The organism is Isobaculum melis, from assembly GCF_900111355.1.
GTDB lineage: Bacteria > Bacillota > Bacilli > Lactobacillales > Carnobacteriaceae > Isobaculum > Isobaculum melis.
On the sequence record NZ_FOHA01000008.1, the window covers coordinates 1 to 57,671 of the forward strand.

52 protein-coding genes, 1 other RNA gene and 1 pseudogene (1 of these 54 running past the window's edge) are annotated in these 57,671 nt (G+C 35.1%); 47 read left to right on the plus strand and 7 right to left on the minus strand.

From position 1 onward, the window contains the following. Positions 1–217: pseudogene (locus tag BMW29_RS14070) on the minus strand (ISL3 family transposase); the annotation flags it as partial. A 153-nt stretch (positions 218–370) separates the two neighbouring features. Further along, positions 371–955, minus strand: a complete 585-nt coding sequence (locus BMW29_RS07310) for an LURP-one-related/scramblase family protein (protein ID WP_177165709.1) — start codon at positions 953–955, stop codon at positions 371–373. 113 nt (positions 956–1,068) lie between these two features. On the opposite strand from BMW29_RS07310, the gene BMW29_RS07315 reads away from it, so the two are divergent. From BMW29_RS07315 to BMW29_RS07390, 16 genes are all read left to right on the plus strand, one after another. Continuing rightward, positions 1,069–2,058 (plus strand): D-2-hydroxyacid dehydrogenase, encoded by a 990-nt coding sequence (locus tag BMW29_RS07315; protein ID WP_092651930.1) that lies wholly within the window; start codon positions 1,069–1,071, stop codon positions 2,056–2,058. Between the two features lie 179 nt (positions 2,059–2,237). Beyond that, the gene (ispE, locus tag BMW29_RS07320; RefSeq protein ID WP_092651932.1) at positions 2,238–3,089 is read left to right on the plus strand and encodes a 4-(cytidine 5'-diphospho)-2-C-methyl-D-erythritol kinase; all 852 of its coding nucleotides are present in this window, start codon (positions 2,238–2,240) and stop codon (positions 3,087–3,089) included. 879 nt (positions 3,090–3,968) lie between these two features. Then, complete coding sequence (locus BMW29_RS07325) at positions 3,969–4,706, plus strand: YveK family protein (protein ID WP_092651934.1); 738 nt, start codon at positions 3,969–3,971, stop codon at positions 4,704–4,706. 13 nt (positions 4,707–4,719) lie between these two features. After that, on the plus strand, positions 4,720–5,439 hold the full coding sequence (locus BMW29_RS07330) for a CpsD/CapB family tyrosine-protein kinase (protein ID WP_092651936.1): 720 nt from the start codon (positions 4,720–4,722) through the stop codon (positions 5,437–5,439). After that, positions 5,436–6,197, plus strand: coding sequence for a tyrosine-protein phosphatase (locus BMW29_RS07335; protein ID WP_092651938.1), 762 nt, complete (start codon positions 5,436–5,438; stop codon positions 6,195–6,197). The genes BMW29_RS07330 and BMW29_RS07335 overlap by 4 nt, the downstream gene beginning before the upstream one ends. A 14-nt stretch (positions 6,198–6,211) precedes the next feature. Next, the gene (locus BMW29_RS07340) at positions 6,212–6,886 is read left to right on the plus strand and encodes a sugar transferase (RefSeq protein WP_177165710.1); all 675 of its coding nucleotides are present in this window, start codon (positions 6,212–6,214) and stop codon (positions 6,884–6,886) included. A 67-nt stretch (positions 6,887–6,953) separates the two neighbouring features. Continuing rightward, a complete protein-coding gene (locus BMW29_RS07345; RefSeq protein WP_092651942.1) occupies positions 6,954–7,685 on the plus strand; it encodes a CDP-alcohol phosphatidyltransferase family protein in 732 nt (243 codons plus the stop codon). A gap of 10 nt (positions 7,686–7,695) precedes the next feature. Beyond that, complete coding sequence (locus BMW29_RS07350; RefSeq protein WP_092651944.1) at positions 7,696–8,796, plus strand: glycosyltransferase family 4 protein; 1,101 nt, start codon at positions 7,696–7,698, stop codon at positions 8,794–8,796. Next, positions 8,793–9,902 carry a glycosyltransferase gene (locus tag BMW29_RS07355; protein ID WP_092651946.1) on the plus strand — a complete coding sequence of 370 codons (1,110 nt, stop codon included), beginning with the start codon at positions 8,793–8,795 and terminating at the stop codon, positions 9,900–9,902. Before BMW29_RS07350 ends, BMW29_RS07355 begins: the two co-directional genes overlap by 4 nt. Positions 9,903–9,910: 8 nt before the next feature. After that, a complete protein-coding gene (locus tag BMW29_RS07360) occupies positions 9,911–11,059 on the plus strand; it encodes a hypothetical protein (RefSeq protein ID WP_092651948.1) in 1,149 nt (382 codons plus the stop codon). A gap of 3 nt (positions 11,060–11,062) precedes the next feature. After that, the gene (locus tag BMW29_RS07365; protein ID WP_092651950.1) at positions 11,063–12,523 is read left to right on the plus strand and encodes an oligosaccharide flippase family protein; all 1,461 of its coding nucleotides are present in this window, start codon (positions 11,063–11,065) and stop codon (positions 12,521–12,523) included. A gap of 22 nt (positions 12,524–12,545) precedes the next feature. Further along, the gene (gene tagD, locus BMW29_RS07370; RefSeq protein ID WP_092651952.1) at positions 12,546–12,935 is read left to right on the plus strand and encodes a glycerol-3-phosphate cytidylyltransferase; all 390 of its coding nucleotides are present in this window, start codon (positions 12,546–12,548) and stop codon (positions 12,933–12,935) included. Positions 12,936–13,042: 107 nt separating this feature from the next. Further along, positions 13,043–13,957 (plus strand): LCP family glycopolymer transferase, encoded by a 915-nt coding sequence (locus BMW29_RS07375; protein ID WP_092651954.1) that lies wholly within the window; start codon positions 13,043–13,045, stop codon positions 13,955–13,957. Between the two features lie 188 nt (positions 13,958–14,145). Continuing rightward, the gene (locus tag BMW29_RS07380; RefSeq protein ID WP_092651956.1) at positions 14,146–15,081 is read left to right on the plus strand and encodes a metal ABC transporter substrate-binding protein; all 936 of its coding nucleotides are present in this window, start codon (positions 14,146–14,148) and stop codon (positions 15,079–15,081) included. A gap of 25 nt (positions 15,082–15,106) precedes the next feature. Continuing rightward, the gene (locus BMW29_RS07385) at positions 15,107–15,814 is read left to right on the plus strand and encodes a metal ABC transporter ATP-binding protein (protein ID WP_092651958.1); all 708 of its coding nucleotides are present in this window, start codon (positions 15,107–15,109) and stop codon (positions 15,812–15,814) included. After that, entirely contained in the window at positions 15,760–16,590 is an 831-nt protein-coding gene (locus BMW29_RS07390; protein ID WP_092651960.1) for a metal ABC transporter permease, read from the plus strand. The genes BMW29_RS07385 and BMW29_RS07390 overlap by 55 nt, the downstream gene beginning before the upstream one ends. Positions 16,591–16,691: 101 nt before the next feature. Here BMW29_RS07390 and BMW29_RS07395 read toward each other — a convergent pair whose 3' ends face one another. Both BMW29_RS07395 and BMW29_RS07400 read right to left on the minus strand, forming a co-directional pair. Next, positions 16,692–17,057, minus strand: coding sequence for a hypothetical protein (locus BMW29_RS07395; RefSeq protein WP_092651962.1), 366 nt, complete (start codon positions 17,055–17,057; stop codon positions 16,692–16,694). 82 nt (positions 17,058–17,139) lie between these two features. Further along, on the minus strand, positions 17,140–18,387 hold the full coding sequence (locus BMW29_RS07400) for a MucBP domain-containing protein (RefSeq protein ID WP_092651964.1): 1,248 nt from the start codon (positions 18,385–18,387) through the stop codon (positions 17,140–17,142). Positions 18,388–18,845: 458 nt separating this feature from the next. Here BMW29_RS07400 and purR point away from each other — a divergent pair, with 458 nt between their 5' ends. The 6 genes from purR to BMW29_RS07430 all read left to right on the plus strand — a co-directional run bounded on the left by purR (position 18,846) and on the right by BMW29_RS07430 (position 25,932). Beyond that, the gene (gene purR, locus BMW29_RS07405) at positions 18,846–19,673 is read left to right on the plus strand and encodes a pur operon repressor (RefSeq protein ID WP_092651966.1); all 828 of its coding nucleotides are present in this window, start codon (positions 18,846–18,848) and stop codon (positions 19,671–19,673) included. A gap of 291 nt (positions 19,674–19,964) precedes the next feature. Continuing rightward, positions 19,965–20,273: a septation regulator SpoVG gene (spoVG, locus tag BMW29_RS07410; protein WP_092652132.1), complete on the plus strand. Its 309-nt coding sequence runs from the start codon at positions 19,965–19,967 to the stop codon at positions 20,271–20,273. A 166-nt stretch (positions 20,274–20,439) separates the two neighbouring features. Next, on the plus strand, positions 20,440–21,810 hold the full coding sequence (gene glmU / locus BMW29_RS07415) for a bifunctional UDP-N-acetylglucosamine diphosphorylase/glucosamine-1-phosphate N-acetyltransferase GlmU (RefSeq protein WP_092651968.1): 1,371 nt from the start codon (positions 20,440–20,442) through the stop codon (positions 21,808–21,810). Positions 21,811–21,912: 102 nt separating this feature from the next. Further along, complete coding sequence (locus tag BMW29_RS07420; protein ID WP_092651970.1) at positions 21,913–22,878, plus strand: ribose-phosphate diphosphokinase; 966 nt, start codon at positions 21,913–21,915, stop codon at positions 22,876–22,878. Between the two features lie 241 nt (positions 22,879–23,119). Beyond that, complete coding sequence (locus BMW29_RS07425; RefSeq protein WP_092651972.1) at positions 23,120–25,129, plus strand: KUP/HAK/KT family potassium transporter; 2,010 nt, start codon at positions 23,120–23,122, stop codon at positions 25,127–25,129. A 35-nt stretch (positions 25,130–25,164) separates the two neighbouring features. After that, positions 25,165–25,932, plus strand: coding sequence for a prepilin peptidase (locus BMW29_RS07430; protein WP_092651974.1), 768 nt, complete (start codon positions 25,165–25,167; stop codon positions 25,930–25,932). Positions 25,933–25,968: 36 nt separating this feature from the next. Here BMW29_RS07430 and BMW29_RS07435 read toward each other — a convergent pair whose 3' ends face one another. Continuing rightward, positions 25,969–26,937: an L-lactate dehydrogenase gene (locus BMW29_RS07435; protein ID WP_092651976.1), complete on the minus strand. Its 969-nt coding sequence runs from the start codon at positions 26,935–26,937 to the stop codon at positions 25,969–25,971. Positions 26,938–27,166: 229 nt separating this feature from the next. On the opposite strand from BMW29_RS07435, the gene pth reads away from it, so the two are divergent. From pth to BMW29_RS07525, 18 genes are all read left to right on the plus strand, one after another. Further along, positions 27,167–27,733: an aminoacyl-tRNA hydrolase gene (gene pth / locus BMW29_RS07440; RefSeq protein ID WP_092651978.1), complete on the plus strand. Its 567-nt coding sequence runs from the start codon at positions 27,167–27,169 to the stop codon at positions 27,731–27,733. A gap of 64 nt (positions 27,734–27,797) precedes the next feature. Further along, on the plus strand, positions 27,798–31,319 hold the full coding sequence (gene mfd, locus BMW29_RS07445; protein ID WP_092651980.1) for a transcription-repair coupling factor: 3,522 nt from the start codon (positions 27,798–27,800) through the stop codon (positions 31,317–31,319). A gap of 15 nt (positions 31,320–31,334) precedes the next feature. Then, positions 31,335–32,927, plus strand: a complete 1,593-nt coding sequence (locus BMW29_RS07450) for a putative polysaccharide biosynthesis protein (RefSeq protein ID WP_092651982.1) — start codon at positions 31,335–31,337, stop codon at positions 32,925–32,927. A gap of 10 nt (positions 32,928–32,937) precedes the next feature. Then, positions 32,938–33,993, plus strand: coding sequence for a MazG nucleotide pyrophosphohydrolase domain-containing protein (locus BMW29_RS07455; protein WP_092651984.1), 1,056 nt, complete (start codon positions 32,938–32,940; stop codon positions 33,991–33,993). Beyond that, positions 33,990–34,256, plus strand: a complete 267-nt coding sequence (locus BMW29_RS07460) for an RNA-binding S4 domain-containing protein (RefSeq protein WP_092651986.1) — start codon at positions 33,990–33,992, stop codon at positions 34,254–34,256. The genes BMW29_RS07455 and BMW29_RS07460 overlap by 4 nt, the downstream gene beginning before the upstream one ends. 68 nt (positions 34,257–34,324) lie before the next feature. After that, positions 34,325–34,786: an FtsB family cell division protein gene (locus BMW29_RS07465; RefSeq protein WP_092651988.1), complete on the plus strand. Its 462-nt coding sequence runs from the start codon at positions 34,325–34,327 to the stop codon at positions 34,784–34,786. 107 nt (positions 34,787–34,893) lie between these two features. Beyond that, positions 34,894–35,385, plus strand: coding sequence for a S1 domain-containing RNA-binding protein (locus BMW29_RS07470; protein ID WP_092651990.1), 492 nt, complete (start codon positions 34,894–34,896; stop codon positions 35,383–35,385). A gap of 79 nt (positions 35,386–35,464) precedes the next feature. Then, positions 35,465–36,850, plus strand: a complete 1,386-nt coding sequence (gene tilS, locus BMW29_RS07475) for a tRNA lysidine(34) synthetase TilS (RefSeq protein ID WP_092651992.1) — start codon at positions 35,465–35,467, stop codon at positions 36,848–36,850. A 24-nt stretch (positions 36,851–36,874) separates the two neighbouring features. Then, the gene (gene hpt / locus BMW29_RS07480; RefSeq protein WP_092651994.1) at positions 36,875–37,417 is read left to right on the plus strand and encodes a hypoxanthine phosphoribosyltransferase; all 543 of its coding nucleotides are present in this window, start codon (positions 36,875–36,877) and stop codon (positions 37,415–37,417) included. Positions 37,418–37,534: 117 nt separating this feature from the next. Continuing rightward, positions 37,535–39,631 carry an ATP-dependent zinc metalloprotease FtsH gene (ftsH, locus tag BMW29_RS07485; RefSeq protein WP_092651996.1) on the plus strand — a complete coding sequence of 699 codons (2,097 nt, stop codon included), beginning with the start codon at positions 37,535–37,537 and terminating at the stop codon, positions 39,629–39,631. A 68-nt stretch (positions 39,632–39,699) separates the two neighbouring features. After that, positions 39,700–40,584 (plus strand): Hsp33 family molecular chaperone HslO, encoded by an 885-nt coding sequence (gene hslO / locus BMW29_RS07490; RefSeq protein WP_092651998.1) that lies wholly within the window; start codon positions 39,700–39,702, stop codon positions 40,582–40,584. Positions 40,585–40,667: 83 nt separating this feature from the next. Continuing rightward, positions 40,668–41,162 carry a tRNA adenosine(34) deaminase TadA gene (gene tadA, locus BMW29_RS07495; protein ID WP_092652000.1) on the plus strand — a complete coding sequence of 165 codons (495 nt, stop codon included), beginning with the start codon at positions 40,668–40,670 and terminating at the stop codon, positions 41,160–41,162. A gap of 193 nt (positions 41,163–41,355) precedes the next feature. Then, a complete protein-coding gene (locus BMW29_RS07500) occupies positions 41,356–43,266 on the plus strand; it encodes a BglG family transcription antiterminator (protein ID WP_092652002.1) in 1,911 nt (636 codons plus the stop codon). Between the two features lie 10 nt (positions 43,267–43,276). Then, entirely contained in the window at positions 43,277–43,609 is a 333-nt protein-coding gene (locus BMW29_RS07505) for a PTS sugar transporter subunit IIA (RefSeq protein ID WP_092652004.1), read from the plus strand. Beyond that, positions 43,609–43,899, plus strand: a complete 291-nt coding sequence (locus tag BMW29_RS07510) for a PTS sugar transporter subunit IIB (RefSeq protein ID WP_092652006.1) — start codon at positions 43,609–43,611, stop codon at positions 43,897–43,899. The genes BMW29_RS07505 and BMW29_RS07510 overlap by 1 nt, the downstream gene beginning before the upstream one ends. Before the next feature lie 15 nt (positions 43,900–43,914). Then, complete coding sequence (locus BMW29_RS07515) at positions 43,915–45,213, plus strand: PTS sugar transporter subunit IIC (protein WP_092652008.1); 1,299 nt, start codon at positions 43,915–43,917, stop codon at positions 45,211–45,213. Next, positions 45,213–46,253 (plus strand): tyrosine-protein phosphatase, encoded by a 1,041-nt coding sequence (locus BMW29_RS07520; RefSeq protein ID WP_218139654.1) that lies wholly within the window; start codon positions 45,213–45,215, stop codon positions 46,251–46,253. The genes BMW29_RS07515 and BMW29_RS07520 overlap by 1 nt, the downstream gene beginning before the upstream one ends. Positions 46,254–46,331: 78 nt before the next feature. Continuing rightward, positions 46,332–47,771 carry a glycoside hydrolase family 1 protein gene (locus tag BMW29_RS07525; RefSeq protein WP_092652010.1) on the plus strand — a complete coding sequence of 480 codons (1,440 nt, stop codon included), beginning with the start codon at positions 46,332–46,334 and terminating at the stop codon, positions 47,769–47,771. A 45-nt stretch (positions 47,772–47,816) separates the two neighbouring features. On the opposite strand, the gene BMW29_RS07530 is transcribed toward BMW29_RS07525, so the two are convergent. Continuing rightward, the gene (locus BMW29_RS07530; protein WP_245706252.1) at positions 47,817–50,516 is read right to left on the minus strand and encodes a YhgE/Pip domain-containing protein; all 2,700 of its coding nucleotides are present in this window, start codon (positions 50,514–50,516) and stop codon (positions 47,817–47,819) included. A gap of 346 nt (positions 50,517–50,862) precedes the next feature. On the opposite strand from BMW29_RS07530, the gene ffs reads away from it, so the two are divergent. Further along, positions 50,863–50,949, plus strand: an RNA gene (gene ffs / locus BMW29_RS07535) — signal recognition particle sRNA small type. 178 nt (positions 50,950–51,127) lie between these two features. On the opposite strand, the gene BMW29_RS07540 is transcribed toward ffs, so the two are convergent. Continuing rightward, positions 51,128–52,471: an acetaldehyde dehydrogenase (acetylating) gene (locus tag BMW29_RS07540; RefSeq protein WP_092652014.1), complete on the minus strand. Its 1,344-nt coding sequence runs from the start codon at positions 52,469–52,471 to the stop codon at positions 51,128–51,130. Positions 52,472–52,737: 266 nt separating this feature from the next. Here BMW29_RS07540 and BMW29_RS07545 point away from each other — a divergent pair, with 266 nt between their 5' ends. The 6 genes from BMW29_RS07545 to BMW29_RS07570 all read left to right on the plus strand — a co-directional run. Next, positions 52,738–53,508: a response regulator transcription factor gene (locus BMW29_RS07545; protein ID WP_092652016.1), complete on the plus strand. Its 771-nt coding sequence runs from the start codon at positions 52,738–52,740 to the stop codon at positions 53,506–53,508. 155 nt (positions 53,509–53,663) lie between these two features. Further along, positions 53,664–55,490, plus strand: a complete 1,827-nt coding sequence (gene dnaX / locus BMW29_RS07550) for a DNA polymerase III subunit gamma/tau (protein WP_092652018.1) — start codon at positions 53,664–53,666, stop codon at positions 55,488–55,490. A gap of 23 nt (positions 55,491–55,513) precedes the next feature. Continuing rightward, positions 55,514–55,825: a YbaB/EbfC family nucleoid-associated protein gene (locus BMW29_RS07555; RefSeq protein ID WP_092652020.1), complete on the plus strand. Its 312-nt coding sequence runs from the start codon at positions 55,514–55,516 to the stop codon at positions 55,823–55,825. A 63-nt stretch (positions 55,826–55,888) separates the two neighbouring features. After that, a complete protein-coding gene (recR, locus tag BMW29_RS07560) occupies positions 55,889–56,485 on the plus strand; it encodes a recombination mediator RecR (protein ID WP_092652022.1) in 597 nt (198 codons plus the stop codon). A 14-nt stretch (positions 56,486–56,499) separates the two neighbouring features. Beyond that, positions 56,500–56,715 (plus strand): YaaL family protein, encoded by a 216-nt coding sequence (locus BMW29_RS07565; protein WP_092652024.1) that lies wholly within the window; start codon positions 56,500–56,502, stop codon positions 56,713–56,715. 21 nt (positions 56,716–56,736) lie between these two features. Continuing rightward, positions 56,737–57,671, plus strand: partial view of an aminotransferase class I/II-fold pyridoxal phosphate-dependent enzyme gene (locus tag BMW29_RS07570; RefSeq protein WP_092652026.1) — the 5' portion only. Its footprint extends 490 nt past the window's final position; 935 of the gene's 1,425 nt are visible here — the first part of the coding sequence; its start codon is at positions 56,737–56,739; its stop codon lies beyond the right edge, outside the window.

Below are 57,671 nucleotides of genomic sequence, written 5' to 3' on the forward strand. Positions count from 1 at the left end.
CACATTGATTTAAGAGAATCATAGATGCTTTTTTTCCGTTTTTAACGATAGAATGACTTGATGATTTGCATAAAGGACAGCGGCTAAAGGTTCTCGTTAAGACACCTTTGGCAAGAATAATTTTCTTTCCTTTATAGAAATCTTCCTGACAACTAAGAATATGAATATTTTTATCTTTCACTCCAAGAAGTTGTTTGATAGAATTGATAGTGGACATACAAAAACCTTCCTTTACTAGATATTGTTGTGGTGACTCTATTCTAACGGAAATTTTGTATGTCTTCTTGTTTTTTTATAAAAAAACTGGGACCAATAGAATAATTTCTATCAGTCCCATAAATTATAGTGCCCTTATTTTCTAAGTTTAATATTATCTTGTTAGATTCTTCTCTTGTTCTTTTAATTGAATTAATTTAAGATGTGTTAAACTGAGTCTTTTTCTATTTAATATAGGAATATTAATAGGAGGCATTCCAGAACCTTTATCTTTTTTGAGAAGCAAATGATCAACCACAGCTGCGATACAAAGACACATTAGGGCATTCTGAGGTTCATTAATTGATAAGGCGTATAAATCTCCCCAGACTAGATAAGCTTTGCTCATGCTCATAATGGGGGATTTATGACGTGTTACTTGATAGTCATGATTAAGAAAGTCCCCAGTTACAAGCCAGTTCAATTTGGAAACTTTAAAGAAAGGTCCGTTCATACCAGGATATTTTGAAATTTCAGCAATCTTTTTTTTAGCAATTTTTACCTCGAAAGTTGGAAAAATCGAAAGAAGTGTTTGTTTCATTTCAGCGATTAAGTCACCATTCATTGCATAAATGAGTAGACCGTCACCTAAACGCCCCCATTTGCCAACCATTAAGTACAAATCGTTACCATGCTCATCTTTGACAATCATTCGATCACGCATGGATATATTTTTTTGCTTAATATATAGATGTAGCATGCACATCACCTCTTAGGACAAATGTACCACAAATTCCGAGGAATTTCACTAGGTATATAGAAGGATATTATGTTACAGTTAGATATAGTGATAAATAGGAAGAAGGCAATCAAATGAAAATATTAGCTTATAATGTTCGTGCAGACGAAGCGGAATATGTCAAAGCATGGGCAGCCAAAAACCAGGTAACAGTAGATATGAATCAAAAAGATTTGACCCCTGAAACAGTTAAAGATGCACAAGATTACGATGGTGTTTGTGCCTTACAGACAAGCGAATATGACCCTGAAGTTTATACAGCATTGATGGCCTATGGGATTCCTCAATTAGCGATTCGGTCTGCAGGATTTGATGGTATTGATGTCGCAAAAGCAAAAGCTACAGGACTGAAAGTAACCAATGTACCTGCTTATTCTTCAAGTGCCATTGCAGAGTTTTCTGTTCAGCAAGCGTTGCAATTGATTCGTGAAACACCTGCTTTTGCCAAAAATGTTCAAGCACAAGATTTTCGTTGGAATGGCTTCATTTCAAAAGAATTAAATCAGCTGACTGTAGGTGTGATTGGGACTGGTAGAATTGGTAAAAGTGCGATTGATATTTATCGAGGGTTTGGTAGTAAAATTGTCGCATATGATTTATATCCTAATGAAGCCTTAAAACCATACGTAACTTATGTAGATAACTTATCCGAACTATATGCAGTAGCTGATATCATTACCTTGCATGCACCTGCAACAGCAGAAAACCATCATTTAATTTGTCAAGACAGCATTGCGCAAATGAAAAATGGCGTGTATATCGTCAATACTGCAAGAGGTAGTTTGATTCAGACAGCAGATTTAATTGCAGGCTTAGACAATGGAAAAATTGCTGGTGCCGCATTAGATACTTATGAAAATGAAGCAGATTATTTTGGGAAAGACTGGAGTGGTAAAAAAATTACAGATCCAATCTTACAAGAATTGCTTCATCGTGATGATGTGATTGTAACACCTCATGTTGCTTTTTATACCGAAACCGCTGTGAATAATATGGTAGATATTTCTTTAGATAGTGTTAAAGAAGTCCTTGAAACAGGCAGTAGTCGTAACGAAATTTATTGAACCGGATGAATGTAGGCTTAGATGAATCGCTAAGCCTATTTTTTAAGTGTAACGGAAGATGAGAAATTAGTGATGAAATACATTGAAAATGTAAAATAGGCTTTTCAAACAGCAGAAAGTAAGTTACTATAAATTATGAAATTTAGGAGCAACTGGCTCTGATGAATAGGTGGAAAAAGATGGAAGTCAATGTGAAGGCGCCAGCTAAAATCAATTTAAGTTTAGATGCACTTTATAAACGAGAAGATGGTTATCATGAACTTGAGATGGTGATGACAACAATTGATTTATCTGACAGGATCCGAATAAGAAAAATAGATGAAGATAAAATTGTATTAAAAGCTAGTACTGGGATGCTGCCGTTAGATAAAAGAAATCATGTCTACCAAGCTGCCAAATTATTAAAAAATCAGTTTCAAATTACACAAGGTGTGGAAATATTTATTGAAAAAAATATTCCAATATCAGCTGGTCTAGCAGGTGGAAGTACGGATGCAGCTGCTACGCTAAGAGGTTTAAATGAGCTTTGGGATTTAGCGTTAAGTTTGGAAGAGTTAGCTGAAATTGGTGCACAGGTTGGTTCAGATGTTCCTTATTGTATTTATGGTGGAACGGCTTTTGTTACTGGACGTGGTGAATGTATCAAGCAAATCGCTGATATTCCTCAATGTTGGGTTGTGTTAGTGAAGCCTAGAGCAGGTGTTTCAACAGCTTCTGTTTTTGGTGCGCTTTCTTTTAATAAAATTGAACATCCAGATACATCGGGAATGATTCAAGCAATTGAAGCACAGTCTTATGCTGGAATGGTCAGTTGCCTAGGGAATGTACTAGAGCAAGTAACAATTGCAAGACATCCTGATATTGACCGGATTAAACTAAAAATGATGCAATTTGGTGCAGATGCTGCTTTGATGAGTGGAAGTGGGCCAACTGTTTTTTGTTTATGTGAGAAATATTCGAGAGCCCAAAGAGTTTATAATGGGTTAAAGGGATTTTGTGATGAGGTTTATTTGGTTAGATCGCTTAAATAATTGTTTAAGAAAATGCTAAAGTTCAAAAAAAAGTCATAATATTTACAGATGAAAGAACCGTTGTTATTTTTTATTAAAAAATAACAACGGTTCTTTCTTTTTATTTTGTTAAAAAACGCCTTTTTGTTCTCTTTATATACTTTCTTATTTTTTAGGGGGTTTTATTTCTAATCCTGTTATGTTTTTATAGATATTTTGTATTTAAGAATACTTTTAACGGAATAAAGGAGGTTGTTTTGTAGAGGGGGTTATTTTCGTCTTATGTTATTAAGAGATATTGAAAGGGCCTTTTTAACGGTTTTTCAGGCGGTTTTCAGATCAAAAAACACCTTGCAATAAGCTTTTTAGAGCAGTAGTATATATTAAGTAAGATAAGGGGAAACATATATAAAGCTTGATTCGAATATAAAAAATCTTTTTGGTAAGCATTTTTTATGTTCATTCGTTTTGTATATTACTATGAGGTTCAGGAATGAAAAAAACAGTTGTTTTTTTCAATTTTGGCATAGGAGTAAATAAAAAAACGACTAACGTTGTTTAAACAACATTAAGCGTTTTAGAATCCCTTTTTATATACATTAAAAATGATTAGTATTTAGGCGTGAAAAAAACAACTGTTTTTTGCGCTGTTGTTAAAAAGATAGTAGATTTCTGTGCGTAAACCTTTATTTATCAATGTTTTGATAAGTTTTATGTTTAGCGCCTATTTCTTATTTAAACCTTGATTTTCTGTTTGAGAAAATATTTTTTTATCGTATTATACAAAAAAACTGTAAAACAAGATGTTGGTTTTAAATGAAGAGATAAATCTATTTTTTTGTGTTTATAGAATTGGGTAAAGAGGTACAGATTATTGTTATTAATTTTTAGGAGGAAAAAATGGAAGAAACAGTTAGTATAACAGAGACTTTGAAAGTGTTAAGAAAAAGATTTCTATTAATAGGAGTGTGTTTACTAGTCGGGATAGTTACCGCGACCTTAGTCACAGTATTTTTGATTACACCAAAATATCAAGCAACAACCCAAATACTAGTCAATCGTGCAAAGGAAGACAGTGTCAATGCACAATGGAATGATGTGCAGGCGGATATTCAAATGATTAATACGTATAAGTCAATCATTAAAGGTCCAGTGATTTTAAATGGTGCAAGAGAACGATTAGGAACAGATATTACAACCGATCAGTTATCGAAAAAAATTGAAGTGCTTACTGAACAGAATTCGCAAGTATTCTCAATTAAGGTTCTGGATGATAATCCATATGTAGCAGCTGATATGGCCAATACAATTGCAACAGTTTTCCAAGAGAAAATAGGCGATATTATGAGCATTGAAAATGTAACGGTCATATCAGAGGCTGTCCCTAAAACAAAACAAGTTTCACCAAAAAGTAGCTTAAATGTTGCAATTGGTGCCGTAGTTGGTTTGCTCATAGGTATAGGGATTGCTTTTCTACTAGAATTTATGGATAAAACAGTGCGTGATGAACAATTTATTAAAGAGACCTTGGGCTGGACCAGCTTAGGATCGATTACAACGATGACTGAAAGTGAATTACGTGTATCCGTTCCTCAGCCAGTTTCTCAGGTTGCAAGAAATTCACGAAAACGTGTTTAAAAAGGAGCTAACAATGTTTAATAAGAAACGAAAAAATACGAAACAGCAAAAACAAGGAACAAGTTTAATTACATTGACAAAACCTAGTTCCGTTATTACAGAACAAATTCGAACAATCCGAACAAATATTCAATTTTCAATGATTGATCGAGAACTCAAAACATTGGTATTTACTTCTGCTGGTCCAGGAGAAGGGAAATCAACAGTGTCTGCCAATGTAGCCGTTGTCTTTGCGAAGCAAGGAAAAAAAGTTTTACTGGTGGATGCAGATATGCGAAAACCAACCGTACATAAAACCTTTAAAGTACCTAATAATGAAGGCTTAACAACTTTATTAACAGAAAAAGAAATGAATTTAGAAAATGTCATCAAAGAAACAGTAGATGAAAATCTGTCTATTTTAACAAGTGGCCCGATTCCACCTAATCCATCCGAGCTACTAGACTCAAATAAGATGAATTTTACTATTGAAATGTTAGCCAGTTCGTTTGATTTAATTATTTTTGATATGCCGCCAATTGTTACTGTAACAGATGCACAAATTATGGCTTCAAAAACAGATGGGACGATTGTTGTTGTTCGAAGTGGGATTGCTAATAAAGAAGCAGTATTAAAGGCAAAGCAGTTATTAACAATTGTCAATGCAAATGTTGTGGGAACTGTTTTTAACGGTGTAGAAAAAACTTCTGATACAGCCTATAAATACTATGGTTTAGAAGGAGACCAAAAATGATTGATTTACATTGTCATATTTTACCAGGAATTGATGATGGACCAAAAGACTTGGAAGCAGCCATTGCGATGGCAAAGATGGCTGTTTCTGAAGGGATCGAGCATATTTTAGTGACACCGCATCATCGAAATGGACAATATATCAATAAGAAAAAAGAAATTATTGAGGCGATGCAGGCTTTTCAAACAATTTTAGATATGAATGCTATTCCACTGAATTTATTTCCAGGACAAGAATTAAGATTAACCTCCGAATTACTTGATTATATTGATAATGATGAAGTTCAATTTGTGGATGAAGATTGTCAGTATTTATTGATTGAATTTCCGACAATGAGTATACCCAATGCAACTGAAAATTTATTTTTTGAGCTGGGGAAACGAAATATCACCCCTATTATTGTTCATCCAGAGCGAAATCATGTTTTCTATAATAAGCCAGACATATTTTTTCAATTCATTGAAAAAGGTGCATATGCACAATTGACAGCTGGTAGTTATTTAGGTCATTTTGGTAAGAAAATCCAAAAATTTAGTAAGCAGTTATTAGATGCAAATTCAATCCATATCATTGCATCTGATGCGCATAATATAAGCACTAGAAAATTTTGTGTGAAAGAGGCTTACGAAAAACTTGAAAAAGAGTTTGGTATTGGAATAGTAAAAGAATTTCAACAAAATACCAAAGATTTTATTAATGGAGATGCGCCTGCATCAAGAGAATTGTTGAAGGTTAGAAAAAAATTTAAGTTATTTTAGAAGGGAGTGGTTGTTTGTTTCAATTAAAAGAGGAGAGTAATAAAAAAATATTGGTGGTTCCTAAACAGAACAATTTTTTTTTTCATTTCTTTAAAAGAGTAATAGATATTTTTGCTGCTGTTATAGGTTTAATTTTATTTTCACCTGTTTACTTAATCATTGTATTATTTTATTTGTTTGGAGAGAATAAGGGAGCACCAATATTTAAACAACAAAGAATTGGGAAAAATGGTAAAATATTTAACATTTATAAATTTAGATCAATGGTTGTTGGGGCTGAGGAAAAACTTAAAAAAAATGAAGTGCTTTATCAAAAATATATTAAAAATAGTTATAAGTTAGAGCCTCATGAGGATCCACGTATGACCAAATTTGGTAATTTTATTAGAAAAACAAGTTTAGATGAGTTACCACAATTTATTAATGTGTTAAAAGGAGAAATGAGTTTAGTTGGTCCTAGACCAGTAGTTAAAGAAGAATTAAACGAGTACGGTTACCAAGTAAATGCGTTTACCTCAGTTAAACCAGGTATCACTGGTTATTGGCAAGTCTCAGGAAGAAGCGACGTTGGTTATCCAGAAAGAGTAGATATTGAGTTATATTACATAGAACATGCATCATTATATTTAGATTTAAAAATTATTTGTTTGACCTTCGTTTGTGTTCTCACGAAGAAAGGAACTTACTAATCTAGTTAATTTATCAAAAATAGTACAATAATTGTTATTACGATTATGAAAGAAAAAGGTGGAACGTATGTATTCATTGACAGATATAAAAAATAGTATTCCAGAAGAAAAAATTAAAATCGATAAAATGGATATCTGGGTGTACTATTTTGTAAGGCCTGCTTCATTTTATATCACATGGATTTTATTGAAAATGAAATGTACACCAACTAAGGCGACGCTACTTTCGATATTTGTGGGGTTCTTTGGTTCATTTTTAATACTGTTTAATCAAACGAGTATTATTATAACTGGTATTTTATTTATTAATTTGTGGATTGTGTTAGATTGTGTGGATGGGAATATTGCTAGGGTGACTAAGAAAGCAAGTGTATTTGGTGAATTAATGGATGCAGTTAGTGGGTATGTATATGTTTCTTTTTTATATTTATGCATAGGAACATCTATTTATTTGACTCAATCAGTCCATATATTTGCAGAGCAAAAATGGCTATACATATTTATCGGTGCATTAGCATCTATTGCATCAATTTTACCTAGATTGATTGAGCATAAAGCTAAAGGAATGTTTCCTAATTTTAAATCAGGTATTACTTCTAGAATTGATTATTCTTGGAAATATAAAATAGGATTAAATATAGGTGGAATGGCAGGTTTGTGTAATCCATTATTATTAATATTTTTTGTTGTTGGCTATATGGATATGTATCTTATTTTTTACTTTTTATTCCATACTGCAGTTGCTATCTTTTCCATATGCAAAACATTATGGCATTTGAATTTGACTTATAATAACTAGGGGGGATTAAATGAAAGTACTCCATATAGGAGAGTATGTTAGTGGTGGTACTAATACTTATATAAATGAGCTCATAAAAATTCAATCGAATTCGGAAGCAATTAATCATATTGTCATATTATTAAGTCACTTTAAAAGCGATACTATTTATTCAAATAATAATAAGATTGAGATACAATATTATAAATATCAAAGGAAAATTACTTATATTATTAAGAATATTTTCCTTTTTAACCACTGGATAAATAAAATTAAGCCAGATATTATCCATGTTCATGGTACTTTTGCAGGTTTAATGATTCGGATAGGTTATTTTTTTAGAAGAAAGAAGCATCCAATAGTTTATTGCTCACATGGCTGGTCATTTTTAATGGATACAGGATATTTGAAAAAGAGAGTATATATTCTAATTGAGAAAATACTTTCAATTAGAACAGATTATATGATTAATATATCTGAATATGAAGATTTAATGGCGAAAGAAAAAGGATTGAATGCTACTAAAATGATAACTATAAGTAATGGGATTGCAGAAGAGGAAAATAAGTTAGGGGCATCTATTGAAATAAACCCATTCGATACTAAAAAAAAGAATTTATTATTTGTTGGTAGATTTGATAAACAAAAAGGGTTGGATTTACTGATAGATTTTTTTTCTACATATGAAGATAATAGCGTACATTTATATATTATTGGAGAGAATGTGCTAGATAAATATGAAGTAAAGGTTCCTAAAAATGTTACGTTAATTGGGAAAGTTGTGCATGAAAGTATTGATTATTATTATGAAAAAATAGATGCAGTCATTATTCCTTCTAGATGGGAAGGTTTTGGTTTAGTAGCAATTGAAGCGATGAAAAATGCAAAACCTATTATTGTCAGCAATCGGGGTGCTTTACCAGATTTTGTAAATAAACAGTATGGTTATGTATTCGATTTGGATAATTTAAATTCTTTAAGAGCAATTTTAGAAAATTTATCTAAAGATGAGCTTTTTGATATGGGGTTGATTGGGAAATCTATTTTTAAAGAAAAATATACAATAAAAAAAATGGCAAAAGATATTGAAACCCTATATTTCCAAATGTTGAAGAAAGAGGAATCAAAATGAGAAAAATATTAATAGTTGGTGGTATGAGAAGAGGCGGAGGTATCACTGAATTTATCATAACTAATTATTCTAAGATTGAAACCGAAGAGTTGAATTTTGATTTTGTAAATACAATTGGCTTGACTGATTATGAAGAGTATATCAAGAGTAAAAAATGGGGACTTTTTTATATTCGGCCACTAAAAAAAGGTCCATTAAAACATTACCTTGATTGGTATTCGTTTTTGAAGAGAAATCATAAGAAATATAAGGCTATTCATTTTCACAACGAATCATTACATAATTTTTTACCAATTATAATGGCTAAATTATTTAGAATAGAAAATATTATTGTGCATGCTCATAACACTTATAATTTGAAAACAGGAAAATTTAAGCATTTTTTTCATAAAGTAGGGAAGAAATGTGTATCTCGTGTGGGAGATTATTTCTTTGCTTGTTCAATGAATGCAGGCCGTTTCTTTTTTTCAAAGAAGGCAATAAAAAACGATAAAGTTGAAGTGATTAATAATGGAATTGAGATAGAACGGTTTGCGTTTATAGAGCAAGAAAGAGAACGTATAAGAGCTTCATTTAATTTGCGACATCAAATTGTGATTGGACATGTTGGTAGGTTTGAATACCAAAAGAATCATGAATTCATTATTGAAGTTTTTTACGAGTTTCATCAATATAATCAGTCAAGTATTCTAATGTTAGTTGGAATGGGGCCTGATGAAGAAAAGATAAAAGAAAAAGTAAAGAATTTGAATCTTGAAAAAAATGTATTATTTTTAGGGATAAGAAAAGATGTAAATAAAATCATGGAAGCCATGGATGTACTGTTATTTCCATCAATTTTTGAAGGGTTGGGAATAGTGTTGATAGAAGCTCAAGCGACAGGTTTACCTTGTTTAGTTTCGGATATTATTGCAGAAGAAGCACTCTGTTCACCTAAAATTCAGACATTAAGTTTAGCGTTAAGTGCGAAAGAGTGGGCAAAAAAAATACAGGTATTAGTAACAGATGATACTGAAAGAAAAAATCAACATGGCTTGTTAAGAGAGAAAGGATATTCTTCAAACGAAGTATCCATGCGATTAAATGATTTTTACATAAATTTATGAGGTGTGAAATGGTAGATGATAAGCAGTTAAAAATATATAATATCCTTTTTTTTGGAGCATATATAACGTTCGTCACTTATTATTTTTTAAAATTAACAATGTTAGGTAATTATTTGAAAAGTGTTGACTATTTATTATTAGTTGGAATACTGCTCTTAATCTCATCTTTTTTATTCATAAAAAAAATAAAAAAGTCTCAGCTATTCTATTTTGGAACGCTGCTGGCAATTTTGGTCGTTGCTACTTTATATGCAAAAGGAAATTATCAAAAATGGGTTGATCCTAGATTGTTTTTTTCTTTGTTATTTCTATTAGGGCTAAAACCGCAAAATATAGAGTCAATTGTAAAAACTTCTTTTTACACAAAACTTATTTTGTGTATAATTGTTTTTTTTATAACAAAGCAATTGAATCTGCAAAATGAGATTATGTATTTTAGAGATGGAAGTATTTTTAGAGAGAATTTTATATTTTCTCACCCAAACTCTTTGGGATTAGTAGCGATGAGTCTTAGTTTTGAATTTCTGTATATTCACCGATTTACAAAAATAAAAAATTTGTTTTTATATTTAATTATTTTTATTTTAAATTATGTGATTTATCAATTTTGTTACTCAAGATCTTCATATATGAGTGTTATCATATTATTATTTTTATTAAGTTTTCATGAATTGCTCAAGCTTCGATTTTTGAGCAGAGTAACACAATATGTACCTTATATATTCCCGGCTTTTAGTTTGTATTGGGCCGTTAATTATCATCTTAATTCATGGTTTTATCCATTTTTAGATAATGTGCTATCTGGAAGAGTTCGATTGTCAAATTATTTTTATAAAGAATATGGGATTAGTTTTTTAGGTTATCCAATTGAAATTATTTCGACTGAAATCGCGTCTAAAATCAGGTTTCAGATGACATATGTATTAGATTCAGCCTATATTAGGATTTTGTTGCAGTATGGTGTGATTGTATTTGTACTTCTAGTTGTTGGGATGAGTTTAAAGATTCGAAGTTTGTATAGAAATAGTTTGTATAGAGAAGTTATCTTTCTTTTTGTGTGTTTAGTTTACTCTCTTTTTGAGATTTACCCTTATAATGTCTTTGTTTGTTTTTTACCAATGCTTCTTTTGGTAGAGCCTAAGAAAGGGGTGAATTAGAAAATGAAGGTACTAAAAAATTATCTCTATAATACCTCTTATCAGTTACTTTCGATTATTCTACCAATAGTTACAATTCCTTATATATCAAGAGTTCTTGGGCCAAGTGGAACAGGTCTGAACACTTATACACAATCAATTGTACAGTACTTTGTTTTATTTGGTATGTTAGGTGTTAATTATTATGGGAATAGAGAAATAGCTTCATCAAATAATGAAAAAGAAAAAGTGAGTAAAAAATTTTTTGAAATATATATCCTTCAAATGCTTACATGTTTATTAGCTTTTGTATTGTATGCTGTATTCGTTCTTTTTTTAAATTACAATAGTAGTTTAATGTTTATTCAATCAATTTATATTATTTCTGCATTTTTTGATATTTCTTGGTTCTTCTTAGGTTTAGAAAAATTTGGTGGTGTGGTTATACGTAATACTTTTGTGAAGATTATTGGAACAATTTTGATGTTCCTCTTTGTTAAAAATGAAAATGATGTATATTTATATGCATTTATCATTGCGATATCCACGTTAATTGGACAACTAGTAATGTGGTTGTCGTTAAAAGGTTATTTGGTAAAAGTGAAATTTACTGTTTTATTGAAAGAGATATCTATTCGGAAATCTTTTAATAATCATTTTAAAGGGATGTTGTTATTATTCATTCCTCAAATAGCTATTCAAGTTTTTAATATTATGGACAAAATTTTGTTAGGATATCATTCTGGTTCAGCAGATGTAGCTTATTATGATGGTGCTTACAAAGTTACTAGAATTGCATTAACACTTTTAACTTCTCTTGGAACAGTAATGCTCCCAAGAATGTCAAAAGAAATTGCGGCTGGTAATACAAAAAAAGTATTGGAATATTTGAAGAAATCTTTGGATTTTGTTCTTTTCTTTAGTATTCCATTAATGGCAGGTTTAATCCTTATACCACCTAAATTTGTTCCTTGGTTTTTTGGAGATGGTTATCAACAAGTTGAACTACTAATGCCAATAATTTCTGTTATTGTTCTCTTTATTGCAGTAAATAATGTAATTGGTGTACAGTACATGATCCCGAGTAGAATGAATAAAGAATATACTATTTCTGTGGTTACTGGTGCGGTAGTTGATATCATTTTTAATATTATTTTTGTTTTTATACTGGATTTAAATGCAGTGGGCGCAGCAATCTCTCTAGTAATTGCTGAATTTTCGGTGGTGTTAGTTCAAATGTTCTATGCTAAAAAAATCTTAAAGCAAATTATTTCTTCAGAAACGATAAAATATATCATTGCATCTATTATTATGTTCATTTTTGTGAATTTTGTAACAACAACAATGTCAGCGCATATAGGAGCAACACTTATACAAGCTTTATTAGGTATATTAGTTTATGGATTTGTTTTAATTGTACTGAGAGCGCATATTATTACAATGTTTTTAAACATGATACAAAAAAGTAAGAAAGTATTTAAGTAAATTTTTTAGGAGTGGTATTTTCATGAAAAAAGTAATTACTTATGGTACCTTTGATTTATTACATAAAGGCCATGTAAGATTGTTACAACGAGCGAAAAATATTGGTGACTATCTTATAGTTGCATTATCGACAGATGAATTTAATACAATTAAAGGTAAAAAAGCATACACTTCATGGGAAGATAGAAAATTTGTGTTAGAAGCCTTAACTTGTGTTGATGAGGTAATTCAAGAAAATGATTGGGCACAAAAAAAGACTGATATTTTAGAATATGGGATTGATACTTTGGTAATGGGAAATGATTGGGAAGGGGAATTTGATGAGCTGGATACGATATGTGAAGTAATTTATTTGAATAGAACAGATGGCATATCCACAACAAAAATAAAGGAAGAACTGAAACAGCTTTAGAAAAGAAATAAATAATAAAGCCAATAGGTTATGTAGTCTAATTAGAAAAACATAAAAATGTAGGGGGAATTCGTTTTATGAGTATAAAGAATGGTAGGAAGAAAAAAATGTCAAAAGGAAAAAAAATAATCATATGGACTACATCTATACTAACTTTCGTTCTTTTAGGAGTAGGTGTTTATGCATATAAAGTGTTCAGTGATGTTAAAGAAACAACTGCTAAAATATATAAAAAAGTAGAAAAAGAAGAAGTTCGTGAAGAACCCGTAGATGTTGATAAAGGACATGCTTTTTCGATACTTTTACTTGGGATTGATACTGGAGATATGGGGCGTACTGAACAAGGACGCTCAGATTCTCTTATGGTATTAACGGTTAATCCAGATACAAATACAACTAAAATTTTGAGTATTCCTCGTGATACGTATACAGAAATTGTAGGGCATGGAACTACTGACAAAATTAATCATGCGTATGCATTTGGTGGAGCATCAATGACCATTAATACAATTCAGAAATTATTAGATATTCCTATTGATTATTATGTTCAAGTTGATCTAAAAGGAATTAAAGAAATTGTTGATGCTGTTGGAGGTGTAGATGTTAAGAATGATTTAGATTTTACTTATGAAAATGCTCATTTTGAGGTTGGTACACAGCACTTAACTGGAGAATTGGCTTCTAAATACGCAAGAATGCGTTATGATGATCCAAAAGGTGATTATGGTCGTCAAGGCAGACAAAGACAGATTATTGAAGCTGTTGTAAAAAAAGCTGCTACTTTTTCAACAATTACAAATTATCAAGGAATTTTGAATTCTTTGGAAAATAATTTGAAAACGAATCTTACCTTTGATGATATGGTTGATATTCAAGGGAAATACAAAGGCGCTGTTAAGAATATTGAACAGGTACAAATGCAAGGAACAGGGCAAATGATTGATGGCATTTCTTATCAAATTGTTTCACCAGAAGAGCTAACGAAGATAACGAAACAATTAAAAGAACAATTAGAACAGTAGTCATAATGAAGGATGAAAGCTATCAGTTGTAGAGATAGTTTTCATTTTTTTCTTGACCACTAATTCATCTCATGGTAAGCTATCTCTTGCAAATAGTAATTGTTACGTTTTACTCCTAAAGGGATTGGGAGTTTATTATTTTCTGAACCAATCGTAATCATTACGTTTGAAAAAAGGAGGGGAAAAGCATGAAAAAAATAACAGGTTTAATGGCTTTATTGCTAATAGTATTAGTAACAATAGCAGGATGTAGTACTTCTAACAAAACAGAGAAGAAGACAGGTGTTGAGGTAGTGACGACTTTTTATCCAATGTATGATTTTACCAAAAATGTTGTAGGTGATAAGGGTGAAGTGACAATGTTGATGCCAGCGGGGACCGAGCCTCATGATTACGAACCTAGTGCAAAAGATATTGCCAAAATTCTTGAAGCGGATGTTTTTGTTTATAATAGTGAAGCGTTAGAAACTTGGATACCTAATGTTCTTGAAAATATTGATCAGAAAAAAACAGTTGTGATTGATGCAAGTAAAGGGATTGCTGTGCTAGAAGGCACAGAAGAGGACGACCATGATGATCATGAGGGGCATGACCACAATCATGAATATGATCCTCATATTTGGTTGGATCCAGTAAATGCGCAAAAACAAGTGGAGAATATCAAAACAGGATTAATTGAAGCGGATGAAAAGAATCAAGAAAGCTATGAAAAAAATGCGACGGATTATACTGGAAAATTAGTGGCTTTAGATGAACAATTTTCTTCAGCTTTAAAAGATGCTAAAAATAGAACTTTTGTAACCCAGCATGCAGCCTTTTCTTATTTGGCCAAAAGATATCAGTTAGAACAAGTGGCAATTTCAGGTGTTTCTCCAGACCAAGAACCTAGTCCAGCAAGATTGGCTGAGCTGAGTGATTTTGTGAAAGAACATCAAATTCATGTGATATACTTTGAAGAGATTGCTTCACCTAAAATTGCTAAAACATTAGCAAATGAAACTGGTGTTGAATTAGAAGTGTTAAATCCAATCGAGGGGATCACCAAAGAGGATCAAGACCAGGGAATGGATTATATTTCTTCGATGGAAAAGAACTTAAAGGCGCTTCAAAAATCAATTCATTAATCAATAAAAAGGGGGTGCTGTCATCATGCAGTATATAGAAGTTAACAATCTTACCTTTGAATATGAAGGCGAAACAGTTCTAGATAATATTTCTTTTACTGTTGCACCAGGTGAGTTTGTGATGCTAACAGGAGAAAACGGTGCGGCTAAAACAACTTTACTAAGAAATGTTTTAGGCTTACTCAAACCATTAAAAGGCAGTGCAACGATTTCTAAAAAAAATGTAGCGGGGGAAAAACTAAGTATTGGTTATATTCCTCAGCAAATCGCTTCTTTTAATGCTGGTTTTCCAAGTACCGTTTTAGAGTTGGTTCGTTCAGGTCGTTTTCAATGTGGCAAATGGTTTAAACGGTTAGATGCAGCAGATCATGAACATGTGGAACGGGCACTTAAATCTGTTGGTATGTGGGAAATGCGTCATAAAAAAATAGGGGAGTTATCTGGTGGACAAAAACAACGTGTCTGCATTGCCAGAGTTTTTGCAACAGACCCTGATTTGTTAGTGTTAGATGAGCCTACAACTGGAATGGATTTTAAATCCAGAAACGATTTCTACAGTTTGTTAAAACATAATAGTCAAGTTCATGGGAAAGGTATTCTGATGGTAACCCATGATCATGAAGATATTAAAAACTATGCTGATAGACACATTCAGCTAGTACGGAAGGAGGATTCACCATGGAGATGCTTCGCCATGACTTCATGCAATATGCCTTCCAAGCCTCAATCTTAATCGCTGTGATTGCACCTATTCTAGGGTTGTTTTTAGTGTTAAGACGTCAATCTTTGATGGCAGATACACTTTCTCATGTTTCTTTAGTGGGGGTAGCGTTAGGGTTCCTGATCAATGTGAATCCGACGATTATGACGTTAGTTGTGGTAGTGATTGCTGCTTTGATTATAGAATATATGCGTAGCTTATATAGCACTTATTCAGAGGTTTCAATTGCGATTTTAATGTCAGCTGGTTTATCATTAGCACTGATTTTAATGAGCTTAAAACCAGGCGGTATGGGACAAAATGTGCAGCAATATTTATTTGGCTCAATTGTAACCATTACTGCTGGTCAGGTGCGTGTATTATTTGCGCTCTTTTTAGTAGTGCTGCTCTTGTTTACCTTCTTTAGACGTCCAATGTATGTTGTGACATTTGATGAGGATACAGCACATACAGCAGGTCTACCTGTCAAACTAATTTCTCTTGCATTTAATGTGATTACTGGTGTGACGATTGCGGTGATTATGCCAATTGCTGGTGCGTTGCTTGTTTCAGCGATTATGGTATTGCCAGCAGCGATTTCTATGCGCCTTTCTAAGAGTTTTTCCTTAGTGATGGTCATAGGTGTCATTATCGGTTTAATCGGTATGCTAGGGGGCTTAACAGTGTCCTATGAGTGGGGTACACCACCAGGAGCGACAATCACAATGGTTTTTGTTGTATTCTTTGTGGTAAGTGGGGCTGTTTTAGCAATTGGTAAAAAAATAGCGAAAGCAAGAAAAGCAGTTTAAATGAAATAAGCAGGGAGAAATCTCTGCCAAAATAAAAAATTTCTTAGTGCGTTCATTTTTCTGAATGCGACTAAGAAATTTTTTTATTAGGTTCAGCTGTTTTACTTAATTTTATTAAAGATTGCTTGAATATAAGCCCAACTATATGGCTTAGGTGAAGTAGTAGTAGGCTGTAGATAGAGTGTTATCCAATACTCATTCTTTGCTGTTTTATCAATAACAGGAACACCTATTTGCATTTGTGAAGCAGTGTGAGGAATAGCTGAATCAGTTAGGATATGCCCCATATATTGGTAGTATTCTGGAACAATGGTATTTATCTGAAAGTATTTTCCGGCATTATTCTTATACAAAGCAGAAGTAGTATATGTATTGGAATCATTAACTACTGAACTAGCAAAAACATTTGCTGTTTCATACACAGTAGTCACATCTTCTGGCTTTTGTGCATCAACATTTTTAATCATGGTATACCCTTTGCCGGGAAGAATCGTCTGCTCATTATGATTTAAGACCACTTGTTGAATATGAAGTGTGATGTACTGTTTTTTATAGAAGTAAACAACTGTGATTGGTGTGTGTTGATGTGTGTTGATGTGTACCAGTTACGTTTGTAGGCATGTTCACTAAATCATAGTCTTTAAATGTTTTCATAAGGTAAGTGGCATCATAAGTAGAATCGATTGAGAAAGTGTTCTGTAGTATTTCTTCAGTAGCTAATAACTCATTTGTATCTTGGTCAAGAAATTGCACTTTTACCAGTTGAGGAACATTGGCACTATAAGAATTTTCTTCTATTTCTAATTGTGAGTCATAAGAACTGAATTCGACAAAATAACCTTGGATAAAATCAGGATCTGGATTGGTATTTGCTAAATCATTCCAAAATTTAGAGCCTCTTAAAGCAAATTGGAGTACATACTCTCCGTTTCCGCCAGCACCATAAATACTATTGTTTGGTTCAGGAGTAGCAAGAGCCCATCCGTCGTAGACACCCTCTGGAACATAACCGCCTAGAGCTCTTTTTTTACCAATGAAAAAAATTTTACCTGCTTCGGGTCCATTTGCCCAATACCAATTGTCCATTCCGTAATTATAGTCATCTTCTATATTTGAAATTGAGTCTTGGTCAATAATGGGTGTTCTGTCCTTATGAAACATTCTGGTTCCACCTAGCCAGCCGGGGTTTTTTGCAATAGAATTATAAATATAGTCATGCTCCACCTCGCTAGTGATTGTAGCAAGATATCCTGTTAATCCTTTATAAGTTATTTTTTTTGCAGCATTGTAGGCATCAAGCCAACTGGTGTAAGCTGGTACAAATTTATAATAGTGAGTGATTCCTTGAGGATCTTTCCAAGAGGAAATTTCTTCTGTACTAAGAGAAATAGAAATTTTTCCTTGTGTTTTTTTCTCATCATTAATTGAAAAACTCGCTTGCTCTAAGACCGCTTGTACATTGGCAGGAGTATTATTCTCTGTTAGTAAATAATTGATTGTAGCATCAGTTGGATTGTTAAAGGTTGTCCAACCAGTTGGTGCAGTGAGATTCAATGTCATCCCAGCAGGCATGGTAATGGTAATAGAAGCAACAGTTCCAAAACTTGTTTGCACAGATACCTCATTTAAAACAAATTTTTCCTGCTCTCTTTTAATGGTATATGTAAGTGGGGAAAGTGATGATTTTACAGAGGGATTTATTTCCTCGGCAAAGCTTGGTTTTGTAAGAACAAAAAGCATAATCAAAAAGCAATTTAATGCAAAGAAACTTAATTGTTTCTTATTTAATTGACTCATTATAAACAACTCCTATTTTCTGGTTTATTCGTGAAAGACTGACTGACAAAAATGTGTTTAATTTGAATACTAAAAAGGTGAGCTGAACTAACCTTTTGTTTGGTTAACTTGTCTAATTGTTTGACTGCTTTTCTGTATAGGAAAACCTATACTTATTAATAGATTTTAAGCTTTCTAAGTAATAATATAACAATGAAAAGTCGAGGTCAACTATGAAAGGTATTTTTTTATGATGATGTTAGGCATTTTTTTCTATAAGAGATCTTTTTATGAAAAAAATGTGACTTTTTAACTAATTTACGAAGGTTCGCTTTTTACTTTTATTAAAAACATCTTAAAAAACGAACGTTAATCTGTTTTTAATAAAAAAAAGCTACCTTTTTCTTCTATAAAACGATATAATGTTGAAAAGAACTAAAATAATGAACATTAAATAAATAATAGAGAGGTTATAGCCTATGAAAGTAAGAAGAAGTGAGCGTTTAATTGATATGACTTGCTATCTGTTAGAAAAGCCACATACGTTGGTTTCTCTAACTTTATTTGCGAATCGGTATGATTCAGCGAAATCTTCCATTAGTGAAGATTTGACCATTATTAAAAAGACTTTTAGTGATAGAGGGATTGGTACACTAGAAACAGTCTCTGGTGCTGCTGGAGGTGTCATGTTTATTCCTAAAACGAATAAAGAAGATGCTAAAGCATTTATTGAAGAAATGTGTGATCGTCTTTCTGAGCAGGATCGTTTATTACCTGGTGGCTATGTTTATTTATCTGATTTATTAGGAAATCCAGCGATTCTTAAAACAACAGGTAAAATTATTGCGACGCAATATCTAGACAAAGAAATAGATGCAGTGATGACTGTGGCGACAAAAGGCGTGCCAATTGCCCAAGCGGTTGCCAGTTATCTAAATGTACCTTTTGTGATTGTGAGAAGAGACTCTAAGATTACTGAAGGCTCAACTGTAAGTATCAACTATGTATCTGGTTCATCAGAGCGTGTTGAGAAAATGGAATTATCAAAACGCAGTTTAAAGCAAGGCTCTAGAGTACTGATTGTGGATGACTTCATGAAAGGCGGCGGAACTGTTAATGGTATGCGCAGCTTAATTGACGAATTTGAAGCAGAGCTTGTCGGTATTACAGTATTTGCAGAAACAAAATTCTCAGGAGAACGTATGGTGGAAGATTATACTTCACTTTTATGTGTAGATGATGTGGATGTTAGGGACAAGCGGATTCATGTCAGTCCAGGTAATTATTTTGACAAATTGAATAAATAATTAGATAATAGATGAAATTCAAAAGTTGACTAGTGGATAAACCATTTTTGTTTGTGAAAAATAGTTGAAAACATTAACACTTTATGGTGAATATCGTGTACAATATGAAGTGAATCTACAGTGCTATTGGAAAAACTCAGCTGAATATTTTTGATTTTCTTAAAATTTCGCAATTTTTGTTGAAAAATGGAAAAAAACTAGTATAGTATAATTTATGCTGGGGAGCTAATAAAGTTCTTACCTGGTCAACTGATGATTCGGGCAGGCACGAAACAAGGGAGAGAAAAACAAATGGACGTAACAGACGTAAGATTAAGAAAAGTCGACATTGAAGGTCGTATGAAAGCAATTGCTTCTATTACTTTAGATGGAGAATTTGTCGTTCACGACATTCGTGTCATTGAAGGAAATACTGGTTTATTCGTAGCAATGCCAAGTAAACGTGGGAATGATGGAGAGTTCCGTGATATCGCACATCCAATCAATATGACAATGAGAACGAAAGTTCAAGACGCTGTTTTAGCTGCTTATGAAGAAGCAGAAGATGCAATACCAGCAGTTACTGATGCTGAAGAGACACCTAACGAAGATGCAGAATAATTAGACAGGATCCTTTTAGGGTCCTTTTTTCATGCAAAAAATACCTTGTTTTCTTTATTTAAGACCTAGACCTTTCTTGAAGTTACATACAGTTTGAGGTATTATAAAGGGGTTGAAATTGTTTAGAATAAACAATAAATTAGATAAAGTGAGGAGCATTAACCTTATGAGTAATCGATATGCCGTTATTTTAGCAGCAGGTCAAGGTTCAAGAATGAAATCAAAATTATACAAAGTGTTACATCCAGTTGCAGGTAAACCAATGGTGGAACATGTAGTAGACCAAATTGAAAAAATTCAACCAACAGAAATTGTCACAATTGTAGGTCATGGTGCTGAACAAGTAAAAGCACATTTGGGTAGTCGTTCTTCTTATGCGACTCAAACAGAGCAATTAGGAACTGGACATGCTGTTTTACAAGCAAAAGATTTATTAGCAAATAAAGAAGGAATCACTTTGGTTGTGTGTGGTGATACACCTTTATTAACGGCAGATACCTTAAATAATCTTGTTGAATACCATCAAGAAAAAGGCGCACAGGCTACTATTTTAACAGCTTTTGCTGAAGATCCAACAGGCTATGGTCGTGTCATTCGTAATGAACTAGGAATTGTTGAGAAAATTGTTGAGCAAAAAGATGCAACTAAAGAAGAGGCTCGTGTACAAGAAATTAACACAGGAACCTATTGCTTTGATAACAAAATGCTATTTGAAGCTTTAGCACAAGTTGGTAATAACAATGCACAGGGTGAATATTATTTACCAGATGTGATTGAAATTTTAAAAGCGAAAGCACAAATTGTTGCAGCTTATCGTATGAAGGATTTTGAAGAAGCATTAGGCGTAAATGATCGCATTGCTTTGGCTGAAGCGGCTAAATTAATGCGTCTTAGAATTAATCATGAGCATATGAAAAATGGTGTGACATTAATCGATCCAGAAACCACTTATATTGACCGTGATGTAAAAATTGGTTCAGACACAGTGATTGAAGCAGGGGTTGTTTTAAAAGGGAAAACAGAAATTGGCGCAGATTGCTTGATTGGCGCACATTCAGAAATCATCGAAAGTAAAATTGCAGATAATGCTCAAGTAGTGAGTTCAAACATTGAGCACTCAACAGTTGCTGAAGCTGCGACAATTGGACCATATAGCCACCTACGTCCAAATAGTGTAATTGAAGAAGCTGCGCATATTGGTAACTTTGTTGAAGTCAAAAATGCGACAGTTGGTAAAGGAACAAAAGCGGGGCATTTAACTTATATTGGTGATGCGGAGTTAGGTGAGCATATCAATATTGGTTGTGGTACTATTTTTGTTAATTATGATGGCCAAAATAAATTCAAAACGATTGTCGGAGATTATGCTTTCATTGGAAGCAATGCCAATCTTGTGGCACCACTGATTATTGAGAAAAACGCAGTCATTGCAGCGGGTTCTACAATTACTCAAGATGTACCAGAAGATTCACTTGCGATTGCTAGAAGTCGTCAAGAAAATAAAGTAGGGTATTTAAAAGAGCAAAAGAAAAAATAAATTCTATCATTTTTCTAATATTGCTTGCTTTATTCCGTAATATTTCTTAGTATCTTATGTGTAGGGTATAAAAATTCTAATATAGAGAAAGTGGAGGACATTATGTCAGAACATTATTTTGATCCAAAGTTAAAGATTTTTGCATTAAACTCTAACAAGCCTTTAGCAGAAAAAATTGCTAAAGCAGTGGGAGTAGAATTAGGGAAATTGGCTGTGGATCAATTCAGCGATGGAGAAATTCGTATTAACATTGAAGAAAGTATTCGTGGGGCACATGTTTATATTGTTCAATCAACATCAAATCCAGTAAATGATAATTTAATGGAAATGTTAATTATGATTGATGCATTAAGACGTGCAAGTGCGAAAACAATCAACTTAGTTATTCCTTATTACGGTTATGCAAGACAGGATCGTAAAGCAAGATCTCGCGAGCCAATCACATCTAAACTTGTTGCCAATATGCTTGTAGCTGCTGGCGCAACAAGAATTCTGACACTAGACTTACACGCTGCCCAAATTCAAGGATTCTTTGATATCCCTGTTGATCATTTAATGGGTGCACCTTTATTAGCAGACTATTTCTTAGAAAAAGGCATTGCTCATTCTGATGATGTTGTTGTTGTTTCACCAGATCATGGTGGTGTAACACGCGCTAGAAAAATGGCGGAATATTTAAAAGCGCCAATTGCGATTATTGATAAACGCAGACCAAAAGCGAATGTGGCTGAAGTCATGAATATCATTGGAAATGTTGAAGGCAAGAAATGTATCTTAATTGATGATTTAATTGATACTGCAGGTACCATTACACTAGCTGCTAAAGCATTAGAAGAAGCGGGCGCAACAGCTGTTTATGCATGTTGTACACACCCTGTTTTATCTGGTCCAGCGTTAGAGCGTATCGAAGCATCACCAATCAAAGAATTAGTTGTAACAGATTCAATTTATTTACCAGAAGAAAGAAAATGTCCGAAAATTGTTGAAGTAACTGTTGGCGATTTAATGGGAGATGCGATCAAACGTATCCACGAAAATAAATCTGTTAGTCCGTTATTCGAAAATTAAGAGGGAATCAAAGGAAGTGCTAAGCCTGAAAAAGGTAGAGCGCTTCCTTTTTTTAACTGGAAATATGACAGATTTTTGACAATCAAAAAGAAAGTGGAAAAAGAAATTTTTACTTTTTCATTTTTTCCTATTGAATTTTATATAAAAAGAGTTAGAATAGGTTGGATGATGTTTAAATTTTGATTAAATATCAATGTTGTGAGAATAGCATTTTATATAGAGAATCTAACTGAAGGAAGCGATGAAATTGAAACTGAAAAAAAGTCAACATGGTATTCATAAACTATCGATAGCAGGTATGTTTATCACGTTGGGAATTGTTTATGGTGATATTGGCACATCACCACTGTATGTAATGAAAGCGATGGTTCAAGGCAATGGTGGCTTGGCACATATTTCTGAAAACTTTGTGTTAGGAGCAGTATCGCTGATTTTTTGGACAGTGACGATTTTGACTTCGGTTAAATATGTATTGATCACACTTCATGCAGATAATAATGGTGAAGGTGGGATTTTCTCTCTTTATACATTAGTACGAAGAAGAGCAAAGTGGTTAATTGTGCCCGCTATGATTGGTGGTGCAGCGTTATTAGCTGATGGGATGTTAACGCCAGCAGTAACGGTAACCTCAGCTATTGAAGGATTGAAGATTCTGCCACATTTCAATGATTTATTTGGGAATAATCAACATATCATTATTGTGCTTGTCATTACCATTATTAGTACGTTGTTTTTATTCCAACGTTTTGGAACAGAAAGTGTTGGGAAAATTTTTGGTCCAATTATGTTACTTTGGTTTTCAATGCTCGCTTTGTTTGGCATTATTAATTTAATGGGAGATTTTAGTATTTTACGTGCCTTATCTCCGCATTATGCCATTCAGCTCTTATTCAGTGATGAAAATAAATTAGGCTTTTTCATTTTAGGCGGTGCGTTTCTGGCAACAACAGGAGCAGAAGCACTGTATTCAGACTTAGGACATGTTGGTCGAAAAAATATTTATTGGACATGGCCATTTGTAAAAATCAGCTTAGTTTTAAATTATTTTGGCCAAGCTGCTTGGCTATTGAAAGCAAAAGAGACACCTGAATTGTATCCAGTAGATTCATTAAATCCATTTTTCCAAATTATGCCAAGTCAATTCTTGTTATTTGGTGTCATTCTTGCGACAATGGCTGCTATTATTGCTTCTCAAGCGTTAATTACAGGGTCCTATACATTGGTGTCTGAGGCGATTAAATTAAACCTATTGCCACGCTTGCATATTCGCTATCCATCGTCTTCAAAAGGGCAATTATATATTCCGGCAGTCAATACAACCTTATGGGCTGTCTGTATTGGGGTTGTTCTATACTTTAAGAATTCAGAGCATATGGAAGCAGCGTATGGCTTGTCTATTACTGTAACTATGCTAATGACCACTATTTTACTCTTTAATTATTTATTGAAACGTAAAGTATCCATTATCATAGCAGTCTTAATTACGGCCTTTTTTGCAGCATTTGAAGGCTCATTCTTTATTGCCAGTGTTGTGAAATTTATGCATGGTGGTTTTGTGGCAGTCTTTATTGCCTTAGCGATTTTATTCATTATGTATATTTGGATTCGTGGTTATTATATTAAGATGCGTCTCCAAGAAAATGTGGAAATTAATGAGTATAAAGAGCAATTGAGTCAATTGAAGCATGATGAGGATCAAGCGAAATATGCAACAAACTTAGTTTATCTGACCAATTGCCCAGAACATGGACAAGTAGAGCGTAAAATCATGTATTCTATTTTAGATAAAAGACCAAAACGCGCGGATGTTTACTGGTTTGTTAATGTCGTTGTAACAGATGAGCCTTTTACAGCAGACTATACGGTTGATACCTTAGGAACCGATTATATGTTTAAAGTACAATTAAAGCTTGGTTTTAGAGTAGATCAACAACTAAATGTCTTTTTACGCCAAATAGTCACAGATTTATTATGCTCTGGTGAAGTGAAGATTCAATCCAGAACCTATACCACATTACCAGGACGTAAAATGGGTGATTTCCGTTATATTATCATTCAAGAAAAACTTTCTTCTGAAACAAGATTAAGTGCAGCAGAAACCTTTATTATGCATGCAAAACTCTTTATTAAGAAGTTAACTGTTACACCAGCTAAATGGTTTGGACTTGAAACTAGTGATGTTGAAGTCGAAAATGTACCATTATTTCTTGGTAGCAGACATGATATTAAATTAACACGTGTGATGAAATAAATGGAAAGCAATCGTTAGAGAGTGTTTATTCTCTGATGATTGCTTTTTTATTTAAAATAAATCCTCTATTTTTACGTACAGTAATAATGAAAGGATGTGATCAGATGCTTTTTTTGATGATACTTAGCTTATATGGGAGTATTGTTGGGAGCTTTGCAGGCGTTTGTGGAATGAGAATTGTGCAGAAACAGTCTTTTTATACTGGAAGAAGTCATTGTGACAAGTGTCAGAGCGTATTGAAGTGGTATGAGCTCATTCCTTTATTTAGCTTTTTATATTTAAAGGGACGCTGTCGAACTTGTCAGCAGGTTATTCCTAAAGAAATTTTTGTATTTGAGTTGTTTTTTGCTAGTTTCACCCCGTTTCTATGGCTAACAGGAAATCATCATTGGCGTTTACTGCTTTTTCAATTTCTTCTGATAGGGCTATTAGCTGTATTGGCCTATATCGATATCAAAATCCAGCTTGTGCCTAATCAAGTGCATCTATGGCTGATGTGCTTAGTTCTTTTGAATTATCAAGGTATTCAAACCCATATAAAAGGAGGTCTGCTTATTTTTGTACCTTTGTTTATTTTAAGCTGGGTTACTGCTGAAGGCATGGGTGGCGGAGATGTTAAGTTATTTGGAAGTTTAGGGTTTGTTTTGGGTTGGAAAGCTATTCTACTGATTTTTAGTTATGCTGTTTTTTGCTCGCTACCAATTGCTATGTATATGAAGTTCTATAAGGGAAGGGATGGTGTTCCGTTTGTCCCTTTTATTACCATAGGCAGCTGCTTGTTTTTCCTTTTTAATGGAAGATAACAAGAGAAAAACCACAGCTAACTGTGGTTTTAAAGTCTATTCTTCTAAATCTTGAAACGCATTAGCTAACACTTGTTTTAATGTTTCAGCAGAATGGTTCATTTTGGCTTGTTCAGCATCTGTTAATGGCATTTCAATCACATGCTGAATACCTTGCCGATTAATTACTGCAGGCGCACCAATAAAGATATCCTTTTGTTGATATTGTCCATCCAAATAAACAGATAAAGGGAGGATCGAGCTTTCATCATTTAAGATGGCTTTAGTAATTCTGGCTAAGGCAACTGCAATACCATAGAAAGTTGCTCCTTTTTTCTCAATAATTTCATAAGCAGCATCTCGCACTTTAAAAAAGATTTCAACAAGTGCTTCTTCATCTAAATCAGGGTTATCTCGTGCCCATTCATAAATTTGTAAGCCACCAATATTTGTATGAGACCAAACAGGGAACTCTGTATCCCCATGCTCGCCTAAAATATAGCCATGTACATTTCGAGTATCAACTTGTGCAATTTCAGCAATTGCTTGACGAAAACGGGCACTATCTAAAGAAGTTCCTGAACCAATGACACGATGCTTTGGTAGACCAGAAAATTTCCAAGTCGCATAGGTTAAAATATCAACAGGATTGGTTGCAACTAAGAAAATCCCATCAAAGCCACTTTTCATAATCTCATCAATAATTGATTTGAAAATTTTCATATTTTTGTTGACTAAATCTAATCTTGTTTCTCCTGGCTTTTGTGCAGCACCAGCAGTAATAACAACAATGTCTGCATCATGGCAGTCAGCATAAGTAGCCGCATAAATCTTCTTAGGAGAAGTGAAAGCCAGTGCATGAGATAAATCAATGGCATCTCCTTGCGTTTTTGCGAAATCTATATCAATAATCCCAAGCTCTTGGGCTATGTTTTGTGTCACTAATGCAAAGGCATAACTGGATCCAACTGCACCGTCTCCAATTAGAATCACTTTTTGATGATCTTTTTCTGCTTCAATTGTCATAGGGAACGCCTCCTTTTTTCTTTCTTGCTTATTATAGCATTTGTCAGATTTCCATCACAATGATACGCATTTTTAAATGAAAGTTACTGATAAACTGCGTTACTTCTGCTATAATAAAAGGAAAATCAAGATAAGTGAGCATTTGCTGGGCGATTCATACTCGTGCAGCCATTTTGCGCATTCGATCATAATAGACAGAAATGGCTTATCTATAAGGTGAGGAACGAAGATGAAAATGATTGTAGGCCTGGGAAATCCAGGAGATAAATATAAAGGTACAAAACATAATATTGGGTTTATCACGTTAGATGAACTCGCTTATCAAGAAAATATGGTCTATAACAAAACTAAATTTGAAGCTGTTTATGCAGAAGGCTTTATAGGAGCTGAAAAAGTTTTATTAGTCAAACCACAGACTTTTATGAATGAATCAGGGAGATCTATTCGTCCTTTACTGGATTACTATCAAATTGAGTTAGAGGATTTAGTTGTAGTGTATGATGATTTAGATTTACCAGTTGGGAAAATTCGTTTGCGCCAAAAAGGGAGTGCAGGTGGTCATAATGGGATTAAAAGTATCATTCAACATCTTGGAACCCAGGATTTTAATCGCATTCGAATTGGCATTGATCGCCCAGAAGCAGGACAAACGGTCATCCACCATGTCTTGAGCAATTTTCCTAAAGTGCAGCATGAAGATATCTTGTTTGCAGTAAAGGATAGTGCAGCAGCTTTAAAATATTGGGTAGAAGGCCATCCATTTATAGATACGATGAATCAATTTAACAAGAAATAAGTGCAGAAAATCCTTACTGCGCTTGTTTTTGATGACTATTATAGAAATGAAGGTAGAGAGAAAAATGAGTAATTTAGTACAGCTTTTAGGGAAAACAAAAAAAGTCTCCGCCTTATTTGATGAGATTAAAACGAAGCAAAAGCAATTAGTGCTTGGTTTATCTGGCTCAGCACGGACTTTAGTGATGAGTGCAATCTTAGAAAAGAGACAAACACCGCTTCTTGTGATTGCACATAATTTATATCATGCCAGTCAATTAATGGAGGATTTTGCTTCTTTTGTACCAGAAGAGCAACTGCATTTATTTCCTGTGGATGAAATGTTAGCAGCAGAAATGTCGATTGCTTCCCCTGAGTACCGTGCAGAGCGTGTGGCAACAATGCATTATTTATTAAGTGAACAGGCTGGTGTAGTAGTGGTTCCTTTATCTGGTGTCAGAAAAATATTGCCACCAAAACAGATCTGGTCAGATTTTTCATTTAAATTAATTGCTGGGGAAGAATTGCCGATTCAAGAGATAGCAGCTGAGTTGGTAGATATGGGCTATACAAGGGAGCGAATGGTTGCAACACCAGGTGAATTTAGTATCCGTGGGGGTATTATTGATATCTATCCTTTAACAACGCCTTATCCCGTGCGAATTGATCTTTTTGATACAGAAATTGATTCATTAAGGTATTTTGATGTGGAAACACAACGCTCTTTGGAAAATTTATCTGAAATCACGATTTTGCCAGCTACAGATATTCTTGTAACAAAAGAAATGCTTCTACAAGCGGCACCTAAGCTGCATGCTGATTTCCAACGAAATAAAGAATTAATCACTGAGAAAGAAGCACAAGAGCTCTTTATTAAACAAATGACACCTATCTTGGATGCTTTTTCAAAAGGGGAATGGATAGACGAATTAGTGATGTTTACGGATTATCTTTATCCAAATAAACAAAGTATTTTAGATTACTTAAGTGAAGATAGTCTAGTTGTACTAGATGATTATCCTCGTATCATGGAAACAGAGCGTCGTTTGGCTGAGGAAGAAGCTGAATGGATGACCGCTAAGCTTGCGGAGCGTCGTATTTTACAAATGCAGCAATTTTCAAATGACTTTAGACAGGTAATTAAAGGTCTACCACAAGATTTGCTTTACTTTTCACTCTTTCAAAAAGGGATGGGCAATCTAAAGTTTTCTGCTATTCATAACTTTGAGTACCGCAATATGCAACAATTTTTTGGGCAAATGCCTTTAGTCAAAACAGAGATGGATCGCTGGCAAAAGCAAAATGAAACAGTTGTTGTAATGGTTTCAGATGAGGAACGAAGTAAGAAGGTGCAAGAAACTTTTGCGGAATTTGGAATTCAAGGTGTAGTGGCTGAAAAGGATCAAATTCAAGCTGGGAAAATCCAAATTATTGTGGGCACAATTCATAATGGTTTTGAGCTACCAAAGGAAAAGCTGGTTGTTTTAAATGAGCGAGAATTATTTAATACCGTTGCAAAAAAAGTGGCACGTAGACAGACCTTATCTAATGCCGAACGGATTAAAAGCTATTCTGAATTGAATCCAGGAGACTATGTGGTTCATGTGAACCATGGGATTGGTAAATATGTAGGCATGGAAACCTTAGAAATTAATGGCAATCATCAAGACTATCTGTCTGTTATTTATAAAGATGATGCCAAATTATTTATTCCTGTTACACAGTTAAACCTTTTGCAAAAATATGTTTCATCAGAAGCGAAAACACCTAAAATCAATAAATTAGGTGGCAGTGAGTGGGCGAAAACCAAACGCAAGGTTGCAGCAAAAATTGAAGATATTGCAGATGAATTAATTGAGCTTTATGCGGCAAGAGATGCTGAGGTAGGTTATGCTTTTGCTCCTGATGATGCTTATCAAAAAGAATTTGAAGATGCCTTTCCATATAGTGAAACAGAGGATCAGCTCAGAAGTGTGAGCGAAATTAAGCATGATATGGAAGGTAAGAAACCAATGGACCGCCTGTTAGTCGGAGATGTTGGTTATGGTAAAACAGAAGTAGCCTTACGTGCAATTTTTAAAGCGATTCAAGATGGAAAACAGGTTGCGTTTTTAGTGCCAACCACAATTTTAGCGCAACAGCATTATGAAACCATGTTAGCTCGATTTGAAGGATTTCCTATTAATGTAGGGTTACTTAGCCGTTTTAGAACGAAAAAACAACAAGAAGCAACGATTGAAGGCTTAAGAAAAGGGCAAGTAGATGTGGTAGTTGGCACACACCGCGTGTTGTCACAAGATATTCAATTCCAAGATTTAGGCTTGCTTGTGGTAGATGAAGAACAACGCTTTGGTGTGAAGCATAAAGAAAAGCTGAAACAATTAAAATCACAGGTAGATGTGTTAACCTTAACAGCTACACCAATTCCTAGAACCCTTCATATGTCAATGCTAGGTGTGAGAGATTTATCCGTTATTGAAACACCACCAGCTAATCGGTATCCAGTCCAAACATATGTGATGGAACAGAATGCAGGTGCAATTAGAGAAGCCATTGAACGAGAAATGGCTCGTGGTGGACAAGCATTTTATTTGTATAATCGAGTGGAAACAATTGGGAGGAAAGTAGAAGAGCTGCAAGATTTAGTGCCAGATGCTAGAATTGCCTATGCCCATGGTCAAATGTCTGAAACGGAATTAGAAAGCATTCTTTATCAATTTATTGAGGGCAGCTTTGATGTGTTAGTGACCACAACCATTATTGAAACTGGGGTTGATATCCCTAATGTGAATACATTGTTTGTTGAAAATGCTGATTATATGGGCTTATCCCAGCTTTATCAATTGCGTGGCCGCGTTGGGAGAACCAATCGTGTAGCTTATGCCTATTTCATGTATCAAGCAGATAAGGTGCTAAATGAGGTTAGCGAAAAACGTTTACAAGCGATTAAAGATTTTACCGAGTTAGGTTCAGGATTTAAAATCGCAATGCGCGATTTATCGATTAGAGGAGCAGGGAATCTTTTAGGTGCGCAGCAACATGGCTTTATTGATTCTGTTGGTTTTGATTTATATTCTGAAATGTTAAGTGCCGCAGTTGCTAAAAAACGTGGTTTAGAAACAAAAGAAGAAAAAACAGAGATTGAAATTGAGTTAGAAATTGACGCTTACATTCCAAGTAGCTATATTGAAGATGAAAGACAAAAAATTGAAATTTATAAACGGATTAGAGAGCTTAAGAGTCAAGAAGAATGGTTAGAGCTACAAAGTGATTTAATTGATCGTTTTGCAGAGTTTCCAGATGAAGTGGAGCAGCTTCTTGCTGTAGGGCAAATCAAAATGGAAGGTGAACGTGCCTTAATTGAAAAAGTAAAACAGGAAAAAGACACGATTTCCATGACCCTGTCTGAAGAAGGAACAAAACGCACACCAGCAGAAGAAATATTTAAGGCCTTAAGCGATGTCCCATTCCGGGCCAATATGGCTGTGAATAAAAATCAGTTGACTGTTAAGCTGGATATCCGAAAAGCTGAAACCTATCAATGGCTGAAAGGAATTTATCTTTTTGCATTAGGCTTAGCTACCTATCGACAAGAACAGACGAAATAAAAAGGAGGCGATAACATGGCTAATAAAGAAATGAAACATTTAATGAAAGGGGCAATTGTCCTTTCTATCGCAGGATTTATTGCGAAATTTTTAAGCGCCATTTATCGTGTTCCTTTTCAAAATATGGTGGGAGATGTAGGGTTTTATGTTTACCAGCAAGTTTATCCAATTTATGGCATTGGGATGACCTTTGCTTTAACAGGTTTACCTGTCTTCATGTCTAAGCTTGTTGCGGAAACTAAAGATGGTCCACATCTAAAACGAATGCTCAGAAATGCATTTTTCATTGTAAGTGTTTTTTCAATAGTAATTACAATAGGTCTATATGCTTTGTCGGATTATATCGCCCTTCAAATGGGTGATGCTCAGCTATCGAGTTTGATTAAAGCTGTTTCTCCAATGTTTTTATGTATGCCCTTATTGGTGATTGGAAGAGGCTATTTTCAAGGCAGATATGAGATGCGTCCAACGGCTGTTTCCCAAGTGGTTGAACAGATTGTTAGGGTAGCCGTGATTTTAATTGCAGCAGCTTTCTTTTTAAAAGGAGGCATGACCTACTATCAAATGGGGAGCAATGCAATGTCTAGTGCGTGGATAGCAGGGGTCTTTGCTAGCTTGATATTACTTTATTATTATGTGAAAAATAAGCAAACGATTCAGTTGGATTTAAACAGCAAGGTATTGAATACTGAAAAAGAAGGCATCTCAATGAGTGAATTGTTTAAGCGGTTTGCAACAGAAGGGATTGCGATTTGTTTATTTGGTGCCATGCTAGTGTTGTTACAATTAGTGGATTCCTTTACATTGTATAATGGCTTACTAGATGGCGGTGCTTCAAGCATAGCCGCACAAATTGCTAAAGGGGTTTATGATCGTGGACAACCATTGGTGCAATTAGGAATGGTTGTTGGAACAGGCTTTGCTTCTAGCTTAATCCCGATGCTCACGAGATATTTTGTGGTTAAAAAGCAAAAAGAATTTATTCGAACCAGTGCCTCTCTGCTACGCATCACTATTACGTTTTCAGTTGCTGCTACAGTTGGACTGATTACCTTATTGCCATATGTCAATCGCTTGCTGTTTTCAACCAATAGTGGTGCAATTGTCTTGGCTATTTATGTATTAGCTATTATTTTAGCTTCACTAATTGTTGGGTGTAACACGATTTTACAAAGTCAAGATCGACACAAGCCCGCCTTGTTGTCATTAATTGTTTGTTTAGGCTCAAAGGTCGTGCTTAATATGCAACTGGTTCCTTTATATGGAACAATTGGTGCAAGTATTTCAACTGTAACCTCCTTGCTTCTTATGCTGATAATTCTTTGGAAATGTCTGCCAAAAGAAGTGAGATTAAGCGTCAGTCAAAAAGGCTTTCTTTGGAAATTATTCCTTTGTTGTGTTGCAATGGTGATCATTGTCTATGCGCTTTCATTTGGTTTAGTCAGCTCACCAATTGGTGGAATGGGAAGAATGGGGGACTTTATCATAGCAATAGGTTGTGTGCTAGCAGGAGCGGGTGCCTTTTTATGGCTGATGATTCGTTTGAAATTATTTACATTAAAAGAATGGATTTCATTGCCATTTGGTAAAAAAATACTGAGAAAGTAGGAACATCAATATGGGGAAAATAACCATCGTTGGGCTAGGGGCAGGAGATATGTCACAGCTACCAATGGGCGTTTATCAATTGCTACAATCAAATCAGCCAATCTATTTGAGAACGAAGTTACATCCAGTTGTAACGCAATTAGCTGAAGAAGGTCTTATAATGGCATCGTTTGATGCAATTTATGAGCAAAATCAGCAATTTGATGGTGTCTATGAGCAAGTCGTAAAGGAATTGCTACAATTAGCAGAACAGCAAGATATTATTTATGCTGTACCAGGACACCCTATGGTTGCAGAGAAAACGGTTCAACTATTATTGAAAGAGCAGCAACAAATAACCGTTGAGATTGCTGGCGGTCAAAGCTTTTTAGATGATTTTTTTACAGCTGTTAAAATTGATCCAATTGAAGGATTTCAGTTATTAGATGCCCTTGCTTTAAATGGTGATCAATTGCAAATGAGTCAACATCTGATTATCATGCAAGTATTTGATGCTTTTGTGGCAAGTGATGTGAAATTACTATTAACTGAAAAATACCCAGATGATCATCAAGTAGCACTTGTTCATGAAGCCGGAAGTGCAAATGAAGTGGTTGAATGGAAGCCTTTATATGAAATTGATCGAATGGAGGGTGTGCATAACTTAACCTCTCTTTATGTGCCACCACTTCCTTTAGATGAACGCACAACTGAGTTTGCAACCTTGCAAAGCTATATGGATGAAATCACAGGACCAACAGGAGATATTTGGATTCGTGAACAAAATAATCAAAGCTTAGTTCCTTATTTAGAAGAGGAAACTGCGGAGTTAATCGCAGCAATTGAAAAAGATGACATTGACAATATGGTAGAGGAATTAGGCGATATTCTCATGCAAGTAATGTACCATGCGAGTATTGGTGAAAAAGAAGGCATGTTTACCTTTGAAGAAATGTTAGCCACACTTAATAAAAAGTTACGTAGAAGGCACCCACATGTTTTTGATGGTGTGACAATCAATTCCATTGCAGAATTAGATCAATTATGGCAAAAAATAAAAGAAACAGAAAAGAGGAAACACCAATGAGATTAGATAAATTTTTAAAAGTATCACGTTTAATTAAACGAAGAACTGTTGCAAAAGAAATGGCTGACAAAGGTCGGATTAAAATTAATCAAGTTGTTGGCAAGTCTTCTTCAGTAGTCAAATTAGGCGATGAACTAGCTATTAGCTATGGCAATAAAGAGCTAGTTGTCCAAATTGACCGTATTGAGGAAACAACAAAAAAAGAGCTAGCAAAAGAAATGTACCATATCTTAAGTGAAAATTATAAAAATGTAGGCGAATAAAGTTAGACAAAGCAGCAAATGGTTGTTATAATTTCTTTGATATTAATAATGAATGAGGTGAGATAGGCATGAATAGGCGAACTAAAAAGAATAAGAAAATAGAGAGTCTACAAAATGACTATACTCAAGAGAAAACATTAGAGGCTAGAAAACGGTCGAAAAGTAAACGTAATATGCGTAGACGTATGTCACTGATGCTAGTGGTTGGCTGCGTGTTAATTGGCTTATTAATCGTTCGTGTTTTTAACAATCAAGCCCGTATCAAAAAAATTGAGCAAGAGAAAATTGAGGCCACTGCTGAATTAAGAAATGTTGAGCAATTGCAACGCAATTTACAAAATAGAGTGACGCAACTACAAGATGAAAGTTTTTTGGCAAAGTTAGCAAGAAGTAAATATTATTTATCCAAAGATGGCGAACTCATTTTTAGAATGCCAGAAGAAGAGGAAGAGAGTGATTCCAGTAAGAAACAGCAAGATGCTACTGCTGAGAATGAAAAAAATGCAGATTCGACTGAAAATAAAGATTAATTGACATTTTTTTGAAAAAATAACGAAATTTGATGAAAATAACCATTGAAGTACAGCTATCACGTGATATAATGAAATCACCAGTTTTAAGGAGGAGCATATTTTTTATGTCAATTGAAGTAGGCAACAAACTACAAGGTAAGATTTCTGGAATTACAAATTTTGGTGCATTTATTGATTTAGGTCAAGGGAAAACAGGTTTGGTCCATATTAGTGAAGTATCAGATACATTCATTAAGGACATCAACGAAGTTTTAAAAGTTGGCGAAGAAGTTACTGTTAAGGTGATGTCAATTGGTGATGATGGGAAAATTGGTCTATCTATTCGTAGAGCAGTCGATAAACCGGCTGGAGAAACAAGACCAGCACCAAGCCAAAACCGTCCTTACAATAATGGCCCTAAAAAGAGCTTTAACAACAATAATAGAGGCAGCAGTTATTCAGACCGTGGTGGAAATAATCACCGTCAAGCTGCAGCTCCAAAAGATGATTTTGATTCTTTGATGAGTAATTTCTTAAAAGATAGTGATGACAGATTGACATCATTGAAGAGAAATACTGAAGGTAAACGTGGCGGCCGTGGCGGTCGACGCAATTAATTATACAACTAACAGAGGATAAGATGACTTATCCTCTTTTTGCTTTCATCATAAACGAATAGAAAGGAGAGGCTGTAAGATGTCGTTACTGCAGCAATTCATCACACAATTAAAGCAGTCTACTTCTATTAAAAAAGAAAGTAAACTATTGTTAGCAGTATCTGGTGGTGTAGATTCAATGGTCATGCTAGATTTATTTCAGCAATTACCAGCTGCTATTTTACCAGCATTTGCTGTTGTGCATATCCAGCATCAGTTAAGAGACGATGATCAGCTTGAACTGGCTTATTTGAAGCAGTACTGTGAGCAACATCAGCTTTCTTTTTATTCAAAAAAATGGGAAAAAGCAGACCAACCAATTTCTGGTATTGAAGCAGCTGCTCGGACGTTTCGTTATCAGGTCTTTCATGAAATAATGGCTGAGCATCATTACACCCATCTTGTTTTAGCGCATCATGGTGAAGACCAAATAGAAACGATTTTAATGAAATTGACAAGAGGCAGTAGCTTGCCAGGAATTGCAGCGATGCAAACAGAACGGCCTTTTTTCAATCAGCAGCTTGTGAGACCGATGCTTTCTTTTTCTAAGACAACACTTTATGATTATGCCAAAACATACGGTGTGACCTACTTTGAGGATAAAAGTAATACGGATCTCGTCTATACACGTAATCGTTATCGTCAAGGGATGCTCCCTTTTTTAAAAGAGGAAAATACACAAGTAATCGCTCATTTCCAACAATTTTCTGAGGCTTTACATGATGTATTGGCTATTGCAACACCTGTCATTCAAGAGCAATTAAAGCAGGTACAACTATCCAATAAAAATAGGTTATCGATTGAAAAAATATTACAATTACCTACTTATTTCCATCGTTTGCTACTAGGAGAATGGTTACAGCAACAGTTGACACCAAAAGAAGTCCCTTTTAATCAAGAACAGTTACAACAAATTGAAAGGCTGATTCAATCAGGTGGACCCAACCAATCAATTGATTTAGCTGATGGCTATCAAGTCAAACGAAATTATCAATCTGTGGAGCTTTGTAAAGGAATCACGCATAAGCCGATTCAGTCTACTAGTTTTTCATTGGCATTTGGTGAAACCATTGAATTGCCAAATGGACAAAAAATTACATTAACAGATACAGCACATTTTCAGGCTAAGAAAAATGAACAAGTGATTTATTTAGCAAAGGACGCGTTAGCTTTACCACTGACCATTCGCCACCGAGTGCCAGGGGATCGTATGACATTAAAAGGTTTAACGACAGGTTCAAAAAAAATAAAAGATATTTTTATTGACCAAAAAATTCCCAAAGAAATGCGAGAACAAGCCTATCTGATTCTTGATCGAGAAAAAAAAGTGATTTGCTTACTAAATTATAAGGAATCCCGATTGTCTATTGCTCAAGAAACTGATAAAATACAATACATACTCATCATTTCTAAAATGGATGAGTAGTGAGACTAGGAGGAGAATAAAGGCATGCAAAACGATATTCAAAAGATACTTCTTTCAAAAGAGGAATTAGCAGAAAAAACGACAGCATTAGGCAAAGAAATTACTGCAGATTATAAAGGGAAAAATCCTCTAGTAGTAGGGATTTTAAAAGGCTCTATTTTATTTATGGCTGATCTTCTAAAAGAAATTGATACACATGTTGAAATGGATTTTATGGCGGTTTCAAGTTATGGAAATGAAATGGTATCCTCAGGAGAAGTCAAAATCCTTAAAGATTTAGATACAAATGTTGTAGGACGAGATATTCTAATTGTTGAAGATATCATTGATAGTGGACGCACGCTTGCGTATCTTGCAGATCTTTTTAAATATCGTCAAGCGAAATCAGTCAAAATTGTGACCTTATTAGATAAGCCAGAAGGACGAGTTGTAGATATTACAGCAGATTATGTTGGTTTTAATGTACCAAATGAATTCGTTGTAGGATATGGCTTAGATTATGCTGAACGTTATCGTAACTTGCCATACATTGGGGTTCTAAAACCAGAAATTTACGAAGAGAAATAAATGGTCAGTTAAGGTCAAATGTGATATGATTACGAGGAAAGTATTTATAGTGAAAAAACATATAAAACTACGGAAAACGTACAGCCGAAAAGGCCATGTATGTAGAGGGAGGACAAGATGAACAAAATTTTTAAAAATAGTATTTTCTATATTATTGTCTTTCTGGGGATAGCTGGTCTAATCAGTTGGGCTACCGGTAGTGGCATTGGTGGTGGACAAACCAAAAACATTACTGCAAGCGAGTTCCAGAACCAATTAAAAGAAGGCGATATTAAAGAATTCACCATTCAGCCAACTGGTGGTGTGTACCAAATTAAAGGGGAATACGCCAAAGAACAAAAAGTGAGCTCAGAAGCTGACTCAAGTCAAGAAGGACAGTTCAATCTCTTTGGGAATTCAGATGCAAAAACAACTAAATTTAACACCTATGTCCTACAAAATGATGCAACCATTAAAGATATTTCGGATGCCGTATCTTCAACCGATACTAAAATGGAGCCAATCAAAGAATCTTCTAATATGTGGCTTTCTCTATTAGCTTCAATTGTGCCGTTTATTATTATTATTTTCTTCTTCTACATGATGATGGGGCAAGGTGGTCAAGGCGGCGGAAATGGCCGTGTGATGAACTTTGGTAAATCAAAAGCTAAAGAAGCAGATAGTAAATCAAATAAAGTGCGTTTTTCAGATGTAGCAGGAGCTGAGGAAGAAAAACAAGAGCTTGTAGAAGTGGTAGAATTCTTAAAAGATCCACGTCGTTTTGCTGCATTAGGTGCACGTATTCCAAGTGGTGTTCTTTTAGAGGGACCTCCAGGAACTGGTAAAACTTTACTAGCAAAAGCTGTTGCCGGTGAAGCAGGCGTGCCATTCTATTCTATTTCAGGTTCAGACTTTGTGGAAATGTTTGTTGGGGTCGGAGCAAGTCGTGTACGTGATTTGTTTGAGACTGCTAAGAAAAATGCACCTGCCATCATTTTCATTGATGAAATTGATGCTGTAGGTCGTCAACGTGGCGCTGGTATGGGTGGCGGACATGATGAAAGAGAACAAACATTGAATCAATTGTTAGTTGAAATGGATGGATTTACAGGAAATGAAGGGGTTATTATTATTGCGGCAACAAACCGTTCAGACGTATTAGACCCAGCTTTACTTCGTCCAGGCCGTTTCGATAGACAAATTTTAGTTGGTCGTCCAGATGTTAAGGGACGTGAAGCCATTCTAACCGTTCATGCGAAAAATAAACCATTAGCAACAGATGTTGATTTAAAAGTTGTTGCAAAACAAACACCAGGATTTTCTGGTGCAGATTTAGAAAACTTATTAAACGAAGCAGCCTTAGTTGCAGCTAGACGTAATAAAACGAAAATTGATGCAAGTGATGTTGATGAAGCAGAAGATCGTGTGATTGCGGGACCTGCTAAGAAAGATCGTGCAATCAGTAAGCGTGAACGTGATATGGTCGCTTATCATGAAGCGGGTCATACCATCATTGGTGTTGTCTTAAGTGATGCACGAGTGGTTCATAAAGTAACCATTGTGCCTCGTGGACGTGCAGGTGGATATGCTGTGATGTTACCAAAAGAAGATCGTTTCTTAATGACAAAAACAGAAATGTTCGAACAAATCGTTGGTTTACTTGGTGGACGTGTAGCTGAAGAAATGGTCTTTGACTCACAATCAACAGGTGCAAGTAATGACTTTGAACAAGCAACTGCTCTTGCAAGAAGCATGGTAACTGAATATGGAATGAGTAACTTAGGTCCAATTCAATATGAAGGCAATCACCAAGTCTTTATTGGCCGCGATTATGGTCAAACAAAAGCTTATTCTGAACAAGTTGCTTATGAAATTGACCAAGAAGTACGTCGTATTATGAATGAAGCACATATTAAAGCAAGAGAAATTTTAGAAGCGCATAAAGCGCAACATCAATTAATTGCTGAAAAATTATTAGAGCTTGAAACATTAGATGAACGTACAATCACAAGCCTTTTTGAAACAGGAGAAATGCCTGAAACACCTGTTGCAAAGGATTTTCCAAGTGAAAAAGAAGGTAGCTTTGAAGCAGCGAAAAAAGCTTTAGAAGAAAAAGATGCTGAAAAACAAACAGAAACTGAAACTTCTGTCGAAGTAGCAGATGATGCAGATGTGAAAACTGAAAAAACAGATGCAGATGCAGAAACTGAAAAACAAACAGAGGATCAAGAATAAAATAAGAACTGAAGGAATATGACTCTGTTATATTCCTTCTTTCTTACTGAATAAAAGGAGTTATGACAATGAGTGATTATTTAATCAAAACAGTTTGTTTTGAAGGTCAAATTAGAGCTTACGCAGTTTGTGCAACAGAAACAGTTAGTGAAGCACAAAGAAGACACGATACATGGAGTGCTTCTTCTGCTGCCTTAGGGCGTACAATGGTGGGGACAGTGCTCTTAGGAGCAACCTTAAAAGGTGACGATAAAATGACTGTTAAAGTTGAAGGAAACGGTCCGGTTGGCCCAATTATTGTAGATGGAAATGGTAAAGGAACAACTAAAGGTTATATTACAAATACAAAAGTGAGTTTACCTCCAAATGAATTGGGAAAAATTGATGTCAAAGGTGCAGTCGGTACAGAAGGTTCTTTAACCGTGATTAAAGATTTAGGGTTGAAAGATACTTTTTCTGGTACAGTACCGTTAATTTCAGGAGAATTAGGTGAAGATTTCACTTATTATATGGCGAATTCTGAACAAGTGCCTTCAGCAATTGGTTTAAGTGTTTTAGTAGATACTGATGACTCAATTAAAGCAGCAGGTGGCTTCATGATTCAAGTCATGCCAGATGCAACGAATGAAACGATTACCTTACTTGAAGAAAAAATTGCAGAAATGCCTTTGGTTTCAAGTTTACTAGATGATGGTGAAAGTCCAGAACAAATTTTAGCGCGTATTATGGGTGAGGACAATGTGAAGGTTCTTGAAAAAATGCCAATAAAATTTGAATGTGACTGCTCTAAAGAACGTTTTGCAACAGCGATTATTGCTCTAGGTGCGGATGAAATTCAGTCGATGATTGATGAAGATCATGGTGCAGAAGCAGAATGTCATTTTTGTGGCAAGCATTATCATTATTCTGAAGCAGATTTAGAAGAATTAAAAGCTGAAACCTTGCTGAAATAAATGCTAAGAGCCTTTCCCAAAGATTGAAAGGGAAAGGCTCTTATTTTGAATGAAAATGAGTAGCAGATAAGGAGGGAATAGCGTTGGATGAAGTCTTGCTTGAGAAGGAAAAATGGATGCGAGAAGCAATGAAAGAAGCTGAAATTGCAGCTTCTTTAGGAGAAGTCCCAATTGGTGCAGTTGTGGTTAAAGATCATCAAATTATTGGCAGAGGTCATAATTTAAGAGAAAAAACGGGGGATGCAACAGCTCACGCTGAAGTGATTGCTATCCGTAATGCTTGTGAAACACTGCAAGGCTGGCGCCTAGAAGATGCTGCATTATATGTGACGCTAGAGCCCTGTCCAATGTGTAGTGGTGCAATGATACTCTCAAGAGTTGCACATGTTTATTATGGTGCTACAGATCCTAAAGGTGGCTGTGCAGGAACGCTAATGAATCTTTTAACAGACAACCGATTTAATCATCAATGTCAGGTTGAAGCAGGTATCTTGGCAACAGAATGTGGGGCACTATTAAGCTCTTTTTTTAAAGAATTGAGGCAGAAGAGAAAGCAGCATCACAAACCTTCAACTTAATAACCAAGCAACACTGAGTAGATTAAATAAACTCAGTGTTTTTTTTTGAATAAAAGCCAGCAACTGGCCACTAAAAAAATGTGAAATAGGCTGAAAAATCTATTTAATAGTAGATATGCAAAAATGCTTTGCATATTTTTGACTGTTCTAAAAGCAGGTTACATGCAAAAATACTGATAAGGAGGAAAACAAATTGAACAGCTTAAAGCGATTGCTAGAATTATTGCAAAAAAATGAAATTCTAAGTATGCAAGTAATGAAACAAGAGCTTAATTTTTCTGAACGTAAAATTAGAGAGTTACTGAAAGAATTGAGGCAACTTGGGGAGAAAAATGGCTTTAAAGTGACAACGATTGTTCATCAAGGTTATCTCCTAGAAATTGAAAGCGCATCCGTTTTTGAGAGGTTTTTAGAGCAGTTAAATGGTTTTGAGGTGTTAGATGTAGAAAATAAAAAGTATCGACAAGCCTTGATGATTTATATGCTACTAGAAAACAAAGGCTACATTACACTCAGCCAAATAGCGGAAGTATTGGATATTTCTAGAAACACAGTGATGTCGGATATAGACGCTGTTAAGCATCAATTAAAGAGTGAGCAACTAACGATTCAATCAAAATCCCATTATGGATTACGACTAGAAGGAGATGAGTATAAACGACGAAAATTATTTTCCAAAATCATTAAACAGGTTGTAGAATTAGAAAATTTACCACTGCAATATTTTGAATTCATTAAAACCTTAGACTTTACTGAGGTAAAAGAGGCTTTTCATCAGTTATTAAGGAAATACAATATGCAGATGACTCATAACACAATTGAATCTATTATGATTCATTTAAAAATTTTACTTTTTCGAATGAACCAAAATAATGAAATTACTGAAGTGAAAATCAATCGTGATTTAATTGGTGAAGATAGCTATCAGTTAACCAAAGAGCTTGTTTCCTTTTTAGAAGAAAAGTTTCAAGTGGAGATTAGGGAAGAAGAAATTGATTTGATTGCTTCTCAAATTTATGGGAAGGCGACCTCAAACAAAGTCCCAAAAGAAAAAGAATTAGAAATGAAGGCTGCGATTGATAAAGCGTTAATACAAATTGATCAGGAATATGCGACAGCGTTTTCAAAAGATGCCCTACTTCAAGAGTGTCTCTTGTTACATGTCTATCCTTTATTACTACGTGTTTCATTTGGATTAGAGCTGACCAACTCCTTGATTACGTCAATCTCAGCTCAGTACACCAATTCCTTTTTAGTCAGCTTAAGATTTATTGAATACCATGATGAACTTAGAAAATATCCATTATCTAGAGATGAAATTGGCTATTTGGCGCTTCATTTTGCTGCACATCAGGAAAGAAAAAATCAAGAAATACTAAGTGGCGTTAGAAATATTTTGATTCTTTCTGATGCTAGAAGAAGCAAAACTTTTTTACTCAAAGTAAAAGTTGAAAGTCAATTTCCAGAAGCCAATATTGTATTGAAAACCCAATATGATCTGACAACTTATCAAATGGATGAAATAGATTTGATTTTATCAACCATTAAGATTCCAGAAATAACAGCTGATGTTCCCATTGTATTGATTAGTGAAGAGTTAAATGAAAGTAAGCTGAAAAAAATTAAGAATACCATTTTATTTCACCAGAAAAAAATGACCAAGAAGGTTCCAAAATTACAAAATCTTTTTCATAAAGAGCTCTTTTTTATAGAAGAAGCGACCGACTATTTAGAAATTATTGAACGTTATGCGAATAAATTAGTCGAAAAAGGGTATGCACATTCAGTTTATCCTGCTTCGGTGTTAGAACGTGAGCGAAAGTTTACAACGGTTTATGAAAATGGCATAGCTGGTCCTCATGGGATGTCACAAAATGCCAATATAGACAGTATTGCTGTGATTATATTGAAGCACCCAGTTCAATATGAAGAAAAAGAAGTGAAATGTATTTTCTTATTAAATATTCGGAAAAATTATTTATTTTTACATCAAGAAATTAGTAATTTTATGATGAAAATGATTCAAGATACAGGACTTGCAAATGCATTAGCACAGTCAAAATCATTTGCAGAATTTACATTGTATGCAAAAAAAGCATGGTAAGGAGAGACTAATGGAAGAGACGATTATGAATATTATTTTACATGCAGGTGATGCAAGAAGTAAAAGCTTGCTTGCAATCAAAGCAGCAAAAAATCAGGATTTTGAGAAAGCGCATGAATTATTGGAGGATGCGAGAAAGTCTTCTGTTAGTGCGCATAAATCACAGACAGCATTGATTCAAAAAGAAGTTTCAGGTGAACCTCAGGAAGTCAGCTTGTTAATGGTTCATGCACAGGATCATTTAATGACAGCATTGGCGATTAAAGATATTGCTATTGAAATGACGAGCTATATTGAATCAGTTGAAGAACGTTTTGCAAAATTAGAAAGGGGAGAAAAATAATGGAAAAAATCTTGTTAGCATGTGCAGGTGGCTTTTCAACCAGTATGTTAGTGGCTAAAATGAAGGAAGCCGCTAAAGAAAAAGGCTTAGATTTATGGATTGATGCAGTAGGTGAAAGTGATATTGAGGAGCATTTGGATAGTGACATTATCTTATTAGGCCCTCAGATTGCCCATCGTTTAGATGATTTGAAAGCGAATTTAGAGATACCTGTATTCGTTATTGAATCGATGGATTATGGCACGATGAATGGAAAGGCAGTTTTAGAATTTGCATTAAATAACGCATAAAAAGGAGCGAGCAGGATGTCATTTAAAGAAACGGCAAGAAAAATAGGACCAGTTTTAAGTAAATGGACAGTAAAATTTTCAAATAATATGTTTGTTAAAACAATTGCATCAGGGATGGCAAGATTACTACCTGTTACGATTGTGGGCTCAATTATTGCTTTGATTTCAAGTATTCCTTATGATCCTTATTTAAATTTTCTAGAAACTTCTGGTATCAAATCTTACCTAAGTCTAGGCGATACAATGACGAATGGTTTAATTACGATTTATTTGGTCATTTCCCTGGCTTATGAAATGGCAAGAAATTATAAGAAATCTCAAATTAATGCCATCAGCATTTCCTTGGTTGCCTTTTTTATCCTTACACCACTGACAGCTTTTACTGTTGGAGAGGATCAGGTATTAGCATTTACGTTAACTTATTTAGGTTCAAGAGGAATGTTTGTTGGGATGTTTACAGCTCTTATTGCAACACGTTTATATGTCTTACTAATGGATAAAGGTATCAAAATTAAAATGCACCCAAGTGTACCACCAGCAATCTCTGGGTCCTTTGAATCCTTATTTCCAATTGTGATAATTTCCTTACTATTTATTGGCATTTCAGCTGCTTTTGCAATGACCAGCTTTGGCGATGTGCATACCTTTATTTATACCGTTCTACAAAAGCCTTTAGAAGGCGCCAGTGGTTCACTTTCTACGATGCTCATTATTTGTCTTGTGGGTGAGTTGTTCTGGTGGTTTGGTATTCATGGTAGTAATGTAACTTCTGCAATCACTAATACATTATATTTACCACTAGCAATTGCGAATGCCCAAGCTTTAGTCACAGGTGAAAATGCACAATTTGTCCTAAACTCTTATTTCTTGAATATCTATAAAGGGCCAAGGCATTTAGCTTTAGCTTGTATGCTACTCTGGTTAACAAAATCTAAACAATTGAAAGCGATTGGGAAAGTAGCCGTTATTCCAGGTGCATTTGGGATTAGTGAGCCAATGAAATTTGGAATTCCAATGGTTTATAACCCTTATATTTTCGTTCCAATGGTTTTAGCACCAATGATTAGTGTTTCTATTGCTTATTTTGCAACCATTATTGGCTTCTTACCGATTGTCGGAATTAACTTACCTTGGAGTATGCCACCAATTATCGGTGGATTTTTAGCAGGAGGATTTGCTGGGGTGGTTATTCAAGTCGTGCAATTTATTGCTTGTATCGCCCTCTATTACCCATTCTTAAAACTGTTAGATAAACAGAAAGTCAGAGAAGAAACGGATAAAGAAATGGAATTGAAAGCTGCAGGAGGTATGTAATGCGAGAATTAATTAAAAACGGGCATCAATATACACTAATTGATGAAGCCATAAAGTCAACAGATCAAGTGGAGATTTATGCGTATCATCTGCCAACGTTTCAGCTTGAGCAAATGATTAAAGTAGGGAGCTTTACAGGAAGTCCAGTTACTTTTGAAATGACAGATCAGCCATCAAGAATATATGTTACCTATGTATTTGCTGGTCAAAAGAAAATGATTAGTACAAGAAATCTTTCGTTAGATGGGACCTTTAATACAAGAGATTTAGGTGGCTATCTAGGTTACGAAGGAAGACCAGTGAAGTGGGGTGTTCTTTTTAGATCAGATGCTTTACATCAAGTGAGTCCACAAGATTTAGCCACACTAAAAGCTTTACCTTTAAAAACAGTTGTTGATTTTCGAAGTCATAATGAGTGTGAAAAAGCACCAGATATGTTGCCTGATGAGACAGCCTATCTCAATCTTTCGCCAAATGCACCAATTGCTGCCCTTGCTAGTGGCAATATGGAAGATGATGGTTATAAGGTGGCAAAGCTAGTAGCTCTTGCAAATAGTGAAGCAGGACCAGCTGAGTTACAAGGTCGCTTAGATGAAATGAGTGAGCAGATGCGGGAGCTTGTAAGAGATCCTTATGCGAATCAACAATATCGTGCTTATCTGCGTTTGTTGCTTGCAGCTGATACAACGCCAATTCTGCATCATTGTAAAGGTGGAAAAGATCGTGCAGGATTTGCAGCAATTCTAATTTTGGCAGCACTAGGCGTCTCAAAAGAAGAGATTAAATATGATTATATGTATACCAAACAAAATATGGCTGCAAGAAATGAAAAACGTTTAGCGGAATATCAAAAATTCACAGATAATCAACTAGTTTTAGCTTATTTGTCTGGCTTAATGCAAACCAAAGAAATTTATTTTGAAGCCGCTTATGATGAAATTGAAAAAGTAGCAGGTTCAATGGATCGTTATTTGCGTGACATCATGGAATTGACTGAAGCAGATTTTGAACGCTTAAGAGAGCTGTACTTAGCTGAGTAAAATGGGGGCGTTAACTGCCCTCTTTTTGCTAGGATGAAAAGGAAATTCTGACACTAAGATATGAGGAGGAATGTATGAATGAAACAATTAATAAAAGGTTTTCCTACCGATTTTTTATGGGGAGGAGCGATTGCTGCCAATCAATGTGAAGGTGCTTGGGATGAGGATGGAAAAGGTTTCTGTATTTCTGATTTGCATCTTTATGATCCTAATCGGGATATTTCAGTCCCTTATGAGTCTGATTTAACCTTAGCGGATGTTAAGAAAGCAATGGAGGATCATGACGGTTATTATCCTAAACGTCATGGCATTGATTTTTACCATACGTATAAAGAAGATTTAAAGCTGTTAAAAGAGCTTGGATTAAAATCTTTTCGTTTTTCAATTAATTGGTCTAGAATTTTCCCCAATGGTGATGATGCAACACCCAATGAAGCTGGTTTACAGTTTTATGATGATTTATTAGATGAGCTGCACCGCTTGGAGATGGAACCAATTGTGACCATGCTTCATTATGAAACACCTGTTCATTTAACGCTTAAATATAAAGGCTGGGTAAATCGTCAAACGGTTGATTTCTTTGTGCACTATGCTGAAACGATTATGAAGCGTTATAAGGACAAAGTGAAGTATTGGATTGTCATTAATCAAATGAACTTAATTCATTTTGAGTCCTTTAATTCTCTAGCCTTTTGTGTGGATCAAGTAGACAATATAGAGCAGGCTAAATATCAAGCGATTCATCATCAATTTATTGCGACGGCGCTTGTGAAACAGAAAGCGAAAACCATCAATCCTCATTTTGAAATAGGGATGATGGTAGCTGACTGTACAGCTTCTCCTGAAACTTGTGACCCTGATGATGTGGTCTTTGCTTTACAGCGAAATCGTCATCAATATTTCTTTACAGATGTGAGTTTTAGAGGAGCGTATCCTAGCTATATGTTACGCTATTTTGAAGAACAGGGGATTCGAATTGAGATGGAAGACTCTGATACTGCTATTTTGAGTGAAAATACAATGGATTTCTTAGCGATTTCCTATTATTATTCAACCACAGTTTCTTATGAAAAGAATACAATGTCTCCAACCTCAGTGACTAAAAATCCAAAAATTAAAGCCAATCCTTGGGGCTGGGGAATTGATCCTAAAGGCTTCTATTATGCACTTTCTCAATATTATGATCGCTATCAAAAGCCGTTACTGATTGCTGAAAATGGTTTTGGTATGTATGATACTTTGGAGGATGGTAAAGTGCATGATGATTACCGGATTGATTATTTAAGGGCGCATTTAGTGCAGTTGAAGGAAATGATGAAAGATGGTGTAGAAGTCATTGCCTATTGTGCCTGGGCACCGATTGATATTGTGAGCTGTTCTTCTCAAGAAATGGCGAAGCGTTATGGTTTTATTTATGTTGATATTGATAATTTAGGAAATGGTTCAAAAAAACGCTATAAAAAAGATAGTTTTAAGTGGTATCAAGAAGTTATTGCAACAAATGGTACAACGCTATAATAAAAAAATGTATGTCCCGATGATAAGTGGGACATACATTTTTTATTAATGGAAAATTTTTCCTTTATTAACTTTTGATTCAATTCCGTTCATATGCTCTTCAACATATTTTTTCAAGAAGCCTCCTAATACAATAAAGGCTACACCAAAGGCGAAGAGTACAAAGAGATTTAATAAAGCTGTTTGCCATAAAATACCACCTACAGGTTCTCTTAGTAAATCTACCGCATAGGTAAATGGCAACATTGGATTAATAATTTGGAAGAATTTAGGTGAAAGAACAACTGGGAAGTTGGCGCCAGCGCCAGAAATAGAAAGCACCAAGATAATCACGGCAATTCCTTTTCCTAGATTTCCAAATAAGCTTGCAAGAACATAAACCATGGACATAAAGACGAGTCCTAGGAAAATAGTAAAGAGCACAAACCAGACTTTATTAACGGTATAAGTGTCTAAAATAAAGAGATTTCCTAAAGAAACAATGAGTGCTTGGAAGAAGCCAACTGATAAGAAGGTTAACATTCGTCCATAGAATAAATGAATTGGCTTGTAACGTTTCTTATCTTTCACATCATCTTCTCCTTCAATATCAACATCCGTTTTGAAAACAGATGATAATAGAACAGCTCCAACCCATAAACATAAAGCTGTATAGAAAGGTGCACTTGCTGATCCATAGTTTGGAATTGGATACATTGCTTCTTCTTTTAACAATACAGGATTAGAAATGAAATCACTTTCTTGATTTGCATCAGATTTCAGTAGCTTAATGATTTCTCCTAAATCAACATTATCTTTTTGCTTACGAACAGCATCAGCCGCTTTAGTGATCCCTGATTTTAAGGTAGGCCAATCGTTTTTGATTAAATCACTTGCTGTGTTCACTGCGGTTTCGATTGTTGGCATTTTTTCATTGACTGTATTTAGGGTGCTTGTTAAATTCTCTTCAATACCAGGTAAATCGTTTTGGATAAATGAGCTAGCTTTGTTTAATTTCTCTTTGAGTGCAGGGAAATCATCTTGATAGAAAGCTGCTGCCGTATTAATCCCATCAACAATTAAGGTCATATTATCATTTAACAAGACATTTGCATCATGAATTTCTTGTTTTAATGCAGGGATTTCTTTTTGATATTCTTGGATGACGCCAAGTGCATTGGTAATAATCCCGCTTGTATTGGTTAAAAGATCTGAAACATTCGGTAAAATCGTACCATTTGCTTGATCTAGGACACCTTGTGCAGTAGATAAATCCGTTTTTACTTGATCAATGGTTGCTTTAATTGTAGGTAAAACAACGGTATCAAAGCTATTCAATAGATTACCCGTTTCAGTTTGAACAGTAACAGCTGTATCGTGAATTTGTTGCATTTCAGCTTTGATATCTTTTCCTGAGTCAATCGCTGCAATTAATTGATCAATTTTACTTTCAGCTACTTGAATGCCTTGTTGCAAGGTTTCCATTTGGGCAATGAGCTGAGCCAGTTTTGGATCATTATTAATAGCCTGTAAGCTTTTTAGTGTACTAATCAGTGAGTCAATTGTTTGATTAGAAGTTTGTAATTGTGTTTTAAGCCCTTGTAAACGGTCTTTAATTTCTTGATTGGTTAAATTCCCATCAATAATTTCTTGTGTGACGCCGACAATGTTTCCTGCAATATGATTGGTAACAACTAGGCCTTCTTTAATTGCAGGTGCAATCGTATCCAAAGAGCCAGCTAATTTGTTTAATAAATCATTTGCAGTGGTCACATAGCCACTACCATTTTGAGCCAATTGAATCACATCAGGTAAAATTTGTTGCACTTGGCTAATAATTGTTAACGCATTATTGGCTTGAGCTACGCCATCATTTAAGGTAGCAACAATTGTATCAAAGTCACCATCAATTTTAGCGATTTGAGCCCCAGCATTTTGAATTTCTGGAATTTTAGTCTGTAAATCTAAGACCAATGTTCCAACAGCATCTACTTGAGGCATAATTTCATTAATTTTAACCACTTTATCAGCGACCTTATTTGCTTCAGGTAAGTAAGCAATCGCTTCATTCGCTTTAGCGAGTTTCTCCTTTAGATCAGGCATTTTTCCTTGTAGATTTAAGACCTCTTGTGTGTAGCCATCAATCTCATCTAAATGATCATCAATAGTCAATAACATAGAAGAAACTTTTTGAATCGTAGGCAAGTTGGTATCCAAATCAACACCAATTTTATTGAAAACATCCACTAAAGTTGTACTAACAGTCGCTGTGAATTCTTTTGAAATAGTTTGTTGCAGTGTTGCTGCACCACTACCAGTAATTTTAGGGGCAATGGCATTAATTTTTTGGTTAACAGAATAAATAATTTCTGGCTTTTTAATATCTCCATTTACGAAACTAAGTAAATCTTTTGAAAAGTCTGCTGGGATATAAATGCTGGCATAATATTTACCTGTTTTTACGCCATCTTCCATATCAGCTTTTGATTTTACAAAAGTCCAACCAAGCTTATCATTGTCTTTTAAAGAATCAATGAGGTCCTCTCCAATATGAATGTCTTTGTCTTGGAAGGTTACGGCTTGATCATCACTATAGACTGCTACTTTTAAGTCACCAGTGCTGCCATATGGATCCCATAGCGCTGCAATATTAAACCAAGCATAAAGTGAAGGTAAAATAATCAGCGCCACCACCAATGCTAAAGCAAAAGGTGCTTTAAAGATTCGCTTCCAATCTAGCGCGAAAATTTCTAACGTTTTTTTCATGTCCATTCTCCTCGAAATGCTTTTTAAAAAGAGCGTCCATCATTTATGAAAGGACTTGCTACTGCTTTATTAAATGCATCTTATATAATTGTAATGAGTTCTTTTAGCCTAAGGTACCATGTCCACATATGAGAATTCAACTCATAGCCCTTAATTGTTTGCTTTTATCGAACTATTAATCAAAAATGATTCTAACATTATATATCCCTTATTGATAAAATGCAATAGGGATAATGGAGTTTGTGAAAGGTCTCATAAAAGAGTCAAGAACTATCAGCACATTTTCATTCGGTAAAAATTATAGTAGCTTTTTTAGAAGATTTCTTGTACAATAGATAGTGCCGCAAGGCAGAGGCAATGGTGGACTTGTGAACCGTGTCAGATCCGGAAGGAAGCAGCACTAAGCTAGCTTCGCCATGTGCCTTTTATAAAAGCTATTCAATGCAACGTTCCTTAACGAATTAAGGGATGTTTTTTTATTTTTTAAAGTGATGATGAAAGCTCAGTAGCTTCTTAAAGCTACATTAAATTTTTAGATAGGTACTCTATTCTAAATTTCAGGTAAAAAGACAGCCTATCCCAATGAATAAAAATGGGATAAGCTGTCTTTTTTATTGATGAAAAGCGACGCGCTTAATATTTAATAATTGATGCACACTTACATTATCAGTTGTGCTACTTCCGCCAATGGCACCGCAGCCTAAAGTAAGGGAAGGCATTAAGTTAGTTGTACCACCAATCGCACCTAAAGCACCTAATGTATTTACTAAAATACGAGAAGCATGGATACGCAAACCAAATTCTTCAGCCAAAACCTCATTACTTGTATGCAAGCTAGCAGTATGACCAGCGCCTTCATTTAATAATAGTTCGTTACAAAGTGTAAGGCCTTCTTCCCAAGCGTTTACTGTATAAAGAGCCAGAATTGGCGTTAACTTTTCTCTTGAATAAGGATTCGTATGAGAAACTTCTGTTTGCTCAGAAATGAGAACCGTGGTGTTTTCTGGCACATCAATTCCTGCTAAGGCTGCAACTAATGGTGCACTTTTACCAACAATATCAGGGTTTAAAGCGCCATTATCTCTTAAGATAAATTGGCTAATTTTTTCTGATTCTGCTTCATTTAAAAAGTAGGCATGTTTTGCTTTTAAGGCTTGAATGACTTCTTCTTTAATAGAAGCATCAACGACCAATGCTTGTTCAGAAGCACAAATGGTTCCGTAATCGAAAGTTTTACTTTGAATAATACGATCAATCGAAGTTTTAATATCAGCTGTTTTTTCAATGAGAACAGGAGAGTTACCGGGTCCAACGCCAATTGCAGGTGTACCTGAACTGTAAGCTGCATGAACCATTGCTTTGCCGCCGGTTGCTAAAATCAATGCGATATCTTCATGCTGCATTAAATCAGATGTTGCCTCTAAGGTTGGTTGGTTTATCACACTCACTAAACCACTTGGAGCACCAGCTGCAACTGCAGCTTCTTCTACAATTTTAGTAGCTAATTGAATAGAAGCTAAGGCTTTTGGATGTGGAGAGAAGATGATTGCATTGCGTGTTTTTAAAGCAATTAAAGCTTTGAAAATAACTGTTGAAGTTGGGTTTGTTGAAGGAATCAATCCTGCCACAATGCCCATTGGAATCCCTACTTCAATGAGTTTTTGTTCAGGTAAACGATTAATGACACCAACAGTAGGGATATCTTTGATGCTGTCATAAACACGATTGCTAGCGAATTCATTTTTGATGATTTTATCTGCCACGTTTCCAAAGCCAGTTTCTTCATGAGCGGAGATAGCTAGCTCTTCTCTATGTTGATAAGTCATTTCATGAACATTTTTGATGATGGCATCCACTTGCTCTTGAGAGTAAGTGGCGTATAATTGCTGTGCTTGCTTAGCTGTTGCGATTAATGTCTCTACCTCGGTTGTTTTTGTTAGTACTGTTGTTGTCATAATAAATCGCTCCTTTTTTTGTTTGTGTAACGCTTACATCCTTATGTTAGCCTATTTTAAGGAAAGAGTGTTAGGGGCTTTTTTGTGATGAAAATGGAGAAAATTTACTATTTTTTTGCGATTTTTTTCACAAAGTTATTCAGTTGAAACGATTGGTAATAAAAGGTATGATGGAGTTGGGAGATAGAAAATTCACAGACTTAAAAGAAGAAAAAACTTGTGGAGTTGTACTCGTTTTTGTAGACTAGTATAGGAGGCGAAAATAGATGTGTAGATTAATGGTTGTAAGCAAAAATTCACAAGACAGATTATTTATTAGACAATTGATTGATACCTCTTTTTTAAATATCAAAGTATTGCCCGATGCTTCTAATGGTCAAGAGGCACTTGAGATTGCCGAAAAATATTTGCCAGAAGTAATGATTATTGATATCGATTTACCAGATGTTGATGGTTTTTTTATTAAGAAAAAAATCTTGAAGTTATTACCAAACTTGAAAACGATTATTTTTACTGAAAAGCAGGATTTTGATAGCGTACATATGGCTTTGCGTTGTGGTGTGATGGATTATTTGGTCAAACCATTAGATGCAAAAGAGCTAAAGCTCTCTATTGATCGTTCAGTCAAATCGTTAAATCAGGTTTCATTAATGGATTTTGGGTCGAAAAAGCCTACAAAAAATGCGAAAGAGCATGTGAATTTAATGTTAGATTATCTTCATGAGCATTATCATGAAGAAATTAATCTGACGACTTTGGCAGCGCATATGCATTTAAATCGACATTATGTCAGTCGTTTTTTTAAAGAAGCAATTGGGATGAATTTTATTGAGTATTTAACCAATTATCGGATTGAAACAGCTAAAAAGTTATTGATGACAACGAATCAATCCATTACGGAAGTTGCGTTAGCTGTAGGATATATTGATCCTACCTATTTTAGTAAATTATTTAAAAAAGAAGAGGGCATGTCGCCTCATCAGTTTAGAAAGACCTTTCAAGGAAATTATGTACCTGCAGATGTGAGAGTTCTATAAGATAGATTGTACCTACTTGCCAAGCTTTTTTGGTTAAAGTAGGTACTTATTTTTTTAAAAGAAATGAAAGTTAGGCTCCATGTATTTATCTTTACTTTGGAATAACGTATAATAGAAGATAATGAAGATTATGGACTTTAGAAAGAGGGAAACAGATGGGTTATCAAGCACTATATAGGGTATGGCGCCCGCAACGTTTTCAAGATATTGCAGGGCAAGAGGCCATTACACAAACACTTAAAAATGCACTGATTCAAGGGAAGTCTAGCCATGCCTATTTGTTTACTGGGCCTCGTGGTACTGGGAAAACCAGTGCGGCTAAAATTTTCTCAAAAGCCATCAACTGTCATTTTTTAAAAGATGGAGAGCCTTGTAATGAATGTCCAACCTGTTTGGCCATCACATCAGGACAATTAAATGATGTCATTGAAATTGATGCGGCAAGTAACAATGGTGTAGAAGAAATTCGTGATATTCGTGATAAAGCAAAATATGCTCCAACCGAAGCAGATTATAAAGTCTATATTATAGATGAGGTGCATATGCTATCAACAGGTGCGTTTAATGCTTTGTTGAAAACGTTAGAAGAGCCGCCTAAAAATGTTATTTTTATTTTAGCGACAACTGAACCACATAAAATTCCAGCGACCATTATTTCTAGAACCCAACGCTTTGATTTTAAACGCATTACAACTAGAGATATTATTGCGCGCATGAAAGTGATTTTGGATGGGGAAAAGATTGGTTTTGAAGAGCCTGCTTTACAAATTATTGCCAAAGCAGCAGAAGGCGGAATGCGTGATGCCTTAAGTATTTTAGATCAAGTCATTTCTTATGGAGAGCAATTTGTAACAGAGGAAAATGCTTTAAATGTGACAGGTGCATTAACCCAAGAATTATTGATTACGTATATGAATGCTGTTGCTCAGCGTGAGACAGAAGCCGGGCTGACGCTATTGCAGCAAATTCTAGCTGAAGGAAAAGATCCCGTCAGATTAGTAGAAGATTTGATTTTGTTTGCTAGAGATTTATTAGTTTACCAAAAAGCGCCTCAAATGACTGAAGGCATTGAATCGACGATTACAGAGGAATTTAAGCAACTAAGTGAATTGATTTCTGCAGAGGTTTTATATCAAGTGATTGGTATTTTAAATGAAGGTCAGAATGAAATGCGTTTTACGAATCATCCAGGGATTTATCTGGAAGTAGCGACTGTGAAAATGACGCAGTTAAGAGGGAACGTCAACCCACCAGTAGCAAGTGTGGCACAAGCCCCAGCCGCCGCTCCTGCTGATCAAGCAGTTATGCAACAAATGGAGCAAAAAATGGCCGCAATGGCGAAGCAAATTGAAACAATGATGAGTCAAGGTGTGACAGCAGGTAGCGCCTCACAAACGCCGCAAGCAAAACCTAAGAAAAAACCAAATACAAATGGCTTTAGGGTCAATACAACGGGAATTTTCCAAGTGCTTGGGGAAGCAACAAGACAGGATTTAGATTTATTAAAAGATGTGTGGCCTGATTTAATGAATATGTTATCTGTCACACAAAGAGCTGTGATGAAGGCTTCAACACCAGTTGCAGCTAGTCCAACAGCTTTGATTGTGTCATTTGAATATGAAATTTTATGTCAAAAGGCTTCGGATGATGCGGCTTTATTAGAGACAATTGCACAAAGTCTTGAGAAGTTGATTCAGCGTAAACCGAATATGTTAGCTGTGCCTCATGATGTCTGGCCTAATTTACGTAGTACGTATATTGAGCAGGCGAAGCAAGGTAAATTGCCAGGAGCAGAGCCCACAACAGCTGATGGTCAAGCACAAGCAGCAGAAGCTGGACAGCCAGCTGTTGCCCCAACACCTACTTCTGAAATGGTTTTAGAAGAAATGCAAGCGGCGCCACCTCCAGAGGAAGAAAATGCAATCATCACAGAGGCGGTTGCTTTGTTTGGTGAAGAACTGGTTCAAGTAATAGAAGAATAGGAAATTTGAAAGGATGAAGATAAATGCGAGGAATGGGAAATATGCAAGGTATGATGAAACAAGTACAAAAAATGCAAAAACAAATGGGAGAGGCACAAGAAGCTTTAAATGCCAAAGAATTTGTTGGTATTGCTAGTGGCGAGACAGTTAAGATGACGATGACAGGTGATAAAAAAGTGATCAATGTAGAAATTGCCAAAGAAGCTGTTGATCCAGATGATATTGAGATGCTACAAGATTTAATTTTAATGGCAACAAATGATGTACTTGCTAAAATTGAAGCAGAAACAGAAGCGACAATGGGCAAATATACTAAGGGACTTCCAGGATTTTAATGATATTTCAGTATTTGGCGCACCTTTTTGGGCGCCAAATTTTTAGAAAAGAGGAGCAATAGAATGCAATATCCAGAACCGATTTCAAAGCTAATTGATAGTTATATGAAATTACCAGGGATTGGTGCAAAGTCAGCAGCACGCTTGGCTTTTTATACCATTGATATGCGAGAAGATGATGTAACAGATTTCGCTAAAGCGTTGATTAGTGCGAAGCGGGATCTGAATTATTGTAGTGTTTGTGGCAATATTACAGAGGAAGATCCTTGCTATATTTGTAAGGATGCAGGAAGAGATCGTGGGACGATTCTTGTTGTAGAGGATCCTAAAGATGTGATTTCGATTGAAAAAATGCGTGAATACCGTGGGCTATATCATGTGCTTCATGGGGTTTTATCCCCTGTTGAAGGAACAGGCCCAGAGGATATTCAAATTCCTAGCTTAATTAGACGCTTGCAATCCGATGAAGTCAAAGAAGTGATTATTGCAACGAATGCAACAGCTGAAGGAGAAGCAACAGCGATGTACTTATCTCGGCTGATTAAACCAGCAGGAATCAAAGTGACACGTTTAGCTCATGGTTTGGCTGTTGGTAGCGATATTGAATATGCAGATGAAATTACTTTGATGAAAGCTGTAGAAGGTAGAAGAGAACTTTAAGGAGGTCAAAAAAGATGTTTGGTAGAAAAAAAGCAGGACAATTAAGAAGCGAATATGACCAAGAACTTTTAGCACTGATTCAAAGAACTAAGGTGCAGTGGGACCACTTAAAAAATATTGAATTAAATGTTTTTGATCAAGATAGAGAATTAATGGCTCAAGCGAAATTGGAAGAAGCCAAGTATTTTTATTTATTTAAAGAAGCAAGAGCACGAAAAATAAAAGCTTAACAATGAAAGGAGGGAACCGTATTGTCAAAAGAACATTTGCAATCACAGCTCCCTCTTTATACGATTTTAGAGGAACATAGACAGCAGGAACGTTTTTCGGTTCATGTTCCAGGGCATAAAAATGGCTTGAATTGGCCCAATTTACCAGCTTTTGCAACCGATTTTCTCGCTTTTGATCAAACTGAGGTGACAGGCTTAGATTATTTACATGCACCAACTGGTGTGCTGCAGGAGAGTCAAGCTTTACTCAGTCAACTATATGGGAGCAAGCGCAGCTTCTTTTTGGTCAACGGTTCAACGGTTGGTATTTTAAGTATGATTTTAGGAACCGTGCAGAAAAATGACCCCGTTTTTGTGATGAAGAATGCCCATCAATCTGTTTTTCATGGCTTGGCGATGGCAGCAGCAACACCTATTTTTTTAACACCAGAAATGGATGAGGAAAAACAAACGATGGTCGGGCTAGCCCCCGCTTTATTGGCAGAAGCAATTGCGACCTATCCAGCAGCGAAAGTACTCATTTTGACCTATCCAAATTATTATGGACAAACCTATGATTTGAAGGCCTTAATCCATTTGGCGCATGCGCACGATATTTGTGTGCTAGTAGATGAAGCACATGGTGCGCATTTGATTGTTTCAGAGGAGCTACCAAAGTCGGCGACGCAGTTAGGCGCAGATGTAGTGGTTCAGTCCGCTCATAAAATGCTGCCAGCAATGACACAGGCTGCTTATTTACATGTGATGACTTCGAGGGTATCAGAGCGGAAAATTGCTCAGTATTTACATCAGTTGCAAACAAGTAGTCCATCCTATCTATTAATGCTTTCTCTGGATATTGCGCGGCAATTTGCTGGTACTTTTACGAAGGAAGATTGGGCTTATACGAAAAAGCAAAATCAAAAATGGCGAGCATTATTTGAAGCAGCAGGCTTAATGGTGTGGCAGCCAGATGA

Excerpts from the sequence above, each read along its gene's own strand:
- BMW29_RS07310 (WP_177165709.1), bottom strand. The coding sequence starts at position 955 with ATGCTACATCTATATATTAAGCAAAAAAATATATCCATGCGTGATCGA.
- BMW29_RS07315 (WP_092651930.1), top strand. The coding sequence starts at position 1,069 with ATGAAAATATTAGCTTATAATGTTCGTGCAGACGAAGCGGAATATGTC.
- ispE (WP_092651932.1), top strand. The coding sequence starts at position 2,238 with ATGGAAGTCAATGTGAAGGCGCCAGCTAAAATCAATTTAAGTTTAGAT.
- BMW29_RS07325 (WP_092651934.1), top strand. The coding sequence starts at position 3,969 with ATGGAAGAAACAGTTAGTATAACAGAGACTTTGAAAGTGTTAAGAAAA.
- BMW29_RS07330 (WP_092651936.1), top strand. The coding sequence starts at position 4,720 with ATGTTTAATAAGAAACGAAAAAATACGAAACAGCAAAAACAAGGAACA.
- BMW29_RS07335 (WP_092651938.1), top strand. The coding sequence starts at position 5,436 with ATGATTGATTTACATTGTCATATTTTACCAGGAATTGATGATGGACCA.
- BMW29_RS07345 (WP_092651942.1), top strand. The coding sequence starts at position 6,954 with ATGTATTCATTGACAGATATAAAAAATAGTATTCCAGAAGAAAAAATT.
- BMW29_RS07350 (WP_092651944.1), top strand. The coding sequence starts at position 7,696 with ATGAAAGTACTCCATATAGGAGAGTATGTTAGTGGTGGTACTAATACT.
- BMW29_RS07355 (WP_092651946.1), top strand. The coding sequence starts at position 8,793 with ATGAGAAAAATATTAATAGTTGGTGGTATGAGAAGAGGCGGAGGTATC.
- BMW29_RS07360 (WP_092651948.1), top strand. The coding sequence starts at position 9,911 with ATGGTAGATGATAAGCAGTTAAAAATATATAATATCCTTTTTTTTGGA.
- BMW29_RS07365 (WP_092651950.1), top strand. The coding sequence starts at position 11,063 with ATGAAGGTACTAAAAAATTATCTCTATAATACCTCTTATCAGTTACTT.
- tagD (WP_092651952.1), top strand. The coding sequence starts at position 12,546 with ATGAAAAAAGTAATTACTTATGGTACCTTTGATTTATTACATAAAGGC.
- BMW29_RS07375 (WP_092651954.1), top strand. The coding sequence starts at position 13,043 with ATGTCAAAAGGAAAAAAAATAATCATATGGACTACATCTATACTAACT.
- BMW29_RS07380 (WP_092651956.1), top strand. The coding sequence starts at position 14,146 with ATGAAAAAAATAACAGGTTTAATGGCTTTATTGCTAATAGTATTAGTA.
- BMW29_RS07385 (WP_092651958.1), top strand. The coding sequence starts at position 15,107 with ATGCAGTATATAGAAGTTAACAATCTTACCTTTGAATATGAAGGCGAA.
- BMW29_RS07390 (WP_092651960.1), top strand. The coding sequence starts at position 15,760 with ATGGAGATGCTTCGCCATGACTTCATGCAATATGCCTTCCAAGCCTCA.
- BMW29_RS07395 (WP_092651962.1), bottom strand. The coding sequence starts at position 17,057 with ATGATTAAAAATGTTGATGCACAAAAGCCAGAAGATGTGACTACTGTG.
- BMW29_RS07400 (WP_092651964.1), bottom strand. The coding sequence starts at position 18,387 with ATGAGTCAATTAAATAAGAAACAATTAAGTTTCTTTGCATTAAATTGC.
- purR (WP_092651966.1), top strand. The coding sequence starts at position 18,846 with ATGAAAGTAAGAAGAAGTGAGCGTTTAATTGATATGACTTGCTATCTG.
- spoVG (WP_092652132.1), top strand. The coding sequence starts at position 19,965 with ATGGACGTAACAGACGTAAGATTAAGAAAAGTCGACATTGAAGGTCGT.
- glmU (WP_092651968.1), top strand. The coding sequence starts at position 20,440 with ATGAGTAATCGATATGCCGTTATTTTAGCAGCAGGTCAAGGTTCAAGA.
- BMW29_RS07420 (WP_092651970.1), top strand. The coding sequence starts at position 21,913 with ATGTCAGAACATTATTTTGATCCAAAGTTAAAGATTTTTGCATTAAAC.
- BMW29_RS07425 (WP_092651972.1), top strand. The coding sequence starts at position 23,120 with ATGAAATTGAAACTGAAAAAAAGTCAACATGGTATTCATAAACTATCG.
- BMW29_RS07430 (WP_092651974.1), top strand. The coding sequence starts at position 25,165 with ATGATTGCTTTTTTATTTAAAATAAATCCTCTATTTTTACGTACAGTA.
- BMW29_RS07435 (WP_092651976.1), bottom strand. The coding sequence starts at position 26,937 with ATGACAATTGAAGCAGAAAAAGATCATCAAAAAGTGATTCTAATTGGA.
- pth (WP_092651978.1), top strand. The coding sequence starts at position 27,167 with ATGAAAATGATTGTAGGCCTGGGAAATCCAGGAGATAAATATAAAGGT.
- mfd (WP_092651980.1), top strand. The coding sequence starts at position 27,798 with ATGAGTAATTTAGTACAGCTTTTAGGGAAAACAAAAAAAGTCTCCGCC.
- BMW29_RS07450 (WP_092651982.1), top strand. The coding sequence starts at position 31,335 with ATGGCTAATAAAGAAATGAAACATTTAATGAAAGGGGCAATTGTCCTT.
- BMW29_RS07455 (WP_092651984.1), top strand. The coding sequence starts at position 32,938 with ATGGGGAAAATAACCATCGTTGGGCTAGGGGCAGGAGATATGTCACAG.
- BMW29_RS07460 (WP_092651986.1), top strand. The coding sequence starts at position 33,990 with ATGAGATTAGATAAATTTTTAAAAGTATCACGTTTAATTAAACGAAGA.
- BMW29_RS07465 (WP_092651988.1), top strand. The coding sequence starts at position 34,325 with ATGAATAGGCGAACTAAAAAGAATAAGAAAATAGAGAGTCTACAAAAT.
- BMW29_RS07470 (WP_092651990.1), top strand. The coding sequence starts at position 34,894 with ATGTCAATTGAAGTAGGCAACAAACTACAAGGTAAGATTTCTGGAATT.
- tilS (WP_092651992.1), top strand. The coding sequence starts at position 35,465 with ATGTCGTTACTGCAGCAATTCATCACACAATTAAAGCAGTCTACTTCT.
- hpt (WP_092651994.1), top strand. The coding sequence starts at position 36,875 with ATGCAAAACGATATTCAAAAGATACTTCTTTCAAAAGAGGAATTAGCA.
- ftsH (WP_092651996.1), top strand. The coding sequence starts at position 37,535 with ATGAACAAAATTTTTAAAAATAGTATTTTCTATATTATTGTCTTTCTG.
- hslO (WP_092651998.1), top strand. The coding sequence starts at position 39,700 with ATGAGTGATTATTTAATCAAAACAGTTTGTTTTGAAGGTCAAATTAGA.
- BMW29_RS07505 (WP_092652004.1), top strand. The coding sequence starts at position 43,277 with ATGGAAGAGACGATTATGAATATTATTTTACATGCAGGTGATGCAAGA.
- BMW29_RS07510 (WP_092652006.1), top strand. The coding sequence starts at position 43,609 with ATGGAAAAAATCTTGTTAGCATGTGCAGGTGGCTTTTCAACCAGTATG.
- BMW29_RS07515 (WP_092652008.1), top strand. The coding sequence starts at position 43,915 with ATGTCATTTAAAGAAACGGCAAGAAAAATAGGACCAGTTTTAAGTAAA.
- BMW29_RS07520 (WP_218139654.1), top strand. The coding sequence starts at position 45,213 with ATGCGAGAATTAATTAAAAACGGGCATCAATATACACTAATTGATGAA.
- BMW29_RS07525 (WP_092652010.1), top strand. The coding sequence starts at position 46,332 with ATGAAACAATTAATAAAAGGTTTTCCTACCGATTTTTTATGGGGAGGA.
- BMW29_RS07530 (WP_245706252.1), bottom strand. The coding sequence starts at position 50,516 with ATGAAAAAAACGTTAGAAATTTTCGCGCTAGATTGGAAGCGAATCTTT.
- BMW29_RS07540 (WP_092652014.1), bottom strand. The coding sequence starts at position 52,471 with ATGACAACAACAGTACTAACAAAAACAACCGAGGTAGAGACATTAATC.
- BMW29_RS07545 (WP_092652016.1), top strand. The coding sequence starts at position 52,738 with ATGTGTAGATTAATGGTTGTAAGCAAAAATTCACAAGACAGATTATTT.
- dnaX (WP_092652018.1), top strand. The coding sequence starts at position 53,664 with ATGGGTTATCAAGCACTATATAGGGTATGGCGCCCGCAACGTTTTCAA.
- BMW29_RS07555 (WP_092652020.1), top strand. The coding sequence starts at position 55,514 with ATGCGAGGAATGGGAAATATGCAAGGTATGATGAAACAAGTACAAAAA.
- recR (WP_092652022.1), top strand. The coding sequence starts at position 55,889 with ATGCAATATCCAGAACCGATTTCAAAGCTAATTGATAGTTATATGAAA.
- BMW29_RS07565 (WP_092652024.1), top strand. The coding sequence starts at position 56,500 with ATGTTTGGTAGAAAAAAAGCAGGACAATTAAGAAGCGAATATGACCAA.